We start from the raw sequence: 55,723 nt of genomic DNA on the forward strand, positions 1-55,723 counted from the left end.
TCACCCAGAACATGACGTGCCAGTCCGCGTACTGCACGATCAGCGCGGCGAGCGGCAGCCCGAGCGCGGCGCCGATCCCGACGGTGGCGCTCATCAGCGCGACCGCGCTCCCCGTGCGCTCCGGCGGCAGTTCGTCGCGCAGGATGCTGATCGAGAGCGGTACGACGGCGGAGGCGGCGCCCTGCAGCGCACGGGCTGTGATGAGCACCCCGATGTGCGACGACAGGGCGCACATCACCGAGCCGACGACCATCAGCCCGAGGCCAGCGATGAGCACCCGCCGCTTGCCGTACATGTCACCGGCCCGTCCCAGTACCGGGGTGAGGACGGCGCCGGACAGCAGGGTCGCGGTGACCATCCAGGAGACCGCGCCGGGCGAGGAACCGGTCAGCCGGGGCAGGTCGGGCAGCAGCGGGATGACGACGGTCTGCATGACCGCGTAGAGCATCCCGCCGAACGCCAGCACCGGGACCGTGAGCCGGTCCCGCAGGGCCCTCCGGACGGAGGGCTCGGCTGTCGGCGCGGGCTCGTCCATCGGCGCTCCAGACGGAAAAGAAAGGGTGAATGGCAATTCACCATAGCCGGTGAATTGCCATTCACCCAAGGGTGGGCCGGGCGCCCGGCCTACTCGCGGGAGGCCAGCGCCCGGGACTGCGCGCTGCGGGCCAGCTTCGGCCCGAGCCAGCGCTTGAACCGGCGCAGCGCTTCGAGTCGCCCCGCCGCCCGGTCGATGCCGTAGTACAGCTGGGGCGGCACATAGGGCAGCAGCGGCGAGTGGCGCTGGCCGAGCAGGGCGAACATCCGGTCCGGGGGCAGCTTGATGTAGCGCGGCAGGTTCTCGTACCACTGGGCGCTGTAGCGGGCCGCGCTCTGGATGGAGAGGAGTTCCGACTTGCGCCGGGTCTCGTACGAGGCGAGTGCGGCGGGGAGTTCGGGATGCTCGCGCAGGGCGGCGGCGAGGGCGATGGCGTCCTCCAGGGCGAGGGTGGTGCCGGCGCCGATGGAGTAGTGCGTGGTGTGGGCGGCGTCGCCGAGGAGGACGAGGTTGCCGTGGTGCCAGGTGCGGTTGGTGAGGGTGCGGAAGTTGAGCCACTGGGCGGCGCCGTCGGCGGCGGCACGGCCGATCAGGGGGTGGCCGTCCAGTACGTCGGCGAAGAGCTTCTCCAACTGGGCTAGCCCGTCGGCCTCGTTGGCCTTGTCGAGGCCGAGGCCGGTCCAGGTCTCGGGGGAGCATTCGACGACGCAGGTGCTGTGTTCCTGGCTGTAGCCGTAGCCGTAGCACCAGATCCAGCCGTGCTCCGTCTCCTTGAAGGCGAAGGTGAAGGCGTCGAAGACCTTGGTGGTGCCGAGCCAGATGTACCGGTTGCGGCCGGCGCGCAGTCCGGCGCCGAAGTGTTCGAAGTGCTGTTCGCGCAGCGCGCTGTTGACGCCGTCGGCGGCCACGACGAGGTCGGCGTCCGCCAGTTCGGCGGCGTCGGTGATGCCGTGCTCGAACTCCAGCCGGACGCCCAGCTGTCGGGCCCGGTCGGCGAGGATGTCGAGGAGCTTGTGGCGGCCGATGCCGAAGCCCTCGTCGCCCGGGTGCCTGGTCGCGCTGTCGCCCACGCGGGCGACTCCGTGGTTCCAGGACACCGAGGCGTCGGCGACGGCCCGCGCGGACTCGGCGTCGTGCTCGTGCAGCTTGTCGAGCAGTCCCTGCCAGTAGGTGACGCCCCAGCCGTAGGTCGAGCCCGCCGGGTCGCGCTCGTACACGGTGATGTCGTGGGACGGGTCCTGCAGCTTCATCAGGATCGAGAGATACAGGCCGGCGGGCCCGCCTCCGACACAGGCGACCTTCACGCACACCCCTAGCGATTACAGAAGGTGGTCAGTTCGCGTCGGAGAGTAGCAGGGTGTGGGGATGCAGACGGGCCCACGCCCCTTAGGGGCGCGGGGAACTGCGCGACCAGCCCCCACCGGCCCGCAGAGAACGAACCGCCGATCCAGCCGAGGCTCAGGCGCCAGCCGTAGCGCACTCCGGGTGGCCCCAGCCCTGCGCGTTCTTGGCGATCGTCTCGCCTGCCGCGTAGGCGCGTCCGCAGACGCAGCGGCCGGGGAACTTGGCCTTCAGGGTGCGGTTGCTGGAGGAGCCGGTGGCGCTGCGCGGGCGGGACGCCTTCTTGGGGGTCGCGCGCGGGGTGTCGGGGGACGCCGGGGGTTCCGGGGAGCCCAGGTCGCTGCCCGCCGACTGCTGCACGATCGCGGCCTGGCTGGCGGCCCGGTCGGCGAAGTCGTTGAGCTTGTCGCCGTCGACCTGGTGGGCGGGGACGTAGCGGAACTCGACCGAGCGGCCGTCGAGGAGTTCGTCGATCCGGACGACGAGTTCCTGGTTGGCGACGGGCTTGCCCGCGGCGGTCTTCCAGCCCTTGCGCTTCCAGCCGGGGAGCCAGGTGGTGACGGCCTTCATCGCGTACTGGGAGTCCATCCGGATCTCCAGCGGGACGTCCGGCGCGACGGCCGTCAACAGGCGTTCCAGCGCGGTGAGTTCGGCGACGTTGTTGGTGGCTCTGCCGAGCGGCCCGGCCTCCCAGCGAGTGGGGCTCTCCGAGCCGTCGGCAACCACCCAGGCCCAGCCCGCAGGTCCCGGATTTCCCTTCGAGGCCCCGTCGCAGGCGGCCACCACTCGTTCACGCATGCGCTCGATCATGCCATGCGTGAACCGGGCCTCCGGCCGCCCCCGTTCGCTGCCGCTCGGTGCCGTTCAGCGCTTCCCTCAGTCGACATCCGTCGAGGTGGGCATCTCGCCGGCCGTCGTCGTGACGTCGATGACGGAGAAATTGGCGCCCTGCGGATCGCTCAGCGCGGCGAACCGGCCGAAGGGGCTGTCCATCGGCCCGAAGCGCAGCACACCGCCGAGCTTGGTGGCCGTGGCGACGGCGTCGTCGCAGTTGCCGACGCTGAAGTAGACGTTGATGTACGGCGGCATCTCGGGCGGGAAGTCGTCCGTCATCCTCATCCGGCCGAGGACGGTGTTCTCGCCCAGGTCGTACATCCGGAAGTCCATGGCGTCGTCCTGCAACTGCTTCGCCGAGTAGCCGAAGACGGCGGGGAAGAAGGTGTCCGACTTCTCGACCTCGCGCGTGAAGACCTCGGCCCAGCAGTAGGCGCCGGCCTGTTCCGGTCCCGCTTCGAAGCCTTCGTGGGTACCGCCCTGCCAGACCCCGAAGACGACACCGCCGGGGTCGCGGGCCAGGCACATGGTGCCGAACTCGCCCACCTGCATGGGCTCCATCAGCAGTTCGCCGCCGTTCTCCCGGATCCTGGCGGCGGTGGCGGCGGCGTCCGGCGAGGCGAGATACAGACACCACGCCGACTGCCCTTCCTGCCCGGGCATGGGCGGCACGACGGCGGCGACCGCCTTGCCGTCGGCGTACGCCTGCGTGTAGTTGCCGTACTCCGACGACGACTCACCGAACGTCCAGCCCAGCACCTCGCCGTAGAAGCTCTTGGCTCCCTCGACATCACTGAACATCGCGTCGGCCCAACAGGGGGTTCCCTCAGCTTGCACGGCCATGGTTCCGGCCTCTCCGGTCTAGTCGTTCGAGTCGGGTGGGTCCGATTTCTCACGCTAGCCAGGCTTGGCCCAGGATGCGCGTCGAGAGCCTGAGGCTGTTACAGAGGGCAAGGAGGACGCGCCCCAAAGGGGCGCGGGGCTGTATCGATTTGCGGCTCCGCCGCGGGGCGCGACCAGCCCCCACCGCCCCGCAGTCAAAAACACACCCGCAGTCTGATAATTTCATCGGCGCTCGCCTCCTCCCCTACCCCAGGTGTCCCAATGCCCGCTGCCCAGGTGCACCGCCCCACGCAGCGGCATGCCCACGGCGGCGGTGTCCGACAGCTGCTGGGCGTCCTGATCCTCGTCCTGGCAGCGTTCACCTTCTCCTGCGCCGGCTCCCTGTCCGCGCCGGACACCGGAGGGTCGACGTCGACGTCCGCCCACGCCGCGCACGTGACCGACCGAGACCCCTGCCAGGAGAGCCCCCACCACGGCTGCCACAGCCCGGGACACCACGGCGTCCTCAACCACGCCCCCTTCACCGGCGCGGACCGCGCAGCCACCCGGGACCAGCTGAGCGACACCCCCGCCCATCTCCCGCTGAGCCCGTCGCAGACCCCTCGCGGCGCGCGTCCCCCCGATCTCCACGAACTGCAGCTGCTCCGGGTCTAGACCGTGCCCGATCCATTCGGCCACGACCACGACCATCACCGGAGAAGGACATCCCATGGGTACATCCAATGCCAAGGCGAAGACCGCTGCCCGCCGCGCCCACATGGAAGAGCTGCGCAAGGCCGAGCAGGCCCGTGAGCGCCGGATGCGGCTGCTCACGCTCGGCGCCACCGCCGTCATACTCGTCGGCGTGGCCGGCGGCGGCTGGTTCCTCATCGACTCCGCCCAGGAGAAGGAGGAGGCGAAGGCCGCGCCGATCTCGGGCGTGAAGAGCTGGTCCAAGCTCACCCAGAACCACGTCGACACGGCCGTCACCTACAAGATGAGCCCGCCCGTCGGCGGCGACCACAACCAGGTGTGGGTCAACTGCGACCGGCAGGTCTACACGAAGGCCGTGCCCAACGAGAACGCGGTGCACGCCCTCGAACACGGCGCCGTCTGGATCACGTACAACGACAAGGCGGCCAAGGCGGACGTCGAGACGCTGTCCGAGCGCGTGACCAACACGTCGTACACCTTCATGAGCCCGTACGAGGACCAGTCGTCGCCGATCGTGCTGAGTGCCTGGGAGCACCAGCTCAAGGTGGACAAGGCGTCCGACCCGAGGGTCACCAAGTTCCTCGACAAGTACGTCCAGGGCGAGCAGACGCCCGAGCCCGGTGCCGCGTGCACCAACGGCATGACGCCGTGAACTGAGCGCCCGGCGCGGGGTGTTCGCACCGGACGACCCCGCGCCGACGCCCGGCGGGCCGCCGTACCGCCAAATTCGGTGGACTGCGGGCCCGTCGGCCGCTGGGATGGTCGGCATGTGTGCCCTGAAGATGCATGCCGACGAGGTGGACATCGACGCCCCGCTGGTCCAGCGCCTGATCGCCCGGCAGTTTCCCGAGTGGGCCGAACTGCCCCTGGAGCGGCTGGAGTCGGCCGGTACCGAGAACGCCATGTTCCGGCTCGGCGGTGAGCTGGTGGTCCGGCTGCCGAGGCATCCCGGCGCGGTGGACGCCATCGAGCACGAGCAGCGCTGGCTGTCCCTGCTGGGGCTGCGGCTGCCGATCGCCGTACCGGAGCCGCTCGGGCGGGGTCGCGCCGGGGAGGGGTTTCCCTGGGCCTGGTCCGTGTACGGGTGGCTGGACGGGCGCAATCCGGACGTCGACGCCCTGGACTCCCCCGAGACGCTCGCCAAGGAACTCGCCGACTTCGTCCGCGCCCTGCGTCGCGTCGACGCCGGGGACGGTCCTGCCCACTACCGGGCGAAGCCCCTCTCGGCACGGGACGCGTCCACGCGCGCGGCTCTCGCCCAGCTGACGGACGAGGTGGACACGGAGGCGGTGACGGGCCTGTGGGAGCGGGCCGTGCGCGTGCCCGAGCACCCGGGACCGCCGCTCTGGGCGCACGCCGACCTGTCACCGGGGAACGTCCTGGTCAGCGAGGGGCGGCTCAGTGCCGTGATCGACTTCGGGTGCACGGGGGTGGGCGATCCGGCCGTCGATCTGATCGTGGCCTGGAATCTGCTGCCCGCCGGTGTCCGTGACACCTTCCGCGAGGCGGTCGGCGCGGACGACGCCGAGTGGGCTCGCGGGCGCGGCTGGGCGCTGTCGGTCTCGCTGATCCAGCTGCCGTACTACCGGGACACGAATCCGGTGCTCGCGGCGAACTCCCGGCATGTGATCAGGGAGATCCTGGCCGAGTGAAGGAGATCCTCCCGGGTTGGTGTAGGTCGCCACGCAGCGGGCAGAAAGCGCTTGCCCCAAGCCTGCTCACCAGCTCCCCACCGCCCGATCGCGCTCTGTCCGGTTCTCAAGGAGGACCCCCGTCCATGGCCTCGTCCGAGCAGCCACTCGACCACCGCTACCGGGGCGAGCACCCGATACGCACCCTCGCCTACCTCTTCCGCGCCGACCGGTGGCGACTCGGCGTCGCCCTGGTCGTCTTCACCGTCAAGCACAGCCCGATCTGGCTGCTTCCGCTGATCACCGCGAACATCGTCGACACCGTCGTCGAGCACCGCCCGCTCGGCGGGCTCTGGCTCAGCGCCGGGGTCATCATGCTGATCCTGGTCATCAATCCACCGCTGCATCTGCTGTACGTGCGGCTGCTGTACGGCAGCGTGCGCCGGATGGGGACCGATCTGCGGTCCGCGCTGTGCACGCGGATGCAGCAGCTGTCGATCGGCTACCACTCCCGGGTCAGCGCGGGCGTGCTCCAGGCCAAGGTCGTACGGGATGTGGAGACCGTCGAGCAGATGATGCAGCAGAGTTCCGACTCGGGGCTCGGCGCGCTCACGGTGCTCATGGGCGGGCTGGTCGTCATCGGCATCCGTACGCCCGAGTTCCTCCCCGTGTTCCTGCTGGTGGTGCCGGTCGCGGCACTGCTGATCGTCCGGCTGCGGACGCGGCTGCGCGCGCAGAACGAGAGTTTCCGCCACGAGGTCGAGCAACTGTCGTCCCGGGTGAGCGAGATGACCCGGCTGATCTCCGTCACGCGGGCGCACGGCCTGGAGGGCAAGGCGCTGGGCCGGATGGACCGCACCCTGCGCCAGGTGCTCACCTCCGGGCTGCGGCTCGATCTGCTCAACGGGCGGTTCGCGTCGCTGGCCTGGGTGTTCCTGAACGCGGTCGGCGTGCTGTTCCTGACGGGCGCGGCGCTGGTCTCGTACTACGGCGTCTGGGGTGTCACCCCGGGTGATGTGGTGATGCTGAGCGCGTTCCTGACCACCCTCACCAACTCGACGACCACGCTCGCGGGGCTCGCGCCGGTCATCACCAAGGGGCTGGAGTCGGTGCGGTCGGTCGGCGAGGTGCTGGAGGCGCCCGAGCTGGAGGACAACGCGGGGAAGGTCGCCGTGACCGGGCTGCGGGGCGAGGTGACCTTCGAGGGGGTCGGGTTCGCGTACGACGAGGGCGGGCGGTCAGCCGTACGGGACTTCGGGCTCACCGCGTCGCCCGGTGAGACGATCGCGCTGGTCGGTGCCTCGGGGGCCGGGAAGTCGACCGTGCTGAATCTCGTGATCGGGTTCATCCGGCCGACCTCGGGGCGGCTGCTGCTCGACGGGGTCGACATGAACACCCTGGACCTGCGGACGTATCGGCGGTTCGTGTCGGTGGTGCCGCAGGAGTCGATCCTGTTCGACGGGACGGTCCGGGAGAACGTGGCGTACGGCATGGACGACGCCGACGACGCGGCGGTGCGGGACGCGTTGCGGGACGCCAACGCGCTGGAGTTCGTCGACCGGCTGCCGCACGGCGTGGACACCCTGGTCGGCGAGCACGGCGCCCGGCTGTCCGGGGGGCAGCGGCAGCGGCTCGCGATCGCGAGGGCGCTGATCCGCGACCCGCGCGTGCTGATCCTCGACGAGGCGACCTCGGCGCTGGACACCCGGTCGGAGGCGCTGGTGCAGGAGGCGCTGGGACGGCTGATGCACGGGCGTACGACGTTCGTCGTCGCGCACCGGCTGTCGACGGTCCGGGGCGCCGACCGGATCGTCGTCATGGAGGACGGTGGCGTGCGGGAGATCGGCTCGCACGAGGAGTTGCTGCGGCGCGGCGGTGCGTACTCGGCGCTGCACAGCAGCGGTCAGCCGGCCTGAGCCACCGCCGGGGGGGGGCGGCTCGGGCCGACGCCGACCGGCCGGGGTCGCCCCTACTCCCCCGCGAACGCCTTCTTGAGGGCCGCGATGTCCAGCTTGCCCATCGCGTACATGGCCTTGGTGACGCGAACGGCCTTCTCCTGGTCCGGGTCGGCGATCATCTCGATCAGGCCGTCCGGGACGACCTGCCAGGACACGCCGTACTTGTCCTTGAGCCAGCCGCAGGGGCCGGGCTCGCCGCCCTCGGTGAGCTTGGCCCAGTAGTGGTCGACCTCGGCCTGGTCGGCGCAGTAGATCTGGAAGGAGATCGCCTCGGTGAACTTGAACATCGGGCCGCCGTTGAGGGCGACGAACTTCTGGCCGTTGGCCACGAAGTCGACGGCCATGACGCCGCCGGCGGGGGCGGGACCGGCCTCGTTGTAGTAGCCGATCTTGCCGAGGGACGAGTTCTTGAAGAGGGAGACGTAGAAGTGCGCGGCTTCCTCGGCCTTGCCGTCGAACCAGAGACACGTGGTGAATCCGTCGGTGGTCACGGGGTTACCTCCTGGAGCGGGAACGCTGTCACCTCTGTCGACCGATCCTCGCGCGGAAACTCATCGGTGGCGCGGCGGATTCCCCGGCGGTTTCCCCGGGAAGCCGCTCACTGGCCCACTCGGCCGTCGATCCGCTCGCGCAGGAGGTCGGCGTGGCCGCAGTGGCGCGCGTACTCGTTGACGTGCGCCGCGAGGACGTCCCGGACCTGGAGCTGTCCGCCGGCCTCGGCACCGAAGTCGGAGAAGCCCGCGTTCGTGGCGCCGAGGTCGGCGACGCTCGCGATGAAACGGTCGGTGCGTTCCGTCTCAAGGCGCCACTGCCGCCAGGCGTCCTCGACGACCGCCGGATCGGCGACCGCGCCGTTCCAGTCGCCGTCGCGGTCGTCATCGGTGCGGTACAGCTTGGGCGCGTCCTCGCCTGCCATGACCCGGCGGAAGTGCCGCTCGTCCTCGGTGAGATGCCGGATCAGCCCGAGCAGGGACATCGTGGACGGGGGTACGGAGCGCCTGGCCATCTGTTCTGCGTCCAGGCCCGCGCACTTCATCTCCACGGTGAGGCGGAAGTGGCGCAGGCCCTCAAGGAGCACACCGCGTTCGTCGACGATCTCGGTGTCGGTCTCGCGCGGATCGTCGTCCGGGTCGACCCACATGTCGTCGTAGACGGTCGCGACCGTCCACCGAGTCGTCGTCGTTCCGGTGTCGTGCTCGCGGGAGTCCATGGGGGCATCGTGACGCCCGTCACCGGGCTCCGCCACCCAATTATCCGGCTGCCCGGCTATCCGGCCTGGTGAACGATCTGGATCAGGTTGCCGCAGGTGTCGTCCAGCACCGCGACGGTCACCGGGCCCATCTCCAGCGGCTCCTGGGTGAAGCGCACCCCGAGCGCGCTCAGCCGCGCGAACTCCGCGTGTACGTCGTCCACGGCGAAGGCGGTGGCGGGGATGCCGTCCTTGACCAGGGCCTCCTTGTACGGCTTCACGGCGGGATGGCCGGAGGGTTCGAGGAGCAGTTCGGTCCCGTCGGGATCCTCGGGCGAGACGACGGTCAGCCAGCGGTCGGCGCCCAGCGGAACCTCGGTCTTCTTCACGAAGCCCAGCACCTCCGTGTAGAAGCGCAGCGCCGTGTCCTGGTCGTCGACGAAGACGCTGGTCAGGTGGATCCTCATGGTGCCCTCTCTCAGCTCTGTTCGTGGGGTGCGCGGTTCATGGGGGTGCTCGGGGCCCCTCCCGCATCATCACGCAACCAACGGTCGGATGCCGCCGGGATCCCGGCGCCACCGCCTCGCCGAGGCCCGTGAGGTGCTGTGTCACGGGGCTGTCGCGTGCGAACTCGGGGCCCGGCACCTGGCCGGGTCGCTGGGCCGGATCGGCCGCCGGGCCCGGTTCGCGGGCGACACCGGTTTCGCGCCGGCCGACGTGCCGCGGGCCCTGTTGCCGGGCGAGCAGGGCAGTCGGCGCGGCTGAGGGCCGCGGGGCGCCGCCCGTCTACAGGGCGTCTCCGTCCCACGCGGCGGTGGGGTCGGCGGGCGGTTCCGGGTCGCCGTTGATCGGCTGCTCGGCCCAGATGGTCTTGCCGCTGTGGTGGTAGCGGCTGCCCCACCGCCGGGTGAGCTGGGCGACGAGGAAGAGCCCCCGCCCGCCTTCGTCGGCCGCCTGGGCCCGGCGCAGGCGCGGCTGGGTGTTGCTGGAGTCCCGGACCTCGCACACCAGGGTGGCGTCGTCGTGGAAGAGCCGCAGCCGGACGGTGCCGCCCGCGTACCGCATCGCGTTGGTGACCAGTTCGCTGACGGTCAGTTCCGTGGTGAACGTGAGGTCGTCGAGCCCCCATTCGGCGAGCCTGCGCGCGACGGCGCCGCGCGCCTCGGCGACCGCCGCCGGGTCGTCGGGGAACTGCCAGTCGGCGATGTCGGCCGCCGGGAGCAGCCGGGGCCGGGCCAGCAGGAGCGTCATGTCGTCGCGGGGCGGCGGCTCGGCGGCGCCCGCCATGACGGCCCGGCCGATCTCCTCCAGCGTCCCGTCGCCCCGGCAGAGCGTGGCGAGGGTGTCGAGGAGTTCGCGGGTGCCCCGGTCGGTGTCGCGGGAGCGCCGGTGCACGAGGCCGTCGGTGTAGAGCGCGAGGGTGCTGCCGGGTTCCAGGGCGACGGTGGTGACCTCGAAGGGCATGCCGCCGACCCCCAGCGGTGGCCCCGGGGACACCTCGATGGGGCGGGCGGTGCCGTCGGGCCCGATGACTGCGGGTCCCGGATGCCCGGCGCTGGCGATGGCGCAGCTGCCGGTCAGCGGATCGTAGACCGCGTACAGACAGGTGGCGCCGATGGTGTCCTTGTCCTCGGGGTCGGCCTCGTCGGCGAGCTGCTGGACGAGGTCGTCGAGGTGGATGAGGAGTTCGCCGGGTTCCAGTTCGAGGTCGGCCAGCGTACGGATCGCGGTCCGCAGGCGTCCCATGGTCGCGGCGGCGTGCAGCCCGTGCCCGAAGACGTCACCGACGACGAAGGCCACGCGCAGCGAGGGCAGCGGGATGGCGTCGAACCAGTCGCCGCTGATGTCCGCCCCGCCCCCGGCGGGCACGTAGCAGCCCGCCGACTCGGCCGCCGCGGTGCTGGTGGTGGCCCTCGGCAGCAGGCGTTGCTGGAGCGCGACCGCCGCCCGGTGCTCACGGGTGTAGCGGCGGGCGTTGTCCACGCTGAGGGCGGCCCGCGAGGAGATGTCGAACACCAGGTCGGCGTCCTCCTGCTCGAACGCCTCCGGCTGCCCGGTCCGCCAGACGGCCACGAAACCCAGCAGCAGCCCGCGCGCGTACAGCGGGGAGACCACGGCGGAATGGCCCCGCGCCGGCATCACCGCCCGGATGAGTTCCGGGTCGCCGAGAAGGTCGAGCATCTCCTGCCGGGTCGTGTTGAAGACGGTGTCGCCCTGGATGGCGGCCCGCCGCACCTGCGGGACGTCGGGGAAGCGCGGGATCACGCCGCCGACGGGGACGAGTTCGGCGGGCCAGGGCCCGTCGGCCGAGGCGACGGCCACCCGGCGCAGCCGCAGCCAGTCGCCGGGCCGGATCACCTTCGGCGGCTCCTCACCCTCCAGGACGGCCTCGGCGATCTCCACGGACGCCATGTCCCCCAGGGCCGGGACCAGGACGTCGGCGATGTCCTGGGCCGTACGGGTCACGTCCAGGGAGGATCCGATGCGCGCCGACGCCTCGTGGCCGACCTCGGTGCGCCGCCGGGCCCGGCGCTGCCGGGTGCTGTCGGCGAAGAACGCCGCGATCCCGGTCGGCCGGTCGTGCCCGTCCGCCAGCCGGAAGGCCGACACGGACACCGAGCGCTCCAGCCCGGAGCCGTCCGGTGCGCGCATCCGCTGTTCCCGCGCGAGCAGCGGCAGCCCCGTGTCGAGCACCCGGTGCAGTTGCTCCCCGACGTCCTTCGCGTCGGCCACGGACATGACGTCCTCAAGGCGGTGCCCCGGCCGCAGCAGCGGCCAGCCGTGCACCTCGTCGACGATGTTCGTACGCACGATCCGCAGCTCGGTGTCACAGAGGACGACCCCGAGCAGGGACTGCGCCAGCAGGGCGGTGAGCAGCGACGACCCCTGTTCCTGGGCGCCGTCCGCGCGGCTCGGCACCAGCACCAGGACGCGCTGGGAGGAGCCGTCCAGGGGCACCTCGTCGACGGTGGCCTCGACGGTCCGGCCGGAGGCGTGCCGGAACGCGACCCGGCCCGAAAACACGGCCGGGGAGCCGTCCCGGGGGTGCGTGCCGCTCCCCCGCACGGGCTCGGCCAGCAGCTTTGCGACCGGCTGCCCGCAGACCTGGTCGGCGGACCGCCCGAGCAGCTCCGCCGCCGCGCGCGACCACCCCCGTACGGTCCCGGCGCTGTCGAGCAGGACGACAGCGACATCGTCGGCCGACGATGTCGCGGAGTCGTGCTCGCCCAGGGCTGCCATGCGCACCTCACCGGCGGCGGTCTCCTGCGCCGCGCTCACCCTCATTATGGTGCGCGGCCCCACAGCACGCCCGGCGCCCGGAGCCGGTGACGGCGGGGGTGCGGGGTGGCGTCCGCGAACGGACGGTGTCAGGCAAATGACGGCACCCCGCACCCGGTCCGGGTCGGCCCCGCGAAGGGCCCGCCCACCACTCTCGACCAACGATCACCCTTTTCGCAAGTACTTCGTTATTGCGATCCTCATGCAATAAGGTCCGGCAGGGAGCCACCCGCCGGCCCCGAACCGATGTACGACCTGCGACAAGGGTGTGGGACTCATGACGACCCGTCACATACGGCGTGCCGCCATCACGGTGGCCGCGCTGACCGGACTCTCCGCCTGCTCGGCCCCCGGCGGCGGCGCGGACGAGGGCAAGGCCGCCGACTCGGTGGTGATCGGCGTGGCCTCCGAACCGGACACCCTCAGCCCGCTCCTCGGCTACGGCAAGGACGGCAACTCCAAGATCTTCGACGGACTGCTCGCCCACGACGCCGACCTGGAGCTGAAGCCCGCGCTGGCGAAGGCGCTCCCCGAGGTGGGCGACGACGGCCGCACGTACACGTACACCCTGCGCGATGGGGTCGAGTTCAGCGACGGCGAGCCGCTGACCTCGGCCGATGTGGTCTTCACCTACCGGACGATCCTCGACGCGAAGACCAACAACACCGCGCGGAGTGAGCTGGACGCGGTCAAGGAGGTCGAGGCCGACGGTGACGACAAGGTCGTCTTCACCCTCAAGTACCCGTACGCGCCCTTCGCCGCCCGTACGGTGCTGCCGATCGTCCCCGAGCACATGGCCGGGAAGGAGGACCCCAACACGGGCTCCTTCAACACGAAGCCGGTTGGCACCGGCCCGTACGTCCTCGCGGGCTGGACCAGGGGCGAGAAGCTCGCCTTCAGGGCCAACCCGAACTACTGGGGCGGCGCTCCGAGGGTGAAGACGTTCACGATGGCGGTCATCGCCGACGACAACGTCCGCGCGACCCGGCTGCGCTCCGGCGACCTCGACGGCGCGATCCTTCCGCCCAATCTGGCCGCCACCTTCAAGGGCGAGGCCGGCAGCCTGACGTACGACGCGAAGTCCTACGACTTCCGCACCGTCACCCTGCCCACGGAGAACAAGGTGACCGCCGACCGGGCGGTCCGGCAGGCGCTGGACGCCGCCGTGGACCGGGAGGCGATGGTCGACAAGGTCCTCGACGGCGCGGGCAGGCCGGCGTACGGGCCGCTGCCCGTCGACGACCCCTGGTTCGCCACGGACATCAAGCGGTCCCAGGACCTCGCCAAGGCGAAGCGGGTCCTCGACGAGGCGGGCTGGAAGACCGGCGAGGGCGGCATCCGGGCCAAGGGCGGGCTGCGGGCCGCGTTCACCCTGCTCTACCCCTCCGGCGACAAGGTCCGCCAGGACCACGCCCTCGCCTACGCCTCCGACGCCAAGAAGGCGGGCATCGACGTGACGGTGGAGAGCGCCACCTGGGAGGTCATCGAGCCCCGCATGGGCAAGGACGCTGTCCTCGCCGGGTTCGGCAGCACCGGCGACCCCGACTTCGGCCTCTACACCCTGCTGCACTCCTCCCTCGCGGGCGACGGCTTCAACAACATGGGCCGCTACGCCAACCCGGCCGTCGACAAGGCCCTGGACACCGGCCGCCGCAGCCAGGACCCGGCCGTGCGCGAGGCCGCGTACGACACACTGCAGCGCGAGCTGGTGAAGGACCCCGGGTACACCTTCCTCACCCACATCGACCACCTGTACGTCCTCGCGGACCGCTGGGACGGCCTGACCACCCAGCTCGAACCGCACGAGCACGGCTTCGCGAGCGGTCCCTGGTGGAACATCGAGGACTGGCAGCCGAAGAAGTGACCCGTCCGCCTTGGGAAGGGATCGCGCGACTGGCGGGGCGGCGGGCCCTGTTCGCCGTGCCCGTCGTCCTCGTCGTCACCTTCGGTGTCTTCGCGATCGCCGCCGCCTCGCCGTTCGACCCCGTGCGGGCGTACGCCGGAACGGCCGCACTCGGCGCCGACCAGGAGACCCTGGACCGGCTGCGGGAGAACCTCGGGGTGGACCGGCCGTTCGCCGTGCGCTGGTGGGAGTGGCTGACGTCCGCGCTGGGCGGCGACCTCGGCCACTCCAGCGTCATGCGGCAGCCGGTCGCGCAGGTGATCGGCGAACGGCTCGTGTGGTCGTCGCTGTTGTGCGCCGTCGCGTTCGCCGTGGCCGTTCTCGTCGGTACGTCGCTGGGGGTGCTCGCGGCCCGGCGCCCCGGCTCGTGGCTGGACCGGACGGTCACCTCGCTCGCGTACTCGCTGGAGGCGGCGCCCGTCTTCTGGGTCGCCCTGCTGGCCGTCTGGTTCTTCGCGCTCCAACTGGACGCCCTCCCGGCGGGCGGCCTGACCGACACCGCCAGCCGGGAGGTCACCGCAGGGCAGGTCGCACGGCATCTCGTCCTACCGGCCGGAGTGCTGGCCGTCTCCCAACTCCCCTGGTTCACGCTGTACGTCCGGCAGGGCGTCGGCGACGCGCTCGCGGAGGACCCGGTGCGCGGGGCCCGCGCACGCGGCCTGAGCGAACGCACCGTACTGCTCGGCCACGCCCTGCGCTCCGGACTGCTGCCGGTCCTCACCCTGATCGGCTCCCGCGTCCCCGAACTCATCACCGGCGCCCTGCTGGTGGAGACCGTCTTCAGCTGGCCGGGGATCGCGGCGGCCACCGTAGAGGCGGCCACCGCCGTCGACTTCCCGCTGCTCGCCGCACTGACCACCCTGGCGACGGCCGCCGTACTCACCGGCAATCTCCTCGCCGACCTGCTCTACGGACTCTTCGACCCGAGGGTGAGCCTCAGTGACATGTGACTCCAGGACGCCCGGAACCACCACCGTGGCAGAGGCCTCGGTCCCCACCGGCTGGCGGTCGCACGGCACGAACCGCCGTTCCACCCGCACCCTGCGCGTGCGCACCTCCGCCGCCCTGGTGACCGTGACCGTCCTCGCCGTGCTCCTCGTACCGCCGCTGGTCCAGCTCGACCAGCAGGCCGTCGACCTGTCCGCCAAGCTGCTCCCGCCGTCCTGGGCCCACCCGTTCGGCACCGACGACGTGGGCCGCGACCTGCTGCTGCGGTGTGTGTACGGGCTGCGGGTCTCGCTGCTGGTAGGGGTGGCGGCGGCGCTGACGGCGACCGTGGTCGGCACCGCCGTGGGGGCCGCAGCCGGTGCGCTGGGCGGCTGGGCCGACCGGGCCATCATGCGGATCGTGGACACGGTCGCGTCCGTGCCGCACCTGCTCCTCGGCATCTTCATCGTCGCGATGTTCCGGCCGGGCGTCTGGCCGGTGGTGGTCTCGGTCGCGCTCACGCACTGGCTGTCGACGGCGCGGATCGTGCGGGCCGAGGTGCTGTCGCTGCGTTCCCGCCCGTACATCGACGCGGCCGTCTCCGGCGGGGCGTCGCGGTGGCGGGTGACGGTACGGCATCTGCTGCCCGGTGTGCTGCCGCAGGCCGCGCTGGCCGCCGTACTGATGGTGCCGCACGCCATGTGGCACGAGTCGGCGCTCTCCTTCCTCGGCCTCGGGCTGCCCACCCATATGGCGAGCCTCGGCAACCTCGTCCAGGACGCACGCGGCTCACTGCTCGCCGGCCAGTGGTGGCCGACCCTCTTCCCCGGCCTGTTCATCATCGTCCCGACGCTCGCCGTGGCAGGGCTCGCCGGGGCCTGGCGGGAGCGGATCAACCCGCGCCGCAGATCGGAGCTGATGCTGTGACCCGGCGTTCCCCCGTGCTGTCGGTACGCGGTCTGTCGGTACGTTTCCTGATGCCGGGCGGGCGACGGGTGGCCGCCGTCACCGACGCGCGGTTCGAGGTGGCCGCCGGTGAGTGTCTGGCCCTGATCGGCGAGAGCGGCTGCGGCAAGTCGGTGCTGGCCGGAGCGCTCCTCGGCCTGCTCCCGGCCAACGCGCAGACCGCAGGCCACGCCCACCTCGGCGACCTCGACCTCCTCACCGCCGACGAACGAACCCTCGCCCGCACGGTACGGGGGCGCCTGGTCGGGCTCGTGCCGCAGAGCCCGGCAGCGCATCTGACCCCGGTCCGGACCGTACGTTCCCAACTGGCGGAGACTGTCGCCGCGTTGACCGGCGTACGGGGCCGCGCGGCCCTGCGCTCGGCCGGTGAGGCAGCCGCCGCCCGAGCCGCCTTCCCGGCGGACCACCTCGACCGCCACCCGCACCAGCTCTCCGGCGGCCTCGCCCAGCGCGCCGCCACCGCACTCGCCCTGGTCGGCGACGCGCCTCTGCTGCTGGCCGACGAACCGACGACGGGCCTCGACCGCGACCTGGTCGACCGGACCGTCGACGAACTACGGCGCCATGTCGACGCTCCCGACGGCGCGGGCGGGGCTGGACGGGCCCTGCTGATGATCACCCACGATCTGGCCGCCGCCGAACGCATCGCCGACCGGATCGCCGTCATGTACGCGGGCCGGATCGTCGAACTGACCGACGCCAGCACGTTCTTCGGCTCACCCGGCCCCCGCCACCCCTACAGCCGGGGCCTGCTCCGGGCCCTCCCCGAGCGCGACTTCTCACCCATCCCCGGGATGCCCCCGGAACTCGGCGACCTCCCCGAGGGCTGCGCATTTGCCGCCCGCTGCGACCGGGCGACCGGTGCGTGTGCCGCTCTTCCCCAGATGACAGACAGGGTCGCCTGTCACCACCCGTACCCGCACCCGTACCCGGCGGAGGGCTCACATGCTTGAACTGCGGACCATCACCGCCGGATACGACCGGCGCTCCCCCGTCGTACGGGACTTCTCCCTGATCCTCGCGCCGGGCGAGTCCGTCGGGCTGCTCGGCCCGAGCGGCTGCGGCAAGTCCACGCTGGCCCGGGTCGCGGCCCTGCTGCACCGCCCCGACGCCGGTGCGCTGGTCCTGGACGGCACGACGGTACGGCGCTGGCGGCACCGGGCGCCGCGCGAACTCCGTATCTCCGTGGGTGTCGTCTTCCAGCAGGCGCGGCTGTCGGCGGACCCCCGGCTCAGGCTCGCCGACGTGATCGCCGAGCCGCTGCGTGCCAACGGGCGGCGTGAGGAGGCGGCCGGGCGGGTCGCCGAGTTGGCCGAGGCCGTCGGACTGACCCCGGATCTGCTGACCCGACGCCCGCACGAGGTGAGCGACGGGCAGCTTCAGCGCGCCTGTCTCGCCCGTGCGCTGGCGCTCCGCCCCCGCTGGCTGATCTGCGACGAGATGACGGCGATGCTGGACGCCTCCACCGCCGCCGCGCTCGTCGGGGCCGTCGAGGACTACCGCACCGCTACGGGCGCGGGTCTGCTCGCGGTCGGGCACGACCGCACGCTGCTGGGTCGCTGGTGCGACCGTACGGTCCACTGGGGCGACAACGAGACCGGCAGCTCGGGGAAGGTCACCTGCGGCCGGTGCGGGTAGGTCATCTCCCCTTGCGCCAGTGCTCGAAGCGCGGATCAGGCTTGAAGTCCGTGCTGTACGAGGGGAGTTCACCGACGAAGAGTCGGCGAAGGAATTCGACCATGCCGCAGGGGACGACCTGGCAGGTCTTCCCGCCATGGCGGGCGAAAAGCAACACAGGCCACTTGTCGGGGTCCGGATCGCTGGTCCGCCAGCACAGGATGTCGGCGTGGGAGGTGGAGCCCCAGGCGAGGATGTCCTCCACGTCGAGGTCCAGGTCCTCCTGGTCGGCGCCCTCCTCCTCCCAGGTCAGGGTGGCGTTGCCCGTCTCGGACTCGAAGTCGTCCGGGGAGTGCTCGTAGGCCCCGGTGGGAAACGGGCCGAGGATGCCGATCTCGCCGATCTGCTCCGAGCTGATCTCACCGACGCCGTACACGGCCATGAAGGCCATGTAGTCCCGGGGAAACCTGGTCCCCCACCGCGCCTCGGCCGCCGCCCAGTCGATGTCCTCGCCCGCGCCCGGAGGCGGTGGCAGGAGTTGCCGCAACGCCTCGATCCCCGTCAGTTCCGCCATGGTGATCCCCCAGTTCCCCGCATGTCGATCAGGTCGTTTCCGAGTCTAGGGAGCACCACTGACAACGCCCCGCGTCCCAGGACTCCTCACTCCGGCCGGAGCGTCCCGAGGAACCGTACGTGCGGCCGGTCCCCGGGTTCGGCGCGGCTGACCGTGGCCTTCACGCCGTACACCTCGGCGATGAGTTCCTCGGTCAGGACGTCGTCCGGGCTGCCCGTCGCCACCACCCGGCCCTCCTTCAGGACGACCAGGGAGTCGCAGTACATCGCGGCCAGGTTGAGGTCGTGCAGGGCGACGACGGTCGTGACCGGCAGTTCGGCGACCAGGGTCAGGAGGTCCAACTGGTGCTGGATGTCGAGGTGGTTGGTGGGTTCGTCGAGGAGGAGTTCGCGGGGTTCCTGAGCCAGGGCGCGGGCGATCTGGACGCGTTGGCGTTCGCCGCCGGAGAGGGTGTGCCAGAGGCGGGCCGTCCGGTCGGTGAGGCCGGTGCGTTCCAGGGCGGTGTGGACGGCCTTGTCGTCGGCCGGGGTGGCGGGGGTCCAGGCTCGGCGGTGCGGGACGCGGCCCAGGCGTACGACGTCCAGGACCGTCAACTCGGTCTGTGTGTCGGCCTGTTGTTCCACGACCGCGAGGCGCTGGGCCACTGTCCTGCGGCCCAGCTCGCGCAGCGGTCTGCCGTCGAGGGTGACCACGCCCGAGTTGGGGGTGAGGACTCCTGCCAGCAGGCGCAACAGGGTTGATTTTCCTGAGCCGTTGGGGCCGAGCAGGCCGGTGACCGAACCGGTGGCCGGGGTGATGCTCACGCCGTCCAGGATCAGGTGTCCGGCGGCAGTGCGGGAGACGCGGTTGGCGCTGAGGGTCATCGGGGTGCCCTCCGGGTGCGGTACAGGACGAGGACGAAGGCCGGGACGCCGATCAGGGAGGTGACCACGCCCACCGGCACCTCCTGCGGGTCGAGGGCGGTACGGGCCAGGGTGTCCACCCAGACCAGGAACACGGCCCCGGCGACCGCCGTGACCGGCAGCAGTCGTACGTGCCCGGCGCCGGTCAGGGCGCGGGCGGCGTGCGGCAGGACGAGGCCGACGAAGCCGATCGCGCCCGCCGAGCTGACCAGGGCGGCCGTGAGCAGGGCGGTGACGCAGAGAAGGACCAGTCGGGTGCGGGCCACGGAGACGCCGAGCGTGGCCGCCGCGTCCTGGCCGAAGGCGAAGGCGTCCAGCGTCCGCGCGTATCCGAGGCAGATGCTCAGCGCCGCCACCAGGACCGCCAGACACAGCCACACGTCGGTCCAGCCCGCGCCGCTGAGCGAGCCGAGCAGCCAGAACAGGACGCCCTTGGTGGTCTCGGCGTCGGCGGCCGTCAGGACGACGAAGGACGTCAGCGCGGAGAAGAGCTGCATGATCGCCACGCCCGCGAGGACTACGCGGTCGGTCGTGGCGCCCAGGGTGTGGCTGAGCAGCAGCACCATGGCGAAGGAGACGACTGCCCCGACGAAGGCCCCGCCCGACACGGACAGCACCCCGCCGCCCGCGCCGAGGACGACGACCACGACGGCGCCGGTGGAGGCCCCGGAGGAGACGCCGAGGACGAAGGGGTCGGCGAGCGGGTTGCGGAGAAGTGACTGCATGACCGCTCCGCAGACCGCCAGTCCGGCGCCGCAGACTGCGGCGAGCAGGGTGCGGGGCAGCCGCAGGTTCCAGACGATGCCGTCCCTGATCGGGCTCAACTGCGAGTCCTGGCCGCCGAGATGGGCCGCCACAGCCGACCAGACGTCGCCGACGCCGATGTCCGCGGGGCCGATGGTGATGGCCACGGCGATGGACGCGGCGAGCGCGGCGAGACCGGTCACCGTCCACAACACAGTGGCCGGTACGGTCCTGGTCATCCGGCGAGCCGGTACTCACGCAGCGCGGCGGCGACTTTCTCCACGCCCTCGACGGTACGGATCGTCGGGTTCATGGCCTGGCCGCTGAGCAGCACGTACCGCTTGTTCTTGACGGCCGTCATGTTCTTGGTGGCCGCGTTGGACTCCAGGAACGCGATCTTCTTCGCGGCGGTCTCGGCGGTCTGGGACTTGCGGGTGAGGTCGCCGATCACCAGGACGTCGGGGTCGCGGTCGGCGACGGTCTCCCAGTTGATCTGCGGCCATTCCTCGATGGTGTCGTCGAAGACGTTCTTCGCGCCCAGCGCGTTGGTGATGATGCCGGGGGCTCCGCAGCAGCCCGCCATGTACGGGGACTCCTGGTTGGCGAACCAGTACAGGACGGAGCTGTCGGAGGCGTCGATCCCGGTGGTGGCCTTGGTGACGCGCGCCTTCAGGGACTCGACGAGTTCATCACCGCGCTCCTCGACGCCGAAGATCTTCGCGAGGTCGCGGACCTCGCCGTAGACCGATTCCATGGTCAGCGGCTTGGTGCGGGTGCCGTCGCCGCCGCCGCTGTTGTCCTTGCCCTCGCAGTCGGCGGGCGAGAGGTAGGTGGGGACGCCGAGTTCGGTGAACTTCTCGCGCGGGGCGACTCCGCCCTTGGCGAGGGTGGAGGCGAAGGAGGCGGCGACGAAGTCGGGTTCGGTGTCCAGGACCTTCTCGAAGGAGGGGGCGTTGTCGGCGAGCCGGGGGACGGAGGCGTTGGCCTTCTCCAGGTCCTTGAGCACCGGGTCGGTCCAGGTGGCGGTGCCGACCATACGGTCGGCGAGGCCCAGGGAGAGCATGATCTCGGTGGTGCCCTGGTTGAGGGAGACGGCCTGCTTGGGCGCGGAGGTGATCTCGACGCGCTCCCCGCAGTTGGTGAGGGTGAGGGCGACGGCCTTGGCGGGCTCGCCCGAGGAACCTCCGCAGGCCGTCAGGAGAAACGTTCCGGTGAGGAGCAGGGCGGAGCAGCGGGCTGTGCGGGTGACGGGCAAGGTACTTCCTCTGGCGTCGAGGGTCCAGGCGCGGGACCCGTTCGTACGGTCGGCCAGCAGGTCTTCGGACTCGGGGTCACCCGGACGGAGCGCCTTCCCGGAACCCAGCCGTTTCCGACCTTCGTCCAGTGGCTCGTGTTGCCCCGTCCGTCACCCTCACCGCTGCGCGTCAGCTCCGGATTCGCACCGGATTCCCTTGACTGGCCCTGGGAAATTATCACGTGAGGCCGAGGTCACAGTTCGGCCGAGGTCAAGGTCACAGCCTGGCGCTCTGCTGTGGCCGGACCTCTCTGCCCTAGCATCCGGGCATGACAGTCCTGCCCAACGACGGGCTCTCGCTGGCCGCCGAGTTCCCCTCCACGACCCATGAGCAGTGGCAGCGCCTCGTGGAGGGCGTACTGCGCAAGTCGGGCAAGGAGGTCTCGGGCGCGGCGGCCGAGGCCGCGCTGTCCACCGCGCTGGAGGACGGGATCACCACCCCGCCCCTCTACACGGCACGTGACGAGTCCCCCGAGCCCGGCTTCCCCGGCTTCGCCCCCTTCGTGCGCGGCGGACGGCCCGAGGGCAACACCGTCGGCGGCTGGGACGTACGGCAGCGGCACGCGACCCTCGTCGGCGACTCGGTCCTCGCGGACCTGGAGAACGGCGTCACCTCGCTCTGGCTGACCGTCGGCCCCGACGCGATCCCGGTGGCGTCGCTCGCCCGGGCCCTCGACGGCGTCTATCTCGACCTCGCCCCCGTGATCCTCGACGCCGGGCCGGAAGTCGAGTCCGCCGCACGGGAGTTGCTGCGGCTGTACGAGGAGCGGGGCGTCGCCAAGGAGGCGGCGCGCGGCAACCTCGGCGCCGACCCGCTGGGCCACGAGGCCCGTACGGGTGAGGAGTTGGACTTCGCGCCGGTCGTCGAGCTGGCGCGGCTGTGCGCCGAGCAGTACCCGGGGTTGCGGGCGCTGACGGTGGACGCGCTGCCGTACCACGAGGCGGGCGGCTCGGCCGGGCAGGAGCTGGGCGCGTCGCTGGCGACGGGGGTCGCCTACCTCCGGAAGCTCACCGAGGCGGGGCTGACCGTCGAACAGGCCTGTGGACAGCTGGAGTTCCGGTACGCGGCGACCGCCGACCAGTTCCTGACGATCGCCAAGCTGCGTGCGGCCCGGCGGCTGTGGGCGCGGGTCGCGGAGGCGTGCGGGGCACCGGCGGCCGGGGCGCAGGTGCAGCACGCCGTGACCTCGCCGGTGATGATGTCGCGCCGCGACCCGTGGGTGAACATGCTCCGCACGACGGTCGCGACGCTGGCCGCCGGGGTCGGCGGCGCGGACTCCGTCACGGTCCTCCCCTTCGACCACGCGCTGGGCCTGCCGGACGCGTTCGCGCGCCGGATCGCCCGCAACACGTCGACGATCCTGGTCGAGGAGTCGCATCTGGCCCGGGTGACCGACCCGGCGGGCGGCTCCTGGTACGTGGAGCGGCTCACCGACGAACTCGCCCACGCGGGCTGGGAGTTCTTCCAGTGGATCGAGGGGCAGGGCGGTCAGGCGGCTGCCCTCCGCTCCGGGAGTCTGGGGGACGCCCTGGCGGCGACCTGGGCGACCCGGTCCGCCAAGCTGGCCAAGCGGCGTGAGCCGATCACCGGGGTCAGCGAGTTCCCGAACCTCGCCGAGCGCCTCCCGGACCGCGAGCCCGCGCCCGAGCCGCCGTCCGGCGGACTCCCCCGGGTGCGGCGCGACGAGGCGTACGAGGCGCTGCGCGCCCGCTCCGACGCCCACCTCGCGGCCACCGGCGCCCGGCCGCGCGTGTATCTGGCGACCATCGGCCCGGCCGCCGCCCACACCGCGCGGACGACCTTCGTGTCGAACCTCTTCCAGGCGGGCGGCATCGAGCCCGTCACGTCGGGCACCTTCGAGGAGAGCGGCGCCACCGAGGCCTGCCTCTGCTCCAGCGACGCCCTGTACGAGGAGCAGGCGGCGACCGTCGCGGCCGAACTGAAGGCCGCCGGTGCCTCGCATGTGTTCCTGGCCGGCCGTCCAGGGCAGTACACAGACGTCGACTCGTACGTCTTCGCGGGCTGCGACGCCGTAGCCGTGCTCTCCGCCACCCTCGACCGCATGGGAGCGTCCTGATGACCAGCCCCTCCATCCCCGACTTCTCCGGGATCGAGCTGGGGACCCCGGCCGTCGGTACCGCCGCCGGTGCCGACGACTGGCGTACGGCCGTCAAGCAGGCGACCGGAGCGGACGAGACCTTCTGGGAGACCCCGGAGGGTATCGCGGTCAAGCCGCTCTACACCGGCCGTGACCTGGAGGGCCTGGACTTCCTGGAGACGTACCCGGGCGCGGCGCCGTATCTGCGTGGCCCGTACGCGACGATGTACGTCAACCAGCCCTGGACGATCCGCCAGTACGCGGGCTTCTCCACCGCCGAGGAGTCCAACGCCTTCTACCGCCGCAACCTCGCGGCCGGCCAGAAGGGCCTGTCGGTCGCCTTCGACCTGCCCACGCACCGGGGTTACGACAGCGACCACCCGCGCGTCACCGGTGACGTCGGCATGGCGGGCGTGGCGATCGACTCGATCTACGACATGCGGCAGCTCTTCGACGGCATCCCGCTCGACAAGATGACGGTGTCGATGACGATGAACGGCGCCGTGCTGCCGGTGCTCGCGCTGTACATCGTGGCAGCGGAGGAACAGGGCGTGCCGCCCGAGAAGTTGGCCGGGACCATCCAGAACGACATCCTCAAGGAGTTCATGGTCCGCAACACCTACATCTATCCGCCGAAGCCGTCGATGCGGATCATCTCCGACATCTTCTCGTACACCTCGCAGCGGATGCCCCGGTACAACTCCATCTCCATCTCCGGCTACCACATCCAGGAGGCGGGCGCGACGGCCGACTTGGAGCTGGCGTACACGCTCGCGGACGGGGTGGAGTACATCCGGGCGGGGCGGGACGCGGGGATGGACGTGGACACGTTCGCACCCCGGCTCTCCTTCTTCTGGGCGATCGGCATGAACTTCTTCATGGAGATCGCCAAGATGCGGGCGGCCAGGCTGCTTTGGGCGAAGCTGGTCAAGCAGTTCGACCCGCAGAACGCCAAGTCACTGTCCCTGCGCACCCATTCACAGACGTCGGGCTGGTCGCTCACGGCCCAGGACGTGTTCAACAACGTGACGCGTACGGCCGTTGAGGCGATGGCGGCGACCCAGGGTCACACCCAGTCGCTGCACACGAACGCCCTCGACGAAGCACTCGCGTTGCCCACCGACTTCTCGGCGCGCATCGCCCGCAACACGCAGCTGCTGATCCAGCAGGAGTCGGGCACGACCCGGGTCATCGACCCGTGGGGCGGCAGCGCGTACGTGGAGAAGCTGACGTACGACCTCGCGCGCCGGGCCTGGCAGCACATCGAGGAGGTCGAGGCTGCGGGCGGGATGGCGCAGGCCATCGACGCGGGCATCCCGAAGCTCCGGGTGGAGGAGGCGGCGGCGCGTACGCAGGCCCGCATCGACTCGGGGCGCCAGCCGGTGATCGGCGTCAACAAGTACCGCGTGGAGACCGACGAGCAGATCGACGTGCTGAAGGTCGACAACTCCTCCGTACGCACCCAGCAGATCGAGAAACTGCGGCGGCTGCGTGCCGAGCGCGACGAGCGGGCCTGCCAGGACTCGCTGGACGCGCTGACCCGGGCGGCCGGCGGCGAGGGCAACCTGCTGGAGCTGGCGGTGAACGCGGCCCGGGCGAAGGCGACGGTCGGGGAGATCTCCGACGCGCTGGAGAAGGTGTACGGGCGGCACGCGGGCCAGATCCGTACGATCGCGGGCGTGTACCGCAACGAAGCAGGCGAGTCCCCGTCCGTGGACCGCACCCGGACCCTGGTGGACGCCTTCGAGGAGGCCGAGGGGCGCCGACCGCGCATCCTGGTCGCCAAGATGGGCCAGGACGGCCACGACCGGGGCCAGAAGGTGATCGCCACCGCCTTCGCCGACCTCGGTTTCGACGTCGACGTCGGCCCGCTGTTCCAGACGCCGGGCGAGGTGGCCAGGCAGGCGGTGGAGGCGGACGTCCACATCGTCGGGGTGTCCTCGCTGGCGGCCGGGCACCTCACCCTCGTACCGGCGCTGCGCGAGGAGCTGACGGCGGAGGGCCGGGAGGACATCATGATCGTCGTCGGCGGGGTGATCCCGCCGCAGGACGTGCCGACCCTCATTGAGATGGGCGCGGCGGCCGTGTTCCCGCCCGGGACGGTGATCCCGGACGCGGCGTACGACCTCGTGCAGCGGCTCTCGGCCGACCTCGGGCACGACCTGTGATCGATCTCGACGCGTACGCCAAGGGCGTGCTCGACGGGAAGCGGGCGATCGTGGCCCGGGCCATCACCCTCGTCGAGTCGACGCGCCCCCAACACCGGGCGCAGGCGCAGGAGTTGCTGACCGCGCTGCTCCCGCACAGCGGCCGGGCGCGGCGGATCGGCGTCAGTGGGGTGCCGGGGGTCGGGAAGTCGACGTTCATCGACGCGTTCGGCACGATGCTGACCGGGCTCGGGCATCGGGTGGCAGTGCTGGCGGTGGACCCGTCGTCGAGCCGTACGGGCGGCTCGATCCTCGGCGACAAGACCCGGATGGAGCGCCTGGCGGTGGACCCGGCGGCGTTCATCCGCCCCTCCCCTACAGCGGGCACGCTGGGCGGGGTCGCCAAGGCGACGCGTGAGTCGATCGTGGTGATGGAGGCGGCGGGCTACGACGTCGTCCTGGTGGAGACGGTCGGCGTCGGCCAGTCCGAGACGGCCGTCGCGAACATGGTCGACTCCTTCCTGCTGCTGACGCTGGCCCGCACCGGCGACCAGTTGCAGGGCATCAAGAAGGGCGTCCTGGAACTGGCGGACGTCCTCGCCGTCAACAAGGCGGACGGCCCGCACGAGCGCGAAGCCCAGTCCGCCGCACGGGAGTTGGCAGGCGCCTTGCGGCTGATGCACGGGAGGGACGCGGCCTGGACACCGCCCGTCCTGACGTGCAGCGCCCGCGAGTCGATCGGCCTGGACACGGTCTGGGACCGCCTCGAACAACACCGCACCCTCCTCGACTCGTCCGGCCGCCTCACCGCGAAACGCCGTGACCAGCAGGTCGATTGGACGTGGACGATGGTCCGCGAGGAGCTGTTGGGGCGCCTGCACGCGGACGCGGATGTACGGGCGCTCGCGCCGACCCTCGAACGGCAGGTGCGGGAGGGCGAGTTGACGGCGACGCTGGCGGCGGAGCGGATTCTGAAGGCGTTCGGCGCGGGGGACCACTGAGGAAGGCCGAGGCGACACCTCTCTCCCTCCCTAACCTCCCTCCCTACCTGCCCGCCCCGTTCAGAGGGGTGTGGCGGCGTGCAGGATGAGGACCATCGTGACCGCCGAGTTGGCGGACGACATCGCCGATACGGCCGTACCCGCCGCCGCGCCCCAGGTCGCCAGACCGACCGCGGTGAACACCGAGGGACGGCTTCGCGCTGCGGGCGCGGGGCCCAGCAGGGCCGCCACCCGGCGCGGCACCGGGCCGGGGCGGCGAAGCCGGCCAGTGTGGGCGTCGGTGTGCCCCGGGACACGAAGGCCGCCTTGCCGATGGCCCGGGCGACGGTCCGGCGGCTGCCGATGCGCCGTGCCGCGTCCTCGTCGGCCCGAAGCTTCGGCTTCCGGGTTGGTGTCGGCTTCAGCTTCCTGCTTCTGGTGGCCCGGCAGTTCGCGCAGTAGCCGTTCGTCGGCCGCGTCGAGTCCGGTGACGAAGCCGGCCAGGACCGCCTCGCGGTCGTTCTCGCCGTCCAGGACCCTGCGCCGTCCAGGAGAAGGAGCGGCCCGCGCGTCCGCGGGTGACCGCGCCCTTGGCCAGCAGTCGGGTGGGGATCGTGATGACGGTCGTACAGGCCAGGTCGCCGCCGAGCCGCTCCTGTACCCAGCCCGCCGTCGCCGACCCCTCCGCCGCCGCTGTCCGCGTCGCGAGCGGACATCGTATGGACGCCGGGGGCCGCCGCACGTCGTCGGGCGGGCAGCCCGTTCAGCAGGCGTATCCCCAGGTGCGGGCGAGGTCGCGGAGTGCCTCCGGGACCTCCTCCGCCTCGGGCAGCGGCCGGGCCTTCTGGATCTTCCCGGACTTGATGTTGTCGCTCCAGTCGCCGATGAACGGCACGAAGGGCCCGTGGTCGCCCTTGCGGTAGTCGAGCATCCTCGGTGTCCAGGGCACACCGAGGTACGTACACAGCTCCCGGGTGACCGCCTCGGGTCGCTCGGTCAGGTCCTCGTAGCGGACGGTGAGGCCGTCCAGGCCGTTGCGGGCCGCCTCGACTGCCTTCACGTACATGCGTACTTCGCGGACGGTCGCGTCGAGGTCGCGGTCGGGGCGGTTGTTGATGAGGGAACTCACCATCGAGCCGGGGTGGCGCAGCAGGAAGATGTAGCGGGCCTGCGGCCAGCCCTCGTCGAGCCGTTCCCAGAAGCCCGCGTTGCCCGGTGTCTTGTCGACGATGATCCGCTTGCCGCTGCGTACGAGTTCCCGGTGCATGACCCGGTCCCACAGCAGGTGCTCCAACTCCCGCTGGTCGAGGTCGAGTTGGGCCATGGCCTTGCTGGTGTACGGCTTGGTGAGGTCGACCGAGAGGGTGCGCAGGTGCATCTCGTGGGGTGCCCGGATCTCGGGGTGGCTGTTGAGCAGGACCCGCAGGAGGGTGGAACCGGAGCGTACGGAGGAGATCACGAACACCGGGTCCGGGACGAGCCGATGGGCCGACTGCGGCACAGGAGGCTCCGCGAGACGTCGTACCCGTCGCCTCAACCCGCGGGCCACTCGGCGTACTTCCGGACCGACCAGGACCATGACTGTGCCTCCTTGATCCCCCGGTGTACAGAAACCTCACCACCCTCGAATCCCCCTTGGGTGCTTGACCATCCTGTGACCAAAGCCTGGGTCCGCCATGGGAAAGGAATGAGAAATTCCTGAGACCCGGCTCCTGCCTGCCCGTCGCATGGTTGATGATGGGCAGGTCATGACCATGCCCTTTGCGCCGACGACGCGTTCCGCGCCACTGCCCGTGTTCCGGGCGGCGGTGTTCGCCGTCGTGGGTACGGTGCTCGGGGTCAGCGCGCACCATCTGATCGCCGGGGGGCCCGCTCCGTGGCGACCCGCGGTGGCAGCGGCGGTGCTGCTGTTCGCCGTGGGGCTGGCCGGTGGGCGGCGCCCGCGGTCGCTCGCCGCGGTGGTGGTGACGTGTGCGGCGGCCCAGTCCGGACTGCATGTGTGGCTGTCGGCCGCCCACTCGCGCCACACGCCCGCCATGACGATGCCCGCGCACGCGCATCACGCGATGACCGCCCATGGGACCTGGCCCGAGCGGCTGCACGACTCGGCCGCGATGACGGTCCTCCATGCCGTGACCGCCGTGTTCATCGCCGTGCTGCTGCAGCGGGCGGACGCGGCCTGCTGGTCGCTGGCGCGTGGTCTGAACGGGGCGGTCGACGCGATACGGGCCCGGATCGCGACCGTACGGGCGCTGCTCGAAGGTCTGCCCGTGCCGAGCGGGCGCGGGTCGCGGGTTCGCCGCCCGCGACGGGCGGAGTCGCCGCTGTGCACGGGGGCGCTCCTCGCGGACGTGGTGGTACGACGGGGTCCTCCGTCGGCGTGGCTCGCTCCCGCCGTCTGACTCCCCACTGCCAACCGCCAACTGCCCCTGCCGGAACGGCCCGGCCCAGCCCGGCCTTTCGTCGCATGGCGGCCGTTGCGCACCGCAGCACGCCCTGAAATCCCCGGAGACACCCATGTTCACTGCCCCCCGGCGCCTGGCCCTCACGGCCGCCGCTGCCACCACCCTCGTCCTCTTCACCGCCGGTCCGGCCGCCGCCCATATGGAGGTCGAGTCCGACAAGGCGCAGGCTCTCGCCGAGAACGTCGAGATCTCCTTCCACGCAGAGGCGGAGTCCGACAGCGCCGGGATCTCCGAGGTCCGGGTGATCCTGCCCGAGGGGATCGCGCCGGGTGACGTGTCGTACGGCGAGGGCCCCAAGGGGTGGAAGTTCGCGACCGACGACGAGGGTTACACGGTGAAGGGGGCGGCGCTGAAGACCGGGGTGAGCGCGGAGTACTCGATCGTCGTGCGGCAACTTCCCGACGCGAAGGAGCTTGCCTTCAAGTCGCTGCAGACGTACAGCGACGGGAGCATCGATCGCTGGATCGAACTGGACGAGGGTGGGGAGCAGCCGGCTCCTGTCCTGAAGCTGAAGGCGGCGGCGCCTGGCGCAAAGCCGATCACTCCGACCCCGACCGAGTCTCCGTCGCCGTCGGCAACTCCGACTCCGACTCCGACGCCCACGTCCGAGGAGACTGAGGCGTCGGCTACGCCTGTGGTGGAGGCGGCGAGTGAGGATGAGGGTGGGGTGTCTGCCGGAGTCTGGATAGGGGTCGGGGCGGTTGTGGTTGTGGCGGCGGGGGCGGGTGTGTACTTCGTGCGCCGGAAGGGGGCGGGGGCTGGGGAGTAGGCGGCTCGGGTAGGGGTTTTTCGCCCCCGCCGCCCCTACCCGTACCCATCCCGGGGGGGGGGGGGGCCCCCCCCCCCCCCCCACCGGCGCGGGGGGGGGGGCGGGCGCGGACCGCCGGGCGGGGGGTGGCGGGCGTTGCGGGGGAGGGTGGCGGACGGGTGGGTGGGGAGGTCGCGCTGAACGCGCTCGTCCTCAAACGCCGGACGGGCTGGAGATGCCGGCCTGCGCTGAAAAATCAAGCCCCGGCCAGCATCCTCAAGCTCCGGCCAGCATCCCCAGGCTCCGGCCGACACCCCCAAGCCCCGGCCAGCATCCCTAAGCTCCGGCCGACACCCTCAAGCCACAGCCGACACCCCCAAGCCTCAGCCCGCACCCTCAAGCCACAGCCGACACCCCCAAGCCTCAGCCCGCACCCTCAAGCCACGGCCGGCACCACTCAGCCCGTCCGGCGTTTGAGGACGAGGCCGTCCAGGCCGATCAACCACCCACCCACCCCCGCCTTACCCACCCACCCCAAGGGGGGTCCGGGGGCGCAGCCCCCAGGGATGGGACGGGTAGGGGCGGCGGGGGCGAAAAAGGAATGGCCCCGCCCGCTCAGTCGTGCGGTGCTTTCCCACTCACCCGGTGATCCGCATGGCTCAACGCCTCCATCACCAACCGCCGCAAATGCCCGTCCCGCAAGCTGTAGTGGACGTACCGCCCCTCCCGCCGCGTCTCCACCAGCCCCGCCAGCCGCAGCTTCGCCAGATGCTGGCTCACCGCCGTCCGCGACGCCTCGCACCGTTCCGTCAGCGAACCCACATCCGACTCCCCCTGTGCCAGCAGCCACAGCAGATGCAGTCGCGTCGCATCGGACAGCAGGGCGAACACCTCCGTCGCCTCGGCGAGACGCGCGCTGTCCGGGGCACGCAGATGCGTATCGGCCGCAGGTGGCAAGGTCTCGCGAGCAGACATGCCCTCAGCCTAGAGGCACGAACACCCCCGCAGCCGGTGTCCGACCATCGACTCCCGCATTTATATGTGCGCATGTGCGCACCCATAGCTAAAGTAGTGAGCCCCGCACCCGTTCGTCTGCACCCGCCCCCACCCCCACCCAGCCCCGCAAGGGACCCCGCATGCTCACCACCCTCCGCAACCGCACCTACCGCCGCCTCTTCACCGCCCAACTCGTAGCCCTCACCGGCACCGGCCTCGCCACAGTCGCGCTCGCCCTCCTCGCGTACGACCTCGCGGGCGCCCACGCGGGATCGGTCCTCGGCACTGCGCTCGCGGTCAAGATGGCGGCGTACGTCGTGATCGCACCCGCCGTCGGTGCGGTCGCCCACCGGGTGTCGCGGCGGGCGCTTCTCGTGGGGGCCGACCTCACTCGGGCCGGGGTCGCGCTGCTGCTGCCGTTCGTCGGGGAGGTCTGGCAGGTGTACGTCCTGATCTTCCTGCTGCAGGCCGCGTCGGCCGCGTTCACCCCCGCCTTCCAGGCCGTCATACCCGACGTACTGCCCGCCGAGCACGACTACACCCGGGCCCTCTCCCTGTCCCGGCTCGCCTACGACCTGGAGAGCCTGTTCAGCCCCGCCCTCGCCGCCGCACTGTTGTCCCTGGTCACCTACAACTGGCTGTTCCTCGGAACCGTGGCCGGCTTTCTCGCCTCGGCCGCCCTCGTCGCCTCCGTCGTACTGCCCAAACCCGTCATCGCCCCTTCCACCAACGGCAGTTGCACCAAGGCCACCTCCGGTTTCCGGCGTTTCCTCGCCGTTCCGCAGCTGCGCGCCCTCCTCGCGCTCGACCTCGCGGTCGCCGCCGCCGGTGCCATGGTCACCGTCAACACCGTGGTGTACGTCCGTGAGTTGCTCGGCCGGAGCACCACCGACGTGGCACTCGCGCTCGGCGCCTTCGGTGCGGGCTCGATGGGCGTGGCGCTGCTGCTGCCCCGGGTTCTCGAACGGGTCCCGGACCGTGCCGTGATGCTGCGAGGCGCCCTCCTCCTCACGGTCGCCTTCGTCGCCCTCGGCGTCATCACCTCTGCGGGCGGCGGCAGTTGGCGCTGGCCGGGGCTGTTGACCGCCTGGGTCGTGTTCGGGGGCGCCTGCTCGATGGTGCTCACTCCGACGGGGCGGCTGATCCGCCGGGCGACGTCGGCCGAGGGGAGGACGTCCGCGTTCGCGGCACAGTTCTCCCTCTCGCACAGCTGCTGGCTGCTCACGTATCCACTGGCGGGCTGGCTCGGCGCGACGGCCGGACTCCGGTCCGCGGTGCTCGCCCTGGGCGCCGTCGCGCTCACCGCCGCGCTGCTCGCCGTACGGCTATGGCCCGCACAGGAATCCGCAGCGGTCGAGCACGAGCACCCCGACCTCCCCGCCGAGCACCCGCACCTGGCTGCCGCCGGAGGCCGCCGGCACAGTCACCGGCCGCTCCACGACGGGCTCCACGCCCACGCCTGAGCGCGCGGCTGCCCTCACCTCAGGATCTCGGGGGGCGGGAGAGCGAGGCGGCAGGCTGAAGGATCGCCCGGCGCACCCTGCGCCCCCTCACTCCTCGATCACCAGCCCCTTCGCCGCCAGCACCGGCGCCAGGCCGCACAGGTCGATGACCGTCCTCCCCGCCCGGTACGCGGCGATGAACTCCGCCTCGGTGTCCACCCGTTGCTGTGACGCTGCGGCCACCTCGGCCGCGTCCTCGCGGAGGACGACCACCGCGCCGTCCGCGTCCGCCCGCATCACGTCGCCGGGGCGGACGAGCACGCCGCCTATGGTGACCGGCTCGCACATCGGGCCGACCGTCTCCTTCACCGTGCCCTTGATGGACACGCTCCTGGAGAAGACGGGGAAGCCCAGGGCGCGCAGGTCCTCGGTGTCGCGGACGCCCGTGTCGGTGATCAGGCCGCCGAGGCCCTTGGACTGGCAGGCGTTGGCGAGGACGTCGCCGAAGGAGCCCGCCTCCTCGTAGGCGCCGGCGGACACGACGACGACGTCGCCGGGGCGGGCGTAGGCGATGGCCGTCTGGAGCATCAGGTTGTCCCGTGGGGCGCACTGGACCGTGAACGCCGGTCCGCACAGGGACATGCGGTGGTCCACCGGCTTGATCGCCGAGTCCAGTGCTCCGAGGCGGCCCTGTGCCTCATGAATGGTCGCCGAGGAGTAGGCGCTCAGTCGCTCTACGAGCGCGGCGTCCGGCCGTTCGAACTTCGTGCTGACGCGGATCATGACGGCCTCTCAGGCAGAAGGGACTACGGACGGGACGGTGGACAGTTCCGCGCACGCCTTCGCCATGCGCGCGCACGCCTCCGTCAGGACGTCCGTCGACGTGGCGAAGGAGATACGGAAGTAGCCGGGGACGCCGTACGCCGTTCCGTGGATCACGGCCACCTGCTGGGTGTCGAGGAGGTGGCGGGCGAAGTCCTCGTCGTTGTCGATCCGGGTTCCCGACGGGGTCGACCGGCCTGTCGTCGCGCCGCAGTTGACCAGGAGGTAGAAGCCGCCGTCCGGGACCGTGCAGCTCAACTGCGGGATGTCGTTGATGAGTTGCACCGTGGCGTCGCGGCGGGCGCGGTACACGCTCACCGTCTCCCGTACGAAGTCCTGCGGTCCCGTGAGCGCCGCCGCGGCGGCGGCCTGGCTCACCGAGGACGGGCAGGACGAGGTCTGCGACTGGAGGGTGTTGATCGCGGTGATCAGGGCTGTCGGGCCTACGCCGTAGCCGATGCGCCAGCCCGTCATCGCGTATGTCTTGGAGACGCCGTTGGTGAGGAACACCCGGTCGGCCAGGCGGGGTTCGACCGCCGCGAGCGAGGGGGCGTCCTGGTCGCCGTACCAGATCTCGTCGTAGATCTCGTCCGTGAGGACACCCACGTGCGGGTGGTCCAGCAACACCTCGGCCAGGGAGTGGAGTTCCGTGGTCGTGTAGGCCGATCCCGTCGGGTTTCCCGGGGTGTTGAGGATCACCCAGCGTGTGCGTTCCGTGATCGCCGCCCCCAGGCGCTCCGGGGTGAGTTTGAAGCCGTCGCTCTCCTCGCAGTCGACCACGACCGGGGTGCCGTCGTTCGCGCGGACCATGTCCGGATAGGACACCCAGTAGGGGGCGGGCACGATGACCTCGTCGCCTTCGTCCAGCGTGGCCATCAGGGCCAGGAAGATGACCTGTTTGGCGCCGCCGCCGACCGTGATCCGGTCGTCGGTGCACTCCAGGCCGTGGCGTTCGCGCAGTTTGGCGGTGATCGCTGCGCGCAGCGCGGGTGTTCCGTTGACCGGGGTGTACTTCGTCTCGCCCGCCTCGATGGCCCGGATCGCGGCGGCCTTGACGTGGTCGGGGGTGTCGAAGTCGGGCTCGCCCACGGTCAGGTCGAGGATGGTGAGGCCCTGGCTCTTGAGTTCGCGTACGCGCTGCGCCGCCGCCGTGCTGGGCGAGGGCTTGATCCGGCGTACGCGTGCTGCCGTGTTCACGGGCATGGTTCAGCCCTCCCGGCGCTCGAAGTTGAGGCCGCCGGGGACCTGGAAGGTGGGCAGGATCTCGATGTGGCCGATGTTGACGTGCCGGGGCGCGTCGACGGCGAACTCGATGGCGTCGGCGATGTCCTCGGGCTTGAGGGACTCGTAGCCGTCGTAGAACTGCCGCTGGGCCTCCTCCATGTCGCCGAGGAGCCGGCCGAAGATCTCCGTCTCCACCCGGCCGGGGCAGATCTCGCTGACCCGGACCCGGCGGCCGTAGCCGTCGACCCGCAGCTGGCGGGACAGGGTGTGCACGGCCGCCTTGGTGGCGTGGTAGATCGTGTTGCCGCCGAAGTTGTAGACACCGGCGATGGAGCTGATGTTGACGATGTGGCCGAGATCCCGCTCGACCATGCCCGGCATCAGCAGCCGTACGAGGTGCAGGACCGCCTGGATGTTGACGGCGACCTGCTCGTCGACGGCGAACTCGTCGGCGGTGAGGATGTTGCCGGTGCGTGAGACGCCCGCGTTGTTGACGAGTACGTCGATCTGGAGGCCGTCGAGTACGGCGGTGAGCGCCTCGGTGTCGGTGATGTCCACGGCGTGCGGGACGCAGCCGGTCTCGCGGGCGAGGGCGTCGAGCCGTTCGGCGTTGCGGGCCACGGCGTGGACTTCGAGGCCTCGCTTGGCGAGGCGCTCGACCACTACGGCTCCGATGCCGGTCGACGCTCCGGTGACGAGCGCCGTCCTGTAGTCGGAGATGGGCATGCGGGTGCTCCTTGCTGTGGGGGGGGAGGTCGGTCAGGCGTCGCGCAGGGGCAGGTGGGCGCGGTCCTTCACCTGGGACACGGCGAGGAGCGTGCCCAGGGCCGTGAGGACGGCGTAGAAGGCCGGCATGTTGACGTTGCCCGTGCGGTCGATGAGGTAGGTCATCAGCAGGGGGGCCGTGCCGCCGAAGAGGGCGGAGGAGACGTTGTAGCCGAGGCCGTAGGCGGAGTAGCGGACGCGGGTCGGGAAGAGTTCCACGAGGAGGATGTGGATGACGCCCGTGTGGCCGGCGAAGACGACCGCCATGATGCAGGCGCCCAGGACGGCGAGGGCGACGTTGCCGGTACCGATCAGGAGGTAACAGGGGATGCCGACGACCGCCATGCCGATCGCCGCTCCGGAGAGGACCTTCTTGCGGCCGATCCGGTCGGAGAGGCGGCCCATGTACGGGATGGCGATACAGATCGCGACCAGGCTGGAGGCGGTGACGAGCAGGCCCTGGACCTTGCCGAAGTCCAGCTCGCTGCTCATGAAGGTGGGCATGTAGCTGAACAGGACGTAGTAGCCGGAGCCGTTCATCAGGGGGATGAACAGGGCCAGGAGCATGGCGCGGCGGTGCTCGGCGGACGCGAACGCCTCCTTGAGGGGGTTCTTGGACAGGCCGCCCTCTTCCTTCAGGCGGTTGAAGTTCGGCGTGTCGCTGATGCGCTTGCGGATGTAGATGCCGGTGATGCCGAGCGGGACGGCGAGCAGGAACGGTATGCGCCAGCCCCAGGACTCCATGCGTTCGGTGCCGAGTCCGCTGGTCATCGCGGCGGCGATCAGGGTGCCGGTGAGCAGGGAGAGGAACGAGGCGATCTGCGCGTAGCTGGTGTAGAGGCCGCGCTTGCCCTCGGGGGCGTGCTCGGCGAGGAAGCTCATCGCGCCGGAGGCCTCGCCGCCTACGGAGAAGCCCTGCGCGACGCGGAGCAGGATCAGCAGACAGGGGGCCGCCACGCCGATGCTGGCGTAGGTGGGCAGGACACCGATGGCGGCGGTGGCGACGCTGATCAGCATGATGACGAAGACCAGCATCCGCTGGCGTCCGATGCGGTCGCCGAGGTGGCCGCAGATGATCGCGCCGAGGGGGCGGAAGAAGAAGGAGACGGCGTAGCCGAGGAAGACGAGCTGGATGGCGTTGTCGGAGCCGGGGAAGAAGACGGCGGCGAGGGTTCCGGCCATGAAGCCGAAGATGCCGTTGTCGTACAGCTCGGCGAAGATGCCGACGCATCCCGCGAGGGTGACCTTGCGTGCTGTTCTCGGGTCGACGGTGTTGGGGACTGGCTGAGCGGCCACGGCGGTCATGGCTCTCCTGTCTGGACGCGGGCCCTGGATCGGACGCGGGCTGGGGACTGGGGGCGTTCGTGCGACTCCGTGCGGGGAGGGTTCGTACGGCGGGTTTTCCGTACGGCGGGACTTCGTGCGGGGAGGTCAGCCGCCGAGGGGAGCGCGGATGCGCAGGCTGTCGAAGGCGGTGCGGACGCGCGTGCGCAGCGCTGCGACGGCGGACCGTTGGGTGCGGTGGGCGGTGACCGCCTGGTCGAGGGTGCGGTGGCGGAAGCGGACGGTCTGGCCGGGGCGTACCTGGCCCAGGGCGGACAGTCCGGTGGCGGTGACGACGGCCAGGACGGGGTAGCCGGCCGTGACTCCTCGGCCCCGGTGCAGCACGAGGAGTTCGTCCCCGGCGGGGACTTCCACGGCGCCGATGGGGACGCCCCGGGAGAGCAGTTCGCCCTGGGTGACCCGGCGGGGCACCGTGCTGCCGTGCAGTCGCAGGCCGATGTGGTTGCTCTGCGGGCTGACGGTGAAGGGGGCGTCGAACAGACGCCGTCCCGTGTCGCCGAACTCGGCCCGGTCGGGGCCGTCGGTGACGTCGATGGTCCAGGTGGTGGGGACAGTGGTCGGGAACGGGGGGACGGGGGCGTTCAGGCGGAACAGCGGGATCCGCGAGTAGGGGTGGTCGACGGGTGGGCAGGAGGCGCGCAGGGCGAGTTCGTCGCCTTCGCGGAGGGGAGGACCGAAGCCCAGGATCGTGTCCGGGGCGCAGCTGCCCTGGAGGCGGGCGGCCTCGAACGAGCCGAGTACGGCCAGGTAGACGCGCAGGCCGTGCCGGATGCCGGTGACGCGGAGGGTCTCTCCGGCGCGTACGGGGACCGGTTCCCACTGCGGGTGGGGCACCCCTGCGACGGTCACGTCGGCGGGGGCGCCGGTCACGGCGACCAGGATGTCGGCGGAGGGGACGCAGGCGAAGTCGAGGGCCGTGATCTCCAGGAGGGGGGCGTGTTCGTCGTTGCCGCACAGGACGTTGGCGACGCGCGCCGAGTGCTGGTCGACGGCTCCGTTGGCGGGCAGACCGTAGCGGGAGCGGCCGACCCGGCCGAGGTCCTGGACGGTGGCGATGCCGGGGGTGCGGATCGTGAGGGTGTCAGCCATGACAGGCCGCCAGGCCGGCTTGGTCCGCCGAGTCCGCGCAGTGCGCCAGGGGCAGGTCGGCGTAGTCGTCCCACTGGTCGGGGGTGATCGGGCGGAAGCGGAAGATGTCGCCGGGGCGGTACGCGGTGATCGGGTCGCTGTGCAGGTCGAGGACGCGTACGGGGGTGCGGCCGAGGAGCGGCCAGCCGCCGGGCGAGGGCATCGGGCAGATGACCGCCTGCCGGCCCGCGACGGCGACCGAGCCGGGGTCGACGCGGGTGCGCGGCGAGGCCAGTCGCGGCACCGGCCTCGGGAAGGCGGGACCGTCCGTCATCGGCGCCCCGGCGGGTGCGCCGAGGCAGCGTACGGTCAGGTCGGCCCCGGAGTGGAGGGCGACCACCTCGCTCTCGGCGAGGCCGAGTTGGGCGGCCACCGTCGGCAGATCGGGGCCGTGCTCGCCGCCGTAGACGACGGGGACGAGGAAGCGGCGCGGGGGTGTCGTCGGCGCCGGGTCCGGGCCGAGCCGGGCGGCCTCGTGGGCCAGGACGCGCCGGACGGTGGCGTGGTCGGTGGCGGTGCAGTCGAACTCGACGAGCAGGGCGTCGTAGGCGGGCACGACGTCGTGGACGCCGGGGAGGCGGACGGCGTCCAGGGCGTCGGCCAGGGCGTGGACGAGCCGCCAGGCGGCCTCGGTGTCCAGGCCGACGGCCTTCGCGACCAGGGCGGAGTCGCCGCAGTCGGCGATCAGCACATCGGCGTGGGCGTGGGCGGGTCCGTGGCTCGTCATGTCAGGCTTCCCTGCCGCTCAGGACCTTGTCGAGGGAGGTGATCTCGACCCCGGCGGCGAGCAGTCGCTCCCGGATGCGGCGGGCCAGAGCGATCGCGCCGGGGCTGTCCCCGTGCAGCAGGACGGTGTCGCAGACGACGGGTACGTCCGTGCCGTCGACGCTGCGGATCGCCCCCTCGGTGACCATGCGCAGGGTGCGCCGGGCGACCTCCTCCGGTTCGTGGATCACCGCTCCGGGTTCGGAACGGGGGACGAGCGTCCCGTCGGCGCGGTAGGCGCGGTCGGCGATGCCGACGATGCCCACGCGCAGTCCCCGGGCCCGGGCGGCGTCGGCCAGTTCGCCGTCCTGGGCGAGGACGATCAGCGACTCGTCCAGGGCGGCGACGGCGTCCACGACGGCTCGGGCGTAGTCGGCGCGTACGGCGACCAGGTTGCCGAGGCGGCCGTGCGGGGCGACGTGATGTACGCGGGTGCCGTGGGCGGCGGCGAACGCCTGGAGGGCGCCGATCTGGTAGAGCACGTCGGTGCGGACCTCGTCCGGGGTGAGGTCCATGGCGCGGCGGCCGAAGCCGGCCAGGTCGGGGAAGCTCGGGTGGGCGCCGACGGCCACCTGTTTCTCCACGCAGGTACGGACGGTGGCGTCCATGATGCGCGGGTCACCGGCGTGGAATCCGCAGGCGACATTGGCGGAAGTCAGCACTTCCAGCAGGGCTTTGTCGTCGCCCATCGTGTAGGCGCCGAATCCCTCGCCCAGATCCGCGACGAGATCGATCATGGGGGTCATGACGCCCTCCGGGAGAAAGAGGTGAAGGAAAGGAAGTCCGCGAAGAATACGGAAGGGGAAGATCGGAGAAGAGGCCGAATTCGCGTTCCGCTCAACTTAAGGTGCCGCTCGCCGGGGCGCCAATATCCGTTCGCTTTGGCGTTATCGCGAAACCTTATGACCCACCTCACACCGGCGACTCCCTACGATGAGGCTCCGCTCCCCCGGTGGAAGGCCCCGCATGGACACCAGACGCCTCTACTCCTTCATCAAGATCATCGACGCAGGGAGCATCACGCGCGCGGCCGACATCCTGCACATCGCGCAGCCCGCGCTCAGCCAGCAACTGTCCGCGCTGGAGACGCAGTTCGGGCAGCAGCTGCTGATCCGCAGCAAGCGCGGGGTCGCCCCGACGGAGGCGGGCCGCGCCCTGTACCGGCACGCCCAGCTGATCCTGCGGCAGGTGGACCTCGCGCACGCGGCCGTCGAGGTCTCCGGACGGGCCCCGGCCGGCGGGGTGTCGGTGGGGCTCGCGCCGTACAGCCTGGGCGCGGCCCTCGCGCTGCCGCTCCTCAAGAGTGTGCGCGAGCGCTACCCGGACATCCTCCTGCACATCAACGAGAACTTCGGCGGTGTGATCAGCGAGGCGATCATGACCGGCCGGATGGACATGGCCTTCATCTACGGCGCCGGCCCGCTGCGGGGTGTGCAGTTCGAGCCCGTCCGCACGGAGGACCTGTTCCTGATCGGGGCGCCCGGCGCGGCGGTCCCGCCGGGCGAGGGCGAGGTGAGCCTGCGGGAACTCGCCGACGTGCCGCTGCTGTTGCCGAGCCGTATCCACACGATCCGGCAGGTGGTGGACGCCGCGTTCCAGCAGGCGTCGCTGCGTCCGCAGGTGGTGGGCGAGGTGGAGTCCGCGCTGACGCTGGTCAACGCGGTGGACGCGGACCTCGGTGCCACGGTGCTGCCCTGGTCGGCGGCGCGCGCCGTCCTCGACGTCCGCTCGCTGTCCGTACGCCGCATCGTGGACCCCGTCATCCAGGTCAAGCTCTCCGTGGTGACGTCGGACAATCAGCCCCTTTCGGAACCTGCCCTGGCGGTGCACGATCTCTTTCTCGAACTGATCAGCACGTTCGACGATTCCCCCGCCGGTAATCGAGAATAAAAATCGCCGATAGCGTCAGAGGAATCCGCTATTTGTCTCCGCCCACCGCCCGGTCTAGCTTTTCCCGGAACCTGGGAAACCGGAACCTGGGAAACTGGAGACATAGATGAAGAAGCGTGTCCTCACCACCCGTGAGAACCTGCCCGGCGACGGCCTGGACCGGCTGTCCGAGACGGTGGACGTGGTGGCCTGGCCGGGGAGCGAGAAGCCCGGGCCGGCCGATCTCGCCGCGCTCGCGCCCGGGGTGAGCGGCGTCCTGGCCCTCGGCAACGATCCGGTGGACGGCGCCCTGCTGGACGCGGCGGGCCCCTCGCTGGAGGTCGTGTCGCTGGCCAGCATGGGGTTCGACAACGTCGACCGGGCAGCCGCCGCCGAGCGCGGCATCGTCGTCACGCACACCCCCGGTGTCCTCGCGGAGACGACCGCCGACCTCACCTTCGCGCTGATCCTCGCCGCCCGACGCAGGCTGGGCGCCGCCGGAGCGAGCCTGGCGGCGGGCTCCTGGGGACTGTTCCGGATGCACGACTACCTCGGCCTCGACGTCCACGGCGCGACCCTGGGCCTGATCGGCTACGGCCAGATCGGCCGCGCGGTGGCCCGCCGGGCCCAGGGCTTCGGCATGCGCGTCCTGCACCACGATCCGTACGCCGCCGACGACGCCCTGTCGACCTCGGTGGACCTGGCGACGCTGCTGGCCGAGTCCGACATCGTGTCGCTGCACGTGCCGCTCACCGAGGAGACCCGGCACCTGATCTCGGCCCGCGAGCTGGCGGCGATGAAGCCCACGGCCACCCTGGTCAGCACCGCGCGCGGCGGTGTCGTCGACGAGGAGGCCCTGCTGCAGGCCGTCCGCTCGGGGCGGCTGCACTCCGCCGGGCTCGACGTCTACGAACGCGAGCCGATGGGCGCGGAGTTGTCGCCTCTGGTGGCCGAGGAGCACGTGGTCGCGCTCCCCCATATCGGGTCGGCGACCGAGGCGACCCGGGCCGCCATGGTCGACCTGGCGGTCGACAACATCCTCGACGTCCTCGCCGGACGCCCTGCCCGGACCCCTCTCCCCGGTACTTCCGCGCTGCCGGGCGCTCCGGCCGGTGCCGGTGTGGGAATGCTGACCTGAGTCGCAGAACCCACCTTCGGACCCGGCGTGCCCGGGGACGGGAGCGCAGCATGACGGACGCCACGCACTCGACGGCCCCCGACGACACCGAGGCCGGCCGGACGGACCCGCTCGTCCAGCTGTCCCTGGAGCAGCTGCGCAGACGCACCAGCATGAAATGGCGTACCCATCCGGAGGACGTGCTCCCGCTCTGGGTGGCGGAGATGGACGTACCGCAGGCCCCGCCCGTGGCCGAGGCGCTGCACGCGGCGATCGATCTCGGCGACACCGGGTACCCCTGCGGGAGCGCCTACGCCGAGGCGTTCGCCGGGTTCGCCGTGGAGCGCTGGAAGTGGGACGGGCTGCGGGTCGAGGACACGTCGGTGGTGCCCGACGTGATGATGGGCGCCGTCGAGGTGCTCCGGCTGGTGACCGGCCCCGGGGACGCGGTCGTCGTCTGCTCCCCGGTCTATCCGCCGTTCTACGCCTTCGTCGCACACGACTCCCGTGCGGTCGTCGAGGCCCGCCTCGGCCCGGACCTGCGCATCGACCTGGGCGCCCTGGAGGAGGCCTTCGCCCTGGCCCGATGTCGGGGCCGCCGCGCCGCCTTTCTGCTGAGCAACCCACACAATCCGACCGGAGTCGTCCACACCCGCCAGGAACTGGAGGCCGTCGCCGCGCTGGCCCGCAAGCACGGCGTACGGGTCGTGTCGGACGAGATCCACGCCCCGCTGGTCCTGCCGGGGGCCCACTTCACCCCGTACCTCAACGTCCCCGGCGCCGAGAACGCGTTCGCGCTGGCCTCGGCCTCCAAGGCGTGGAACCTCGCCGGGCTGAAGGCCGCCCTGGCGATCGCGGGCCCCGAGGCCGCCGACGAACTCCGGCTGCTGCCCGAGGAGGTGGGCCACGGACCCAGTCACCTGGGGGTCATCGCCCACACGGCGGCGTTCCGCGAGGGCGGGGCCTGGCTGGACGAACTGCTCCTCGGTCTCGACGCCAACCGGCACCTGCTGGGCCGACTGCTCGCCGAACACCTCCCCGAGGTGCGCTACCACGCACCCCAGGGCACCTATCTGGCCTGGCTGGACTGCACCCGGCTGCGAATCGACGACGCCAGGTACAACGGGGGCGATGGGGACGCCACCGGTCCCGGCGTGGTGAGCGACCTGGCCGGCCCCGCCCGGATGTTCCTCGACGAGGCCCGGGTCGCCCTCAGCTCCGGGCATGTCTTCGGCTCCGGGGGCGAGGGCTGCGTACGCCTCAACTTCGCGACGACTCCGGCGGTTCTGCGCGAGGCGGTGACCAGAATGGGGCGGGCGGTACGGGCCCGTCGGCCATGACGGTCAGCCGGAGGTCGCCAGCCACGGCTGCGGGTCGGCGTAGTAGCCGTCGTAGATCACCTCGAAGTGCAGGTGCGGCCCGGTGGAGAGGCCGGTGGACCCGACCTGGCCGATCGTGGCACCGCCGGACACCGTCTGGCCGCCGGTGACGCCGAGCGCGGACAGATGGCTGTACGTCGTCTCCAGCCGCTTGCCCTCGATGGTGCCGTGGTCGATGACGACGCGATTGCCGTACGCCTTGGTGTAGGCGGCGAAGACCACCTGCCCGGCGCGGGCGGCGAACACCGGGGCGCCCTGGGGTGCGGCGAAGTCCACGCCGGTGTGCAGCTTGGTCACGCCGGTGAGGGGGTGCTGGCGTGACCCGTAGGGGGAGGTGATGACGAGTGTGCTCACGGGGGCGGTGAGGATCGCGTCCGCCGGTCCGCCGCCCGTCACGGGTTCCTGGTCGAAGGTCTCGTAGCGCGGGAGGAGTCCCTTGACCTCGGCGAGGTAGGTCCGGGCACCGGCGGGCACGCGTCCCGCTTCGGTGACCTCGCGGATTCCCACGGCGTACGCGGCGAGCGTGAGGTCCACCAGTTCGCCGTTGACGGTGCCCTCGGTCCTGAGGTCGGTGATCTGCCGGGCGAGGGAGCAGTCCTGCCGGCCGAGCGCCATGATGGCGTCGGCCTCGTCGCGCGGTGAGGAGGTGCCGTTGCCGTCGTCGTCCTTGCCCCAGGTCCGCCACTGGGCGGCGGTGAAGCCCGCGATGCCCTGCTCGCCGGTGAGTTCACCGGTGTCGTCGCGCCAGCCGGTGAGCTGGTCGATCTGGGCGGCCAGCACGGACGGGGTGACGACGGTGCAGGCGGCGGCCTTGCGCAGCCAGGGCCCGTAGGTGTCGTTGACGCCGCTCGCGACGCTCTGCCGCGAGTCCGTGTTCGACGTCTCGCCGCCGGGCAGGCCACCCATCAGGGCGAGCGCGCCCGCGCCGACGGCAAGGGTCAGCAGACACGGCAGCACCATCAGGGTGAAGAAACCGGGGCCACGCCGACGGGGTTCGTCGCTCACTCAGCGGGCCGTCGCGGGCAGCAACTCGTACGCACGTACGGACGCTAGCGCGGCAGCCACCGAAGATCACCGGCAACAGAGGCAGCCGCCAAGGCAACACGAGCGTCCACAAGGGCAGACCTAAGGGGCGCGGGGCTGTATCGATGTGCGGCTCCGCCGCGGGGCGCGACCAACCCCCACCGCCCGCAGCCGAACGAACTACCCATCCAGCCTCAGCAACACCCGACGTCCAACCGGCAAAAGCACGAAGCCTCGATCGGAACGTCCGCGACCGCGACCGCGATCTTCAACTGCTGCGCGACGATCCGCGCCTCCCCCACCTTGCCCAGCCGAACCAGACACTCGTGGAACCCGTGCAGCGCCCAGACATTGCCGGGATGCTGCACCGCACGCGGCAGCGTGTCGTCGAGCCCGAGGTCGGCCCGATACACCGCCTCCGCCTCAGCCACCCTCCCCTGTTCCAGCAGCAGCGCCCCGTACGCGTGCCGGGTCGGCTGCATCCACCCCCACGGCTCGTCGTAGGGCAGGTTGTCGTCCAGGGCGATCGACCGCTCCAGCGCCGCGAAGGCCACCTCGTGGTTGCCCTTGCGGTACTCCAGCTCACCGTCGAGCATCGCCGAGGCGACGGCGAGGATGTCGGCGCAGGTGTTGTTGAACAGCATCCGGGTCTCCGGGACCCGGCCGGCCGCCGCGCGGAACAGTTCGCGTTCGGCCTCCGCCTCGACCGTGCGGCCGGTGGCGGAGAGGGCGACCCCTCGGGCGTACCGGATCATGGCGGTGGTGACGCAGTACAGCGACGGGTCGGCGGGCAGCGGCAGTCGGAGGATGTCCGCCCAGCGGCCGAAGCGGATCAGCACATGGACGCGCATGGCGAGGAAGCCCTCCAGCCAGTCGGCCATCGGCGGGCTCTGCACCCGCAGCAGTTCCTCCGGGATGGACGCCTCCAGCTGTGCGGCGGCCTCCAGTGCGGTCGCGGACTGGCCCAGGAACATCGCGCCGTAGATCTTGAAGTGGTGGTTGTGCGACCGGTAGAGGGTGTAGAAGTTCATCGCGCCGGACCGCTCGCGGAACTTCTCGTCGGCGGCGATCGCCGCGCTGTTGTCCGCGACGACGCGCCGGTAGTCGCCGCAGAGGACGTCCAGGTGGGTGGGCATGTGCTGGAGGTGCCCGGCGTCGGGGACCAGGCCGCGCAGCCGGTCGGCGGCGGGCAGGGCGGTCTCCGGGGTGGCCGACATCTCCATCAGGTGGATGTAGAGGTGCAGGAGGCCCGGGTGGCGCGAGCCCGCGTCGGTCGCGATCGCCCGCTCCAGGACCGCCTTCGCGGCGAGGGTACGGGAGCCTTCGGCGGGCTCTCCGGTGCGTACGTCCCACAGCTGCCAGGGGGTCAGGTTCATCAGCGCGTCGGCGTACAGGGTCGCGATGTCGAGGTCGTCGGGGGCGAGTTCGTACACCGCGCGCATGCTGTCGGCGTAGGGCTCGTTCCAGACCGAGCAGTCCTCGACGGCCTCCGCCTGCGGGTAACGGGCGCGCAGGGCGTCGATCAGGGCCTGTTCGACGGGGGTGGCACCGGCCGTCGCCGCCTTGCGACGGGCGAGTTCGACGGCGGCGTGGGTGCGGGCGACGGTCGTCGTGAGGTCCTCGCCGTCGAAGGACTCCCAGGGCTTGTTGTAGTTGGGGCCGAGGGCGTAGGCGATGCCCCAGTGGGCCATGGCGCAGTCGGGGTCCGCCGCGACGGCGGCCTCGAAGCAGGCGACGGCCTCCTCGTGGTGGAAGCCGTACGTCCACACCAGGCCCCGGTCGAACCACTGCTGAGCCTTGGCCGACGTCGTCGTCACGGTCCGCCCGTGGGTGCCGAGGTCGTAGTCGTAGTGATCCATCCGAGTTCTCCCGGTCTCCCGCTCCGCCCAGCCCTGTCCGGCGAGAGTAGAGGCCGCCGCCCGCCCGCGGCAGCACCCGTTCCGTCCGCCTCGGGCCCTGTCCCGGAGAGGCCGGTCATAAGATCACCCTCGTAGGCGCGGACGATGTTGACGGCCCGGGTGCGGGCCAACGTCCGTGCGGGGTGCGGGCAGTGACGAGAGGAAGCGACGTGAGCGAGCAGGGCGGTACGTCAGCAGAGGGACGCGGTCGGCTGGACACCTCGGTGGCCCACAACGCGCGGGTGTGGAACTACTGGATCGGCGGCAAGGACAACTACGTCGTCGACCAGGGCGTCGGCGACCACATCGACGCCATGTTCCCGCTGATCCGCAGCGTGGCCCGCGCGGACCGCGCCTTCCTCGGGCGCGCCGTGCGGTTCCTGGTCACCGAGCGGGGCGTGCGGCAGTTCCTGGACATCGGGACGGGGCTGCCGACGGTGGACAACACGCATGAGATCGCCCAGCGGATCGCGCCCGAGTCGCGGATCGTGTACGTCGACAACGACCCGATCGTGCTCGCGCACGCCCGTACGCTGCTCACCGGCACCCGCGAGGGTGCCACCGACTACATCGACGCGGACGTCCACGACCCGGACGCCATCGTCGCCCGTGCCGCGCAGACCCTCGACTTCGAGCGGCCCGTCGCCGTGATGATGCTCGGCATCCTCAACTTCGTGCTCGACACCGCCAAGGCGCGGGACATCGTGCGCCGGGTCATGGCGGCGGTGCCCTCGGGGAGCTTCCTCGTCCTGACGCACCCGACGACCGACTCGGAGCTGGGCGGCGAGGGCAACATCGAGGCGATGAAGTTCTGGAACGAGAACGCCACCCCGCCGATCACCGCCCGCCCCCGAGAAGAGGTCGCCGCTTTCTTCGAGGGCCTGGACCTGCTCGACCCGGGGCTCGTCTCCTGTGCGCACTGGCGTCCCGAGGACGACTCCGCGGGCGCTCTTCCGCAATTCGGCGCCGTCGCCCTGAAGCCCTGAACGCCGGGTCGCGCAAAGCGGGGGCAAGGGCCGGGGACAAGCGGGGGACAGTCATTCCACAGGCTGTTTTCGGCCCCTTATTCATTTGCGGGCGGCGGCAATTGGTATGTGAGTTCCGCAACACCTGAACTACTGGCCGCGTCGAGCGGTCAACTCAACGTAACGGATACTTTTCGGGAGTGGCCCATTCCGTACGGAAGTGGTGGTTCGGAACCTCACTGTTCCCTCAGTTCCCGCTCGTGGTGAGCTGGCAGGATGCGGTTGCGTGGAACGTGAGGCAACCATTCACTCGTTCGATTCGTATAACTCCTTGGAGGCGGGGCACGGTGGACGGGACAGTAATACCGGAGCACCACCGTCCACTTGACCGACGTCGTCGCCGATCGAGGAGATGCGATGCAGCTGTTCGTTCTGAACTACGCACGCCCGGCTGAGCAGTTGGAGGTGAGCACACCGTACAGCTACGACTGCGGACAGCAGTTGAATGTGCTCCCCGGTGGGCGGATTGCCGCTCACGACCATGCCGTGATGCGCGAATTCGGAGCCACTACGTCGACGGCGGGTTCCAAGACTCACTTCGACGACTGAACATGGATCTGACGCGATGACGGTCCTGGTTCTGACGTCCGAAGAGGATGTGACGGCGGATCTCGTGGTGGCCAGGCTGAACGGCTCCGGGATTCCCGTGGTCAGGCTCGATCCCGCCGAGCTGCCCGGTGATGTCGCCCTGTCCGGCGAGTATGTGCACGGTGCGTTCCGCGGGCATCTGTCCGTCGGCGGACGGCTGGTGAGCATGGGCGGGCTGCGGTCCGTGTGGGTGCGGCGGCCCGGGGTGCCGGGGGCGCGGGCCGCCGAGCCGTCGGGCTGGCTCACCGAGGAGGCCTCGCAGGCCTTCTACGGCATGCTGCGGGGGATCGGCGCACGCTGGATGAACCACCCCGACGCCGCCCGCCGGGCCCGGCACAAGCCCTGGCAGCTCCATCTCGCCCAGCGCAGCCGGCTGCCCGTACCGGCGACGCTGATCACCACCTTCCCGCAGGCCGCCCGTGACTTCTCGCAGCGCTACCCCGACCTGGTCGTCAAGCCCGTCTCCGGTTCGCATCCGCAGGAGCCGCCCAGGGTGGTGCCGACGAGCCGGGTGGCGCCCGGGGTCGACTTCACCGCCGTCGCCTTCGGGCCCACGCTGCTGCAGCGCCGGGTCGACAAGCGGGCCGACATCCGCCTCACGGCGGTGGGCCCCCGCATCCTGGCCGCCCGCAAGGCCGTCGCGCCGGACGCGCACCCCGACGACGTGGACGTCCGCTTCGCACCCTCGGACGAGCCCTGGCGGCCGGTGGAGGTCCCGGCACGGATCACCGAGGCCGTGCACCGGTACCTACGGGAGGCCGAACTCGCCTACGGCGCCTTCGACTTCGCCGAGGACGCCGACGGAATCTGGTGGTTCCTCGAATGCAACCAGTCGGGCCAGTTCGGTTTCATAGAGATGGACACCGGCCAGCCGATCGCCCACGCGGTCGCCGACTGGCTGGCCCAGGAGAGCCCGGACGACGACAGGTCGGGGCAGGCGCACGGTCCACCGGGGTGCCCCTGAGGCTCAACGCCGCCGCCTGTACGTTCCGTTCATCCTCGGCCAGGGCGGCACCGATCCCATTGTTAATGGGATCCATTTTCATGTAGCGTCCTGTCTCGCTTGCCAACCGAGGAGGACCCCATGGCCGTTCCCAAGCGGAAGATGTCCCGCAGCAACACCCGTCACCGCCGCGCCCAGTGGAAGGCGACCACCACCCAGCTGGTGCCGGTCACCGTCGACGGGGTCGCGCACATGGTGCCGCAGCGGCTGGTCAAGGCGTACGAGCGCGGGCTGATCCAGCCCTGACCGGGACCGGGCGCCTCAGTTGTTCCAGCTCTCGTCGTACGGGTCGCGCGGCGTCGGCACCGGCTTCGCCTCGGTGATGTCGAAGAACGGGATGAGGCCCTTGTTCACCGGGTCCTTGGTCCGCTTCGCGGTGTAGGTACCGGTGAGTTCGAGCCAGCTGTCAGGTTGCAGCACCGGGGGAATCTTGCCCGTCAGACCCACCTTGACGGGCTGGGCGTCGGCTGCACAGCAGTTGAGGGCCATCCGGACGAGATACGGGGTGCCCTTGCTGTCGAGCGCGACGAACCCGGTGATCGCGATCCGCCGGCCGCCCAGCGAGCGCCCGTGGTCGTAGGCGGCCCGGCCCGCGTAGTCGACCAGGCTGAGGCGTACGGGGTCGCCGGAGGGCAGCGGCGCGTAGGCCAGCGGCTTCTGGAGGGCCGTACCCGTGCGCAGGGCGCTGTAGGAGCCGAGGGCGGGCGGGGCGACCAGGATCAGCGCCAGCAGGGGCAGGACCAGGAGCCAGGAGACCCGCGGTTCACGGTGGACGTGACCGTGGCCGTCGCGGTCATGGCCGTCTTCGTGGCCCTCCTCAACCTCCCTGTCCGAGCCGGTGCTTGAGCGTTTCCGCTCGTACCAGACCGTCGCCAGCGCGGCCACGATCAGGACGACACCGGCGCCGACGACCAGCGGCTGGAGCCCCGCCTTGACGTACCGGAGATAGAGGTCGGTGGTGCCGGCGTGCACCATCGCGCCGCCGACCAGGAACAGGACGACCGCCTGTGCCTGCCGGTTCACAGCAGCACCGCCCCGACGAGCACCGCCGACGTCACGGCCACCACGAAGGTGGCCGGCGCGAAGCGGAGGGCGAAGCCGCGGCCGAAGGTCGCCGTCTGCATCGCGAAGAGCTTCAGGTCGATCATCGGACCGACCACCAGGAACGCCAGCCGGGCGGTCAGCGAGAACTGGGTCAGCGACGCGGCGACGAACGCGTCCGCCTCCGAGCAGATCGACAGCAGCACCGCGAGGACGGCCAGCACGAGGACCGACACCACCGGGTTGTCCGCCGCGAGGCTCAGCCAGCTCTCCGGCACCACGGACTTCAGCGTGGCGGCGGCCATCGCGCCGACGACCAGGAAGCCGCCCGCGTGCATCACGTCGTGCCGTACGGAACTCCAGAACGCGGCGCCCTTGCCGAGTCCCTCGTCGGAGGGACGGGACTGCGGGCGCAGCCAGTCGGCGCGGCCGAGCCGCTGCCACAGCCACCCCATCGCGCACGCCGCCAGCAGGCTCGCCACGAATCGCGCCACGACCATCTCCGGGCGGCCGGCGAACGCGATGGCCGTCGCGGTCAGCACGATCGGGTTGATCGCCGGCGCCGAGAGCAGGAACGCGAGCGCCGCCGCCGGGGCGACCCCCCGCCGCACCAGCGCGCCCGCCACCGGCACGGACGCGCACTCGCAGCCCGGCAGCACCGCCCCGGCCATCCCCGCGACCGGCACGGCGAGCGCGGGCCGGCTGGGCAGGGCGCGGGCGAAGAACGACGGCGGTACGAACACCGCGAGCAGCGCCGACAGCAGCACCCCGAGGACGAGGAAGGGCAGTGCCTGTACGACGACGGCGACGAACACCGTCATCCAGCTCTGCATCACCGGCGCGGACACCGCGCTGCGGATCGGCCCCTGCAGCGTGACGACCAGGATCAGCAGCATGGTCAGGACGAGCGGCGAGCTGAACTGCCAGCCCTGCTGCCCGTCCTTGGTCTCGGCCCCGGCCTCGGTTCCCGGTGTCTCCGTGTCGCGTTGGTCGGTCCCGGGCGGGGCCGCTTTGGTGATGCTCACGGGCGAGGTACCTCCGGGCGTGGCCGTGCTGCGTGCGTGCGTTCGTTCCCTTGCACTTCAGTACGCCGGGGCAGGCGCGGTTGCTCATTTTGCGAGATCGGGGAACGAGCTTAGGTTGGCGCACATGCAGTCCTACACCATTGGTCAGGCCGCCCGTCTGCTGGGCGTGAGCCCCGACACCGCGAGGCGGTGGGCCGACGCGGGGCGGGTGAAGACCCACCGTGACGAGGGCGGGCGACGGCTGATCGACGGCCGGGATCTGGCCGCGTTCTCCACCGAGTTGGCCGCCGCCCACTCCGGCGCGGGCGGCGGCTCCGGCGAGGAGGAGCCGTCGTACACCTCCGCCCGCAACGCCTTCCCCGGCATCGTCACGGCCGTGAAGCTCGGCGATGTGGCGGCCCAGGTGGAGATCCAGGCGGGCCCGCACCGGCTGGTGTCGCTCCTGACCCGGGAGGCGGTGGAGGAACTCGGCCTCGAAGTAGGCGTGGAGGCCACGGCACGGGTGAAGTCGACGAACATACATATCGACCGCACCTGATCCACATCCGCGGCGGGAAATAATCGGTGGCCGTGTCCACGGGGCCTGGCTACGGTCGCGGCATGGTGGAGACCTCCGGCACGTGCACCGACCAGTTCGCCCCCGTACGCGCGGCACTGGCCGCGTCCCTCGACGACAAGGACGTGGGCGCGTCGGTCGCCGTGTACCTCGACGGTGAACCGGTGGTCGACCTGTGGGGCGGTCACCTCGACGAGGCGCGCACGGTCCCGTGGGAGCGCGACACGATCACCAACACCTGGTCCACGACCAAGACGATGACGGCACTGTGCGCCCTGGTCCTCGCCGACCGGGGTGAACTCGACCTGGACGCGCCGGTGGCGCGCCACTGGCCGGAGTTCGCCGCGAACGGCAAGGAGGACGTCCTGGTACGGCACCTCCTCGGCCATACGGCGGGCCTGCCCACCTGGCACGAGCCGATGACGCTCGACGACCTCTACGACTGGCCGACCGCCACCTCCCGCCTCGCCGCCCAGGCCCCCGCCTGGAAGCCGGGCGTCGAGGGCGGCTACCACGCCGTGACCTACGGCCACCTCGTCGGCGAGGTGATCCGCCGGGTCACCGGCCGCACCCCGGGTGCCTTCTTCGCCGAGGAGATCGCCGGGCCGCTGAGCGCCGACTTCCACATCGGACTGCCCGCCGAGCACGACCACCGGGTCGCGCCCGTGATCCCCCCGCCCGAGCGGGTGCTCGACCCGGACGCCGCCCTGCCGCGCGACCGCCCCGCCAATCCGCCCCTCCCGCCGTCCACCGCAAACACCGAGGCTTGGCGCCGCGCCGAGATCCCCGCCGCGAACGGCCACGGCAACGCCCGCTCGGTCGCCGCCGTCCAGTCGGTCCTGGCCTGCGGCGGCACGGCCCGAGGCGTACGGCTGCTGTCGGAGGCGGGCTGCGAACGCGCGCTGGAGGAGCAGTTCAGCGGCATGGACTCGTCGCTGGGCGTGCCGATGCGCTGGGGCATGGGGTACGGGCTGCACACCGGCCAACTCCCCAACCCCCGCACGTGTTTCTGGGGCGGCTGGGGCGGTTCAATGGTCCTGGTGGACATGGACGCGCGCATGTCCGTGGCGTACGTCATGAACCGCATGCTCGAACCGGACGGCGTCGGCGACGACCGGGCGTTCATGATCCTTGCGGCGGCCTACGAGGGACTGTCCGGGTGAGAGACTCGGCCGCGTGGATCGACCTCACCTCTCCCCCACGTTCGACGAACTACTCGACCGTGCCCGGGCACTGGTCAGCGACGACCGGCGTGCCGTACTGGGCATCGCCGGGAGCCCCGGCGCGGGCAAGACGACGCTCGCCGAACGGCTCGTCCGCGCGCTGAACGGCGACGGCACGCCCTGGGCCGCCCATGTGCCGATGGACGGATTCCATCTCGCCGACGTCGAGTTGAACCGCCTGGGCCTACGGGACCGCAAGGGCGCACCGGAGACCTTCGACGCGGCGGGCTACGCGGCGCTGCTGCTACGGCTGCGGGACGACAGCGCCGGGGACATCGTCTACGCGCCGGGCTTCGAGCGGGTGCTGGAGCAGCCGCTCGCGGGGGCGATCCCGGTCCTGCCGACGGCCCGCCTGATCGTGACGGAGGGCAACTACCTGCTGCTGTGGCCCCGGGTCCGCGCACAGTTGGACGAGGTGTGGTTCTGCGAACTGGACGAGGCCCAGCGCGTCCGCCGACTGGTCGCCCGACATGAGGAGTTCGGCAAGGATCACGACACGGCGGTCGCGTGGGTGCTGGGCACGGACCAGCACAACGCCGACCTGGTCGCGGCAACCCGCGACCGAGCCGACCTGACGGTGAAGACAGACGGGACCACACCCGCCTAGGGGCGCGGGGCTGTGTCTGATTTGCGGCTCCGCCGCGCGGGCGCGACCAGCCCCCACCGGCCGTCAGCCGAAATTCCTCGTCAGCAACCCGACATCGTCAACTCCGGCTCACCATTCACATCGCCCGCCGCCTCACCGATGACAGCCGTGAACCCCTCGGTGCACACGAGCAGACCTTCCTGCGTCTCCTCGAAGACCGGCGTGAACCCGGCGTCAACACCCCCGTACCGCACAGCGAAAACACTCAATCCCTCTGGTGCCCCCGGCGCCGGCTCGACCTCCAGCGCCGTGGAACTGACCAGATGCCGCCACCCCTCATCGGGGTTGCCATAGCCACGCGGGTCAGCCGCAAGCGCGAACGCCGCCTGCTCCTGAGTCACCTCGCTGCGCGCATCGAAGTGGTCGACCCCCGCCGACCCGGGGTGGGTCAGCCGCAGCGGGCCGGCGGCGGCCACCCCGCCGGGTTCGGCCGTCCGGCGAACCCGCTCCCCGTCGTCCGTCGCGTACGGCAGCCCCGCGAGCAAGTACGGCGTGCCGTCAAGACGTTCGACGGCGACCGTGACCCACAGGGTCGCGCCGTCGGTGACGTACAACGACCGCACATGGCGCAGGACGTGGTCACGGCCGACGACCGGCTTGGTGACCAGCTTGGCCGCGAGGCCGTCGGTTCGGATGTCCCGTACCCGGACCTCGCCCATCGGGCGGCACAGCAGGAAGCCGTCCACGACGGGACCGAAGCCGTGCTGGCGGTTGACCGCGGCCGGGAGGTAGTACGTACCCGCCGCCTCCACCAGCGACGGCGTCATCCTGCCGTCGAAGGCCACCGAGACCGTACCGGCGCGGAGTTGGTGACGGAGTGGTTCGGTGGACGGGGTGCGGTGCCAGGGCGTGGTGTCCTGGATCTGCCAGACCAGCATCCACGCGAAGTGGCCGTCGATACCGCCGTCCGGCCCGGCCGCGTGCCGGGCCCAGCGGCTGTCGCCCCGGTAGCGGCCGAGGTCGGCGCCGATGCGATGGCCGAAGTAGCGCAGGCCGAGGACCGACTCGAAGGCGGAGTGCTGTTCGCTGTAGCGGGGGCCGCCGTTGTCGTAACCGCCGTTCGTCAGGCGGGCGTCGATGTAGCGGGCCAGCGCCTCGCCGTCCTCGGCGAAGATCTCCTCGCCGCTGATCCGGTGGGCCTGGGCGAGGAAAGAGAGGGAGATCGGGCCGTAGTTGTTGTCGTAGGCGCCGCCGTGCTCGGGCGGCAGGGCCGCACCCCGGTCGTTCACCCGGTGGGCTCGGATCTTCTCGACGTACAGCGCGATGGCGCGCGAGCGGACCGACTGCCCTTCCTCGGAAGGGAGATGGGGAGCCAGCATCAGGCCGCCCACCACGCAGCCGATCGCCTGGTTGCCGGCCTCCTGCGGGTTGAAGAAGGTCGCCTCGGTCAGCCGGCGCCAGTAGCCGCGCGCCAACTCGACCAGTTCCGCGCGCTGTTCGTCGGCGACGAGGCCCTCGGCCGCGTCCAGGATGTTGACCGTCTGGAGCAGCGCCCACACCGTGCTCGGCCAGTCGCCGATGGGGTGGGCGCCCGTCTCCAGTACGTAACGGGCGTACGGCAGGCCGGAGTTGCGGATGCGCAGGTTCGGGTAGCCGGGGTTGTCCTCGGTGTAGACCCGCTCCCGGAGATGGAAGGCGAGGCTGCGTGCCACCGCCTCCGGGAGGCGTGGGTCCTTGCCGCGCTGCCAGGCGAGGGCCAGCAGCGAGGTGAGGCCGAGGGAGGTGTCGCCGATGTCGTCGACGGCGGTCAGGACGGCGTCGTAGTCCGCCGGTGTGGCCGGCAGATCGTGCAACGCCCCTCGCTGGTGCGGGAGATACAAAGCCGTCAGTCCTTCGTGCCCGGGGTGGCCGTGGCCTGGTCCTTCCGGTGGGCGCGCAGGGCGACGGTCAGGGTGTGCGGGCCGAGTCCGCCGATGTAGAGGCGGTTCCCGGTCGTCGCGTCGGTGCCACCCACCACGGTGTAGTCCTGCCCCGGGTCGTAGCGGAGTACGTCGCTCCGGTCCGGTCCGGCGAGTGGTTCGCCCGCCTCGACGGTGACCTCTACGCGGATCTCGTCGGCACCGGCGCGGTAGGTCATCGGGCCGGTCGGCAGGCACCAGCGGCCGTCGCCGAGCGGGACGGCGCCCTCCGGCTCGCCGCCCGGACGGAAGGCCAGTTCGAGGGACCAGGGGACGCGGGGTCCACTGATGTCGATCCGCAGGTCGGCGCCGTCCTCGCGCAGGTCCACCTCGACGCGGGTCGTGTGGGAGACCTCGTCCTGGGGGCGGTCCGGGAAGGCCATCGAGGCGGAGAAGCGGCCGTCGTCCACCAGCCGGTAGACGCCGTCGTCGCGCCTCTCGTCCTTCGGGAGCGGCTGGTAGTAGGCGGCCGTGAGGGTCTGGGTGAGCCGGTAGCTGTTGTCGGCGGACTGGTCCATCTCGGCGGCGCGGAAGGGGCCCAGGTCGAAGAAGCCCCGCGAGAGCCGGACCGAGTCGAGGACGGCGGCACCGGCGAACAGGCGCAGGAAGGTGGGGTTGCAGGCGAGGCCCGAGCGGATGCGCCGGTGTTCGGGCACGTCGGAGCCGCCGTACACGACCGTGTGGGCGGTGGCCGAGGCGCGGTTGGCGAGGCGGGCGGTGGTGAGGTAGCGGTCGCGCGGGAGTGGCTCCGGGGTCGGGGCCGGCAGGGGGCGGCACAGGTCCGGGGTGAGGAGGGTCTCGGCGAGCAGGTCGGGGTCGTCGATGCCGCCTGCCTCCGCCAGCCGGGCCGCGCGGGCGAAGTCGCCGCGGCCGGTGCGGATCGCGAGCAGCCGGTAGTGCGGCAGGTAGGGCGCCAGCGGGAAGGGGCCCTTCTGGTCCTGGCGGCGCGAGTGGACGGTCTCGACCGTGCCGTCGGGCCTGATCAGGTCCAGGGTGGTGGCGAGGTTGCGTTCGACGGCGTACAGCAGGTCGGCGCGGCCGAGGACCTCGGCGAGCAGGAGCAGCGACGGGTTGGAGACGTGGGCCGCGTAGTTGGCGCTGCGTTCCGAGTACAGGCCGTCGGCGTCGATGTCGACGCCCTCGGAGAGCCACTCCTCGACCCGGTCGAGCAGGCGACCGTCGGGGAAGGAGCGGTGCAGCCGGGCCAGTGCCGCCGACAGTTCCCAGCGGTGGTTCGGGGTGTGCACCCCGCCGGCGAGGAGGCTGCCGGTGGCGGC

At 71.3% G+C, this 55,723-nt stretch carries 53 protein-coding genes, 2 pseudogenes and 1 riboswitch (2 of these 56 only partly in view); of the genes and pseudogenes, 26 read left to right on the top strand and 29 right to left on the bottom strand.

Annotated elements, in window-relative coordinates:
- From CW359_RS25200 to CW359_RS25215, 4 genes are all read right to left on the bottom strand, one after another.
- Positions 1-535 carry the 5' portion of an MFS transporter gene (locus CW359_RS25200; protein WP_105972396.1) on the bottom strand. 947 nt of this gene lie to the left of the window's left edge, so only the first 535 of its 1,482 coding nucleotides appear in the window; its start codon is at positions 533-535; its stop codon lies beyond the left edge, outside the window.
- An 89-nt stretch (positions 536-624) separates the two neighbouring features.
- On the bottom strand, positions 625-1,845 hold the full coding sequence (locus CW359_RS25205; RefSeq protein WP_105972397.1) for an FAD-dependent monooxygenase: 1,221 nt from the start codon (positions 1,843-1,845) through the stop codon (positions 625-627).
- A 148-nt stretch (positions 1,846-1,993) separates the two neighbouring features.
- Complete coding sequence (locus CW359_RS25210) at positions 1,994-2,686, bottom strand: ribonuclease H family protein (protein ID WP_105972398.1); 693 nt, start codon at positions 2,684-2,686, stop codon at positions 1,994-1,996.
- Positions 2,687-2,752: 66 nt separating this feature from the next.
- Positions 2,753-3,553 (bottom strand): VOC family protein, encoded by an 801-nt coding sequence (locus CW359_RS25215; protein ID WP_105972399.1) that lies wholly within the window; start codon positions 3,551-3,553, stop codon positions 2,753-2,755.
- Positions 3,554-3,814: 261 nt separating this feature from the next.
- On the opposite strand from CW359_RS25215, the gene CW359_RS25220 reads away from it, so the two are divergent.
- The 4 genes from CW359_RS25220 to CW359_RS25235 all read left to right on the top strand — a co-directional run bounded on the left by CW359_RS25220 (position 3,815) and on the right by CW359_RS25235 (position 7,793).
- Positions 3,815-4,207 (top strand): DUF6153 family protein, encoded by a 393-nt coding sequence (locus tag CW359_RS25220; RefSeq protein ID WP_105972400.1) that lies wholly within the window; start codon positions 3,815-3,817, stop codon positions 4,205-4,207.
- A 55-nt stretch (positions 4,208-4,262) separates the two neighbouring features.
- Positions 4,263-4,898: a DUF3105 domain-containing protein gene (locus CW359_RS25225; RefSeq protein WP_105972401.1), complete on the top strand. Its 636-nt coding sequence runs from the start codon at positions 4,263-4,265 to the stop codon at positions 4,896-4,898.
- Positions 4,899-5,013: 115 nt separating this feature from the next.
- A complete protein-coding gene (locus CW359_RS25230; RefSeq protein WP_105972481.1) occupies positions 5,014-5,898 on the top strand; it encodes an aminoglycoside phosphotransferase family protein in 885 nt (294 codons plus the stop codon).
- Between the two features lie 125 nt (positions 5,899-6,023).
- A complete protein-coding gene (locus CW359_RS25235; RefSeq protein WP_105972402.1) occupies positions 6,024-7,793 on the top strand; it encodes an ABC transporter ATP-binding protein in 1,770 nt (589 codons plus the stop codon).
- A 53-nt stretch (positions 7,794-7,846) separates the two neighbouring features.
- Here the strand turns inward: CW359_RS25235 and CW359_RS25240 are convergent, their stop codons facing one another.
- From CW359_RS25240 to CW359_RS25250, 3 genes are all read right to left on the bottom strand, one after another.
- Positions 7,847-8,326 (bottom strand): VOC family protein, encoded by a 480-nt coding sequence (locus CW359_RS25240; RefSeq protein ID WP_105972403.1) that lies wholly within the window; start codon positions 8,324-8,326, stop codon positions 7,847-7,849.
- A gap of 107 nt (positions 8,327-8,433) precedes the next feature.
- Complete coding sequence (locus CW359_RS25245) at positions 8,434-9,045, bottom strand: DinB family protein (protein WP_105972404.1); 612 nt, start codon at positions 9,043-9,045, stop codon at positions 8,434-8,436.
- A 56-nt stretch (positions 9,046-9,101) separates the two neighbouring features.
- Positions 9,102-9,491 (bottom strand): VOC family protein, encoded by a 390-nt coding sequence (locus CW359_RS25250; RefSeq protein ID WP_105972405.1) that lies wholly within the window; start codon positions 9,489-9,491, stop codon positions 9,102-9,104.
- Between the two features lie 88 nt (positions 9,492-9,579).
- On the opposite strand from CW359_RS25250, the gene CW359_RS47625 reads away from it, so the two are divergent.
- Positions 9,580-9,789 (top strand): hypothetical protein, encoded by a 210-nt coding sequence (locus CW359_RS47625; protein ID WP_408647515.1) that lies wholly within the window; start codon positions 9,580-9,582, stop codon positions 9,787-9,789.
- A 21-nt stretch (positions 9,790-9,810) separates the two neighbouring features.
- Here CW359_RS47625 and CW359_RS25260 read toward each other — a convergent pair whose 3' ends face one another.
- A complete protein-coding gene (locus CW359_RS25260) occupies positions 9,811-12,303 on the bottom strand; it encodes an ATP-binding SpoIIE family protein phosphatase (RefSeq protein ID WP_408647517.1) in 2,493 nt (830 codons plus the stop codon).
- A gap of 277 nt (positions 12,304-12,580) precedes the next feature.
- Here CW359_RS25260 and CW359_RS25265 point away from each other — a divergent pair, with 277 nt between their 5' ends.
- From CW359_RS25265 to CW359_RS25285, 5 genes are read left to right on the top strand one after another with little or no spacing between them, the layout of a single operon-like run.
- Positions 12,581-14,167: an ABC transporter substrate-binding protein gene (locus CW359_RS25265; protein WP_105972406.1), complete on the top strand. Its 1,587-nt coding sequence runs from the start codon at positions 12,581-12,583 to the stop codon at positions 14,165-14,167.
- Between the two features lie 20 nt (positions 14,168-14,187).
- On the top strand, positions 14,188-15,156 hold the full coding sequence (locus tag CW359_RS25270) for an ABC transporter permease (RefSeq protein ID WP_105972483.1): 969 nt from the start codon (positions 14,188-14,190) through the stop codon (positions 15,154-15,156).
- A 25-nt stretch (positions 15,157-15,181) separates the two neighbouring features.
- A complete protein-coding gene (locus CW359_RS25275) occupies positions 15,182-16,060 on the top strand; it encodes an ABC transporter permease (protein WP_105972407.1) in 879 nt (292 codons plus the stop codon).
- On the top strand, positions 16,057-17,052 hold the full coding sequence (locus CW359_RS25280) for an ABC transporter ATP-binding protein (protein WP_105972408.1): 996 nt from the start codon (positions 16,057-16,059) through the stop codon (positions 17,050-17,052). The genes CW359_RS25275 and CW359_RS25280 overlap by 4 nt, the downstream gene beginning before the upstream one ends.
- Positions 17,045-17,737 (top strand): ABC transporter ATP-binding protein, encoded by a 693-nt coding sequence (locus CW359_RS25285; protein WP_105972409.1) that lies wholly within the window; start codon positions 17,045-17,047, stop codon positions 17,735-17,737. Before CW359_RS25280 ends, CW359_RS25285 begins: the two co-directional genes overlap by 8 nt.
- 1 nt (position 17,738) lies before the next feature.
- Here the strand turns inward: CW359_RS25285 and CW359_RS25290 are convergent, their stop codons facing one another.
- From CW359_RS25290 to CW359_RS25305, 4 genes are all read right to left on the bottom strand, one after another.
- Positions 17,739-18,290, bottom strand: coding sequence for an SMI1/KNR4 family protein (locus CW359_RS25290; RefSeq protein ID WP_105972410.1), 552 nt, complete (start codon positions 18,288-18,290; stop codon positions 17,739-17,741).
- 86 nt (positions 18,291-18,376) lie between these two features.
- Entirely contained in the window at positions 18,377-19,153 is a 777-nt protein-coding gene (locus CW359_RS25295; RefSeq protein ID WP_105972411.1) for an ABC transporter ATP-binding protein, read from the bottom strand.
- Complete coding sequence (locus CW359_RS25300) at positions 19,150-20,175, bottom strand: FecCD family ABC transporter permease (RefSeq protein WP_105972412.1); 1,026 nt, start codon at positions 20,173-20,175, stop codon at positions 19,150-19,152. The genes CW359_RS25295 and CW359_RS25300 overlap by 4 nt, the downstream gene beginning before the upstream one ends.
- Positions 20,172-21,191: an ABC transporter substrate-binding protein gene (locus CW359_RS25305; RefSeq protein WP_105972413.1), complete on the bottom strand. Its 1,020-nt coding sequence runs from the start codon at positions 21,189-21,191 to the stop codon at positions 20,172-20,174. The genes CW359_RS25300 and CW359_RS25305 overlap by 4 nt, the downstream gene beginning before the upstream one ends.
- 38 nt (positions 21,192-21,229) lie before the next feature.
- Positions 21,230-21,411, bottom strand: a riboswitch (cobalamin riboswitch).
- Between the two features lie 88 nt (positions 21,412-21,499).
- Between CW359_RS25305 and CW359_RS25310 the strand changes: the two genes are divergently transcribed.
- From CW359_RS25310 to meaB, 3 genes are read left to right on the top strand one after another with little or no spacing between them, the layout of a single operon-like run.
- On the top strand, positions 21,500-23,308 hold the full coding sequence (locus CW359_RS25310) for a methylmalonyl-CoA mutase family protein (RefSeq protein WP_105972414.1): 1,809 nt from the start codon (positions 21,500-21,502) through the stop codon (positions 23,306-23,308).
- Positions 23,308-25,497: a methylmalonyl-CoA mutase gene (scpA, locus tag CW359_RS25315; protein WP_105972415.1), complete on the top strand. Its 2,190-nt coding sequence runs from the start codon at positions 23,308-23,310 to the stop codon at positions 25,495-25,497. Before CW359_RS25310 ends, scpA begins: the two co-directional genes overlap by 1 nt.
- Complete coding sequence (gene meaB / locus CW359_RS25320) at positions 25,494-26,477, top strand: methylmalonyl Co-A mutase-associated GTPase MeaB (protein ID WP_105972416.1); 984 nt, start codon at positions 25,494-25,496, stop codon at positions 26,475-26,477. Before scpA ends, meaB begins: the two co-directional genes overlap by 4 nt.
- 60 nt (positions 26,478-26,537) lie before the next feature.
- Here the strand turns inward: meaB and CW359_RS25325 are convergent.
- From CW359_RS25325 to CW359_RS25335, 3 genes and pseudogenes are all read right to left on the bottom strand, one after another.
- A pseudogene (locus CW359_RS25325) lies at positions 26,538-26,845 on the bottom strand (M56 family peptidase); the annotation flags it as partial.
- 31 nt (positions 26,846-26,876) lie between these two features.
- A pseudogene (locus CW359_RS25330) lies at positions 26,877-27,198 on the bottom strand (BlaI/MecI/CopY family transcriptional regulator); the annotation flags it as partial.
- 21 nt (positions 27,199-27,219) lie between these two features.
- Positions 27,220-27,957, bottom strand: a complete 738-nt coding sequence (locus CW359_RS25335; protein WP_232838591.1) for a sulfotransferase family protein — start codon at positions 27,955-27,957, stop codon at positions 27,220-27,222.
- Positions 27,958-28,204: 247 nt separating this feature from the next.
- Here CW359_RS25335 and CW359_RS25340 point away from each other — a divergent pair, with 247 nt between their 5' ends.
- Both CW359_RS25340 and CW359_RS25345 read left to right on the top strand, forming a co-directional pair.
- Complete coding sequence (locus CW359_RS25340) at positions 28,205-28,858, top strand: hypothetical protein (RefSeq protein ID WP_105972418.1); 654 nt, start codon at positions 28,205-28,207, stop codon at positions 28,856-28,858.
- 115 nt (positions 28,859-28,973) lie between these two features.
- Entirely contained in the window at positions 28,974-29,690 is a 717-nt protein-coding gene (locus CW359_RS25345) for a DUF1775 domain-containing protein (protein ID WP_105972419.1), read from the top strand.
- Positions 29,691-30,284: 594 nt separating this feature from the next.
- Here CW359_RS25345 and CW359_RS25355 read toward each other — a convergent pair.
- Positions 30,285-30,644 carry an ArsR/SmtB family transcription factor gene (locus CW359_RS25355; protein WP_105972421.1) on the bottom strand — a complete coding sequence of 120 codons (360 nt, stop codon included), beginning with the start codon at positions 30,642-30,644 and terminating at the stop codon, positions 30,285-30,287.
- 161 nt (positions 30,645-30,805) lie between these two features.
- Here CW359_RS25355 and CW359_RS25360 point away from each other — a divergent pair, with 161 nt between their 5' ends.
- Positions 30,806-32,128 carry an MFS transporter gene (locus CW359_RS25360; RefSeq protein WP_105972422.1) on the top strand — a complete coding sequence of 441 codons (1,323 nt, stop codon included), beginning with the start codon at positions 30,806-30,808 and terminating at the stop codon, positions 32,126-32,128.
- Positions 32,129-32,215: 87 nt separating this feature from the next.
- Here CW359_RS25360 and CW359_RS25365 read toward each other — a convergent pair whose 3' ends face one another.
- The 7 genes from CW359_RS25365 to CW359_RS25395 form a co-directional block, all read right to left on the bottom strand.
- Positions 32,216-32,890 (bottom strand): 4-carboxy-4-hydroxy-2-oxoadipate aldolase/oxaloacetate decarboxylase, encoded by a 675-nt coding sequence (locus CW359_RS25365; protein WP_105972423.1) that lies wholly within the window; start codon positions 32,888-32,890, stop codon positions 32,216-32,218.
- A gap of 9 nt (positions 32,891-32,899) precedes the next feature.
- Positions 32,900-34,132: an aspartate transaminase gene (locus CW359_RS25370; protein ID WP_232838592.1), complete on the bottom strand. Its 1,233-nt coding sequence runs from the start codon at positions 34,130-34,132 to the stop codon at positions 32,900-32,902.
- A gap of 3 nt (positions 34,133-34,135) precedes the next feature.
- Entirely contained in the window at positions 34,136-34,879 is a 744-nt protein-coding gene (locus CW359_RS25375) for an SDR family oxidoreductase (RefSeq protein ID WP_105972424.1), read from the bottom strand.
- 33 nt (positions 34,880-34,912) lie between these two features.
- Positions 34,913-36,223: an MFS transporter gene (locus CW359_RS25380; protein WP_105972425.1), complete on the bottom strand. Its 1,311-nt coding sequence runs from the start codon at positions 36,221-36,223 to the stop codon at positions 34,913-34,915.
- Between the two features lie 126 nt (positions 36,224-36,349).
- Positions 36,350-37,351 (bottom strand): 5-oxoprolinase subunit C family protein, encoded by a 1,002-nt coding sequence (locus CW359_RS25385; RefSeq protein ID WP_105972426.1) that lies wholly within the window; start codon positions 37,349-37,351, stop codon positions 36,350-36,352.
- The gene (locus CW359_RS25390) at positions 37,344-38,117 is read right to left on the bottom strand and encodes a 5-oxoprolinase subunit B family protein (protein ID WP_105972427.1); all 774 of its coding nucleotides are present in this window, start codon (positions 38,115-38,117) and stop codon (positions 37,344-37,346) included. Before CW359_RS25390 ends, CW359_RS25385 begins: the two co-directional genes overlap by 8 nt.
- Position 38,118: 1 nt before the next feature.
- Entirely contained in the window at positions 38,119-38,901 is a 783-nt protein-coding gene (locus tag CW359_RS25395; protein WP_105972428.1) for a LamB/YcsF family protein, read from the bottom strand.
- 220 nt (positions 38,902-39,121) lie between these two features.
- Between CW359_RS25395 and nac the strand changes: the two genes are divergently transcribed.
- The 3 genes from nac (at position 39,122) to CW359_RS25410 (ending at position 42,481) form a co-directional block, all read left to right on the top strand.
- On the top strand, positions 39,122-40,045 hold the full coding sequence (gene nac / locus CW359_RS25400; protein WP_105972429.1) for a nitrogen assimilation transcriptional regulator NAC: 924 nt from the start codon (positions 39,122-39,124) through the stop codon (positions 40,043-40,045).
- A 106-nt stretch (positions 40,046-40,151) separates the two neighbouring features.
- Positions 40,152-41,162: a 2-hydroxyacid dehydrogenase gene (locus tag CW359_RS25405; RefSeq protein ID WP_105972430.1), complete on the top strand. Its 1,011-nt coding sequence runs from the start codon at positions 40,152-40,154 to the stop codon at positions 41,160-41,162.
- A gap of 50 nt (positions 41,163-41,212) precedes the next feature.
- The gene (locus tag CW359_RS25410) at positions 41,213-42,481 is read left to right on the top strand and encodes a MalY/PatB family protein (protein ID WP_105972431.1); all 1,269 of its coding nucleotides are present in this window, start codon (positions 41,213-41,215) and stop codon (positions 42,479-42,481) included.
- 3 nt (positions 42,482-42,484) lie between these two features.
- Here CW359_RS25410 and CW359_RS25415 read toward each other — a convergent pair whose 3' ends face one another.
- Both CW359_RS25415 and CW359_RS25420 read right to left on the bottom strand, forming a co-directional pair.
- Entirely contained in the window at positions 42,485-43,480 is a 996-nt protein-coding gene (locus CW359_RS25415) for a M23 family metallopeptidase (RefSeq protein ID WP_105972485.1), read from the bottom strand.
- A 257-nt stretch (positions 43,481-43,737) separates the two neighbouring features.
- The gene (locus tag CW359_RS25420) at positions 43,738-45,402 is read right to left on the bottom strand and encodes a hypothetical protein (protein WP_105972432.1); all 1,665 of its coding nucleotides are present in this window, start codon (positions 45,400-45,402) and stop codon (positions 43,738-43,740) included.
- A 209-nt stretch (positions 45,403-45,611) separates the two neighbouring features.
- Between CW359_RS25420 and CW359_RS25425 the strand changes: the two genes are divergently transcribed.
- The 4 genes from CW359_RS25425 (at position 45,612) to rpmF (ending at position 48,303) form a co-directional block, all read left to right on the top strand.
- Positions 45,612-46,427 (top strand): SAM-dependent methyltransferase, encoded by an 816-nt coding sequence (locus tag CW359_RS25425; protein WP_105972433.1) that lies wholly within the window; start codon positions 45,612-45,614, stop codon positions 46,425-46,427.
- 396 nt (positions 46,428-46,823) lie between these two features.
- Positions 46,824-47,015, top strand: a complete 192-nt coding sequence (tgmA, locus tag CW359_RS25430; protein ID WP_105972434.1) for a putative ATP-grasp-modified RiPP — start codon at positions 46,824-46,826, stop codon at positions 47,013-47,015.
- Positions 47,016-47,031: 16 nt separating this feature from the next.
- The gene (gene tgmB / locus CW359_RS25435) at positions 47,032-48,018 is read left to right on the top strand and encodes an ATP-grasp ribosomal peptide maturase (protein WP_105972435.1); all 987 of its coding nucleotides are present in this window, start codon (positions 47,032-47,034) and stop codon (positions 48,016-48,018) included.
- Positions 48,019-48,138: 120 nt separating this feature from the next.
- On the top strand, positions 48,139-48,303 hold the full coding sequence (rpmF, locus tag CW359_RS25440) for a 50S ribosomal protein L32 (protein WP_105972436.1): 165 nt from the start codon (positions 48,139-48,141) through the stop codon (positions 48,301-48,303).
- A 15-nt stretch (positions 48,304-48,318) separates the two neighbouring features.
- Here rpmF and CW359_RS25445 read toward each other — a convergent pair whose 3' ends face one another.
- Together CW359_RS25445 and CW359_RS25450 are read right to left on the bottom strand one after the other, a co-directional pair.
- A complete protein-coding gene (locus CW359_RS25445) occupies positions 48,319-49,080 on the bottom strand; it encodes a TIGR03943 family putative permease subunit (RefSeq protein WP_105972437.1) in 762 nt (253 codons plus the stop codon).
- Positions 49,077-50,123 carry a permease gene (locus tag CW359_RS25450; RefSeq protein WP_105972438.1) on the bottom strand — a complete coding sequence of 349 codons (1,047 nt, stop codon included), beginning with the start codon at positions 50,121-50,123 and terminating at the stop codon, positions 49,077-49,079. The genes CW359_RS25445 and CW359_RS25450 overlap by 4 nt, the downstream gene beginning before the upstream one ends.
- A gap of 124 nt (positions 50,124-50,247) precedes the next feature.
- Between CW359_RS25450 and CW359_RS25455 the strand changes: the two genes are divergently transcribed.
- From CW359_RS25455 to CW359_RS25465, 3 genes are all read left to right on the top strand, one after another.
- Positions 50,248-50,661 (top strand): TOBE domain-containing protein, encoded by a 414-nt coding sequence (locus CW359_RS25455; RefSeq protein WP_105972439.1) that lies wholly within the window; start codon positions 50,248-50,250, stop codon positions 50,659-50,661.
- A gap of 62 nt (positions 50,662-50,723) precedes the next feature.
- Positions 50,724-51,842, top strand: coding sequence for a serine hydrolase domain-containing protein (locus CW359_RS25460; RefSeq protein ID WP_105972440.1), 1,119 nt, complete (start codon positions 50,724-50,726; stop codon positions 51,840-51,842).
- A 13-nt stretch (positions 51,843-51,855) separates the two neighbouring features.
- Positions 51,856-52,509 carry a nucleoside/nucleotide kinase family protein gene (locus CW359_RS25465; RefSeq protein WP_105972441.1) on the top strand — a complete coding sequence of 218 codons (654 nt, stop codon included), beginning with the start codon at positions 51,856-51,858 and terminating at the stop codon, positions 52,507-52,509.
- An 80-nt stretch (positions 52,510-52,589) separates the two neighbouring features.
- Here the strand turns inward: CW359_RS25465 and CW359_RS25470 are convergent, their stop codons facing one another.
- Together CW359_RS25470 and CW359_RS25475 are read right to left on the bottom strand one after the other, a co-directional pair.
- A complete protein-coding gene (locus tag CW359_RS25470) occupies positions 52,590-54,368 on the bottom strand; it encodes a hypothetical protein (RefSeq protein ID WP_105972442.1) in 1,779 nt (592 codons plus the stop codon).
- 5 nt (positions 54,369-54,373) lie between these two features.
- On the bottom strand, positions 54,374-55,723 hold the 3' portion of the coding sequence (locus CW359_RS25475) for a hypothetical protein (protein ID WP_105972443.1). 402 nt of this gene lie beyond the right edge of the window; 1,350 of the gene's 1,752 nt are visible here — the last part of the coding sequence; the start codon falls outside the window, past its right edge; its stop codon occupies positions 54,374-54,376.

The sequence above is a fragment of the Streptomyces geranii genome (genome assembly GCF_002954775.1).
GTDB classification, from domain to species: domain Bacteria; phylum Actinomycetota; class Actinomycetes; order Streptomycetales; family Streptomycetaceae; genus Streptomyces; species Streptomyces geranii.

What these genes read in the sequence shown, in the direction of transcription:
- CW359_RS25210 (WP_105972398.1), bottom strand. Translation starts at nt 2,686, where the DNA reads ATGATCGAGCGCATGCGTGAACGAGTGGTGGCCGCCTGCGACGGGGCC.
- CW359_RS25215 (WP_105972399.1), bottom strand. Translation starts at nt 3,553, where the DNA reads ATGGCCGTGCAAGCTGAGGGAACCCCCTGTTGGGCCGACGCGATGTTC.
- CW359_RS25220 (WP_105972400.1), top strand. Translation starts at nt 3,815, where the DNA reads ATGCCCGCTGCCCAGGTGCACCGCCCCACGCAGCGGCATGCCCACGGC.
- CW359_RS25225 (WP_105972401.1), top strand. Translation starts at nt 4,263, where the DNA reads ATGGGTACATCCAATGCCAAGGCGAAGACCGCTGCCCGCCGCGCCCAC.
- CW359_RS25230 (WP_105972481.1), top strand. Translation starts at nt 5,014, where the DNA reads ATGTGTGCCCTGAAGATGCATGCCGACGAGGTGGACATCGACGCCCCG.
- CW359_RS25235 (WP_105972402.1), top strand. Translation starts at nt 6,024, where the DNA reads ATGGCCTCGTCCGAGCAGCCACTCGACCACCGCTACCGGGGCGAGCAC.
- CW359_RS25245 (WP_105972404.1), bottom strand. Translation starts at nt 9,045, where the DNA reads ATGGACTCCCGCGAGCACGACACCGGAACGACGACGACTCGGTGGACG.
- CW359_RS25250 (WP_105972405.1), bottom strand. Translation starts at nt 9,491, where the DNA reads ATGAGGATCCACCTGACCAGCGTCTTCGTCGACGACCAGGACACGGCG.
- CW359_RS47625 (WP_408647515.1), top strand. Translation starts at nt 9,580, where the DNA reads ATGCCGCCGGGATCCCGGCGCCACCGCCTCGCCGAGGCCCGTGAGGTG.
- CW359_RS25265 (WP_105972406.1), top strand. Translation starts at nt 12,581, where the DNA reads ATGACGACCCGTCACATACGGCGTGCCGCCATCACGGTGGCCGCGCTG.
- CW359_RS25285 (WP_105972409.1), top strand. Translation starts at nt 17,045, where the DNA reads ATGCTTGAACTGCGGACCATCACCGCCGGATACGACCGGCGCTCCCCC.
- CW359_RS25290 (WP_105972410.1), bottom strand. Translation starts at nt 18,290, where the DNA reads ATGGCGGAACTGACGGGGATCGAGGCGTTGCGGCAACTCCTGCCACCG.
- CW359_RS25295 (WP_105972411.1), bottom strand. Translation starts at nt 19,153, where the DNA reads ATGACCCTCAGCGCCAACCGCGTCTCCCGCACTGCCGCCGGACACCTG.
- CW359_RS25300 (WP_105972412.1), bottom strand. Translation starts at nt 20,175, where the DNA reads ATGACCAGGACCGTACCGGCCACTGTGTTGTGGACGGTGACCGGTCTC.
- CW359_RS25310 (WP_105972414.1), top strand. Translation starts at nt 21,500, where the DNA reads ATGACAGTCCTGCCCAACGACGGGCTCTCGCTGGCCGCCGAGTTCCCC.
- scpA (WP_105972415.1), top strand. Translation starts at nt 23,308, where the DNA reads ATGACCAGCCCCTCCATCCCCGACTTCTCCGGGATCGAGCTGGGGACC.
- CW359_RS25340 (WP_105972418.1), top strand. Translation starts at nt 28,205, where the DNA reads ATGACCATGCCCTTTGCGCCGACGACGCGTTCCGCGCCACTGCCCGTG.
- CW359_RS25345 (WP_105972419.1), top strand. Translation starts at nt 28,974, where the DNA reads ATGTTCACTGCCCCCCGGCGCCTGGCCCTCACGGCCGCCGCTGCCACC.
- CW359_RS25355 (WP_105972421.1), bottom strand. Translation starts at nt 30,644, where the DNA reads ATGTCTGCTCGCGAGACCTTGCCACCTGCGGCCGATACGCATCTGCGT.
- CW359_RS25360 (WP_105972422.1), top strand. Translation starts at nt 30,806, where the DNA reads ATGCTCACCACCCTCCGCAACCGCACCTACCGCCGCCTCTTCACCGCC.
- CW359_RS25365 (WP_105972423.1), bottom strand. Translation starts at nt 32,890, where the DNA reads ATGATCCGCGTCAGCACGAAGTTCGAACGGCCGGACGCCGCGCTCGTA.
- CW359_RS25370 (WP_232838592.1), bottom strand. Translation starts at nt 34,132, where the DNA reads ATGCCCGTGAACACGGCAGCACGCGTACGCCGGATCAAGCCCTCGCCC.
- CW359_RS25375 (WP_105972424.1), bottom strand. Translation starts at nt 34,879, where the DNA reads ATGCCCATCTCCGACTACAGGACGGCGCTCGTCACCGGAGCGTCGACC.
- CW359_RS25380 (WP_105972425.1), bottom strand. Translation starts at nt 36,223, where the DNA reads ATGACCGCCGTGGCCGCTCAGCCAGTCCCCAACACCGTCGACCCGAGA.
- CW359_RS25385 (WP_105972426.1), bottom strand. Translation starts at nt 37,351, where the DNA reads ATGGCTGACACCCTCACGATCCGCACCCCCGGCATCGCCACCGTCCAG.
- CW359_RS25390 (WP_105972427.1), bottom strand. Translation starts at nt 38,117, where the DNA reads ATGACGAGCCACGGACCCGCCCACGCCCACGCCGATGTGCTGATCGCC.
- CW359_RS25395 (WP_105972428.1), bottom strand. Translation starts at nt 38,901, where the DNA reads ATGACCCCCATGATCGATCTCGTCGCGGATCTGGGCGAGGGATTCGGC.
- nac (WP_105972429.1), top strand. Translation starts at nt 39,122, where the DNA reads ATGGACACCAGACGCCTCTACTCCTTCATCAAGATCATCGACGCAGGG.
- CW359_RS25405 (WP_105972430.1), top strand. Translation starts at nt 40,152, where the DNA reads ATGAAGAAGCGTGTCCTCACCACCCGTGAGAACCTGCCCGGCGACGGC.
- CW359_RS25410 (WP_105972431.1), top strand. Translation starts at nt 41,213, where the DNA reads ATGACGGACGCCACGCACTCGACGGCCCCCGACGACACCGAGGCCGGC.
- CW359_RS25415 (WP_105972485.1), bottom strand. Translation starts at nt 43,480, where the DNA reads ATGGTGCTGCCGTGTCTGCTGACCCTTGCCGTCGGCGCGGGCGCGCTC.
- CW359_RS25420 (WP_105972432.1), bottom strand. Translation starts at nt 45,402, where the DNA reads ATGGATCACTACGACTACGACCTCGGCACCCACGGGCGGACCGTGACG.
- tgmA (WP_105972434.1), top strand. Translation starts at nt 46,824, where the DNA reads ATGCAGCTGTTCGTTCTGAACTACGCACGCCCGGCTGAGCAGTTGGAG.
- tgmB (WP_105972435.1), top strand. Translation starts at nt 47,032, where the DNA reads ATGACGGTCCTGGTTCTGACGTCCGAAGAGGATGTGACGGCGGATCTC.
- rpmF (WP_105972436.1), top strand. Translation starts at nt 48,139, where the DNA reads ATGGCCGTTCCCAAGCGGAAGATGTCCCGCAGCAACACCCGTCACCGC.
- CW359_RS25455 (WP_105972439.1), top strand. Translation starts at nt 50,248, where the DNA reads ATGCAGTCCTACACCATTGGTCAGGCCGCCCGTCTGCTGGGCGTGAGC.
- CW359_RS25460 (WP_105972440.1), top strand. Translation starts at nt 50,724, where the DNA reads ATGGTGGAGACCTCCGGCACGTGCACCGACCAGTTCGCCCCCGTACGC.